Annotated in this window: 52 protein-coding genes (1 of these 52 only partly in view); 28 read left to right on the forward strand and 24 right to left on the reverse strand. The window is 60.6% G+C overall.

The features are described 5' to 3' along the window. The 3 genes in view from KIT79_11345 to KIT79_11355 are tightly spaced (each overlapping or abutting the next) and all read left to right on the forward strand, a layout consistent with a single transcriptional unit that may run on beyond the window. Nucleotides 1–265, forward strand: partial view of an ABC transporter ATP-binding protein gene (locus tag KIT79_11345; GenBank protein MCW5829895.1) — the 3' end only. The gene continues 398 nt to the left of window position 1, outside the view; the window shows 265 of its 663 coding nt (coding positions 399–663); its start codon lies beyond the left edge, outside the window; it ends in the stop codon at nucleotides 263–265. Further along, nucleotides 262–1,428, forward strand: a complete 1,167-nt coding sequence (locus KIT79_11350) for an ABC transporter permease (protein ID MCW5829896.1) — start codon at nucleotides 262–264, stop codon at nucleotides 1,426–1,428. Before KIT79_11345 ends, KIT79_11350 begins: the two co-directional genes overlap by 4 nt. Further along, the gene (locus tag KIT79_11355; protein ID MCW5829897.1) at nucleotides 1,428–2,597 is read left to right on the forward strand and encodes an ABC transporter permease; all 1,170 of its coding nucleotides are present in this window, start codon (nucleotides 1,428–1,430) and stop codon (nucleotides 2,595–2,597) included. The genes KIT79_11350 and KIT79_11355 overlap by 1 nt, the downstream gene beginning before the upstream one ends. Here KIT79_11355 and KIT79_11360 read toward each other — a convergent pair whose 3' ends face one another. The 4 genes from KIT79_11360 to KIT79_11375 all read right to left on the reverse strand — a co-directional run bounded on the left by KIT79_11360 (nucleotide 2,598) and on the right by KIT79_11375 (nucleotide 6,643). Then, the gene (locus tag KIT79_11360; protein MCW5829898.1) at nucleotides 2,598–3,623 is read right to left on the reverse strand and encodes a zinc-binding dehydrogenase; all 1,026 of its coding nucleotides are present in this window, start codon (nucleotides 3,621–3,623) and stop codon (nucleotides 2,598–2,600) included. Between the two features lie 21 nt (nucleotides 3,624–3,644). Beyond that, nucleotides 3,645–5,087 carry a hypothetical protein gene (locus KIT79_11365; GenBank protein MCW5829899.1) on the reverse strand — a complete coding sequence of 481 codons (1,443 nt, stop codon included), beginning with the start codon at nucleotides 5,085–5,087 and terminating at the stop codon, nucleotides 3,645–3,647. After that, entirely contained in the window at nucleotides 5,087–5,842 is a 756-nt protein-coding gene (locus KIT79_11370; protein ID MCW5829900.1) for an SDR family oxidoreductase, read from the reverse strand. Before KIT79_11370 ends, KIT79_11365 begins: the two co-directional genes overlap by 1 nt. Before the next feature lie 153 nt (nucleotides 5,843–5,995). Beyond that, nucleotides 5,996–6,643 carry a TetR/AcrR family transcriptional regulator gene (locus KIT79_11375; GenBank protein MCW5829901.1) on the reverse strand — a complete coding sequence of 216 codons (648 nt, stop codon included), beginning with the start codon at nucleotides 6,641–6,643 and terminating at the stop codon, nucleotides 5,996–5,998. Between the two features lie 101 nt (nucleotides 6,644–6,744). Here KIT79_11375 and KIT79_11380 point away from each other — a divergent pair, with 101 nt between their 5' ends. Then, nucleotides 6,745–7,977 (forward strand): LLM class flavin-dependent oxidoreductase, encoded by a 1,233-nt coding sequence (locus tag KIT79_11380; protein MCW5829902.1) that lies wholly within the window; start codon nucleotides 6,745–6,747, stop codon nucleotides 7,975–7,977. Here KIT79_11380 and KIT79_11385 read toward each other — a convergent pair. Genes KIT79_11385 through KIT79_11395 form a run of 3 tightly spaced genes read right to left on the reverse strand, consistent with a single transcriptional unit; the run spans nucleotide 7,974 to nucleotide 10,184 of the window. Next, nucleotides 7,974–9,029, reverse strand: coding sequence for a DUF2961 domain-containing protein (locus tag KIT79_11385; protein ID MCW5829903.1), 1,056 nt, complete (start codon nucleotides 9,027–9,029; stop codon nucleotides 7,974–7,976). The two genes, KIT79_11380 and KIT79_11385, sit on opposite strands and share 4 nt — an antisense overlap. A gap of 42 nt (nucleotides 9,030–9,071) precedes the next feature. Then, nucleotides 9,072–9,647 carry a hypothetical protein gene (locus tag KIT79_11390; GenBank protein MCW5829904.1) on the reverse strand — a complete coding sequence of 192 codons (576 nt, stop codon included), beginning with the start codon at nucleotides 9,645–9,647 and terminating at the stop codon, nucleotides 9,072–9,074. A 3-nt stretch (nucleotides 9,648–9,650) separates the two neighbouring features. Further along, a complete protein-coding gene (locus KIT79_11395; protein ID MCW5829905.1) occupies nucleotides 9,651–10,184 on the reverse strand; it encodes a hypothetical protein in 534 nt (177 codons plus the stop codon). Between the two features lie 111 nt (nucleotides 10,185–10,295). Here KIT79_11395 and KIT79_11400 point away from each other — a divergent pair, with 111 nt between their 5' ends. Genes KIT79_11400 through KIT79_11415 form a run of 4 tightly spaced genes read left to right on the forward strand, consistent with a single transcriptional unit; the run spans nucleotide 10,296 to nucleotide 14,723 of the window. Further along, the gene (locus KIT79_11400; GenBank protein ID MCW5829906.1) at nucleotides 10,296–11,201 is read left to right on the forward strand and encodes an alpha/beta hydrolase; all 906 of its coding nucleotides are present in this window, start codon (nucleotides 10,296–10,298) and stop codon (nucleotides 11,199–11,201) included. Nucleotides 11,202–11,206: 5 nt separating this feature from the next. Then, a complete protein-coding gene (locus KIT79_11405) occupies nucleotides 11,207–13,105 on the forward strand; it encodes a GMC family oxidoreductase (GenBank protein MCW5829907.1) in 1,899 nt (632 codons plus the stop codon). A 47-nt stretch (nucleotides 13,106–13,152) separates the two neighbouring features. Then, nucleotides 13,153–14,160, forward strand: a complete 1,008-nt coding sequence (gene hemB, locus KIT79_11410; protein MCW5829908.1) for a porphobilinogen synthase — start codon at nucleotides 13,153–13,155, stop codon at nucleotides 14,158–14,160. Beyond that, nucleotides 14,157–14,723, forward strand: coding sequence for a serine hydrolase family protein (locus tag KIT79_11415; GenBank protein MCW5829909.1), 567 nt, complete (start codon nucleotides 14,157–14,159; stop codon nucleotides 14,721–14,723). The genes hemB and KIT79_11415 overlap by 4 nt, the downstream gene beginning before the upstream one ends. A gap of 3 nt (nucleotides 14,724–14,726) precedes the next feature. Here KIT79_11415 and mnmE read toward each other — a convergent pair whose 3' ends face one another. Next, nucleotides 14,727–16,115: a tRNA uridine-5-carboxymethylaminomethyl(34) synthesis GTPase MnmE gene (gene mnmE / locus KIT79_11420; GenBank protein ID MCW5829910.1), complete on the reverse strand. Its 1,389-nt coding sequence runs from the start codon at nucleotides 16,113–16,115 to the stop codon at nucleotides 14,727–14,729. Between the two features lie 127 nt (nucleotides 16,116–16,242). On the opposite strand from mnmE, the gene KIT79_11425 reads away from it, so the two are divergent. Beyond that, a complete protein-coding gene (locus tag KIT79_11425) occupies nucleotides 16,243–17,442 on the forward strand; it encodes an HD domain-containing protein (protein ID MCW5829911.1) in 1,200 nt (399 codons plus the stop codon). Nucleotides 17,443–17,462: 20 nt separating this feature from the next. Then, nucleotides 17,463–19,610, forward strand: a complete 2,148-nt coding sequence (locus tag KIT79_11430; GenBank protein MCW5829912.1) for a serine/threonine protein kinase — start codon at nucleotides 17,463–17,465, stop codon at nucleotides 19,608–19,610. A 3-nt stretch (nucleotides 19,611–19,613) separates the two neighbouring features. Here the strand turns inward: KIT79_11430 and KIT79_11435 are convergent, their stop codons facing one another. Continuing rightward, nucleotides 19,614–20,606, reverse strand: coding sequence for an NAD-dependent epimerase/dehydratase family protein (locus KIT79_11435; protein MCW5829913.1), 993 nt, complete (start codon nucleotides 20,604–20,606; stop codon nucleotides 19,614–19,616). Between the two features lie 176 nt (nucleotides 20,607–20,782). Between KIT79_11435 and KIT79_11440 the strand changes: the two genes are divergently transcribed. The 8 genes from KIT79_11440 to KIT79_11475 all read left to right on the forward strand — a co-directional run bounded on the left by KIT79_11440 (nucleotide 20,783) and on the right by KIT79_11475 (nucleotide 28,712). Beyond that, nucleotides 20,783–21,661, forward strand: coding sequence for an acyltransferase family protein (locus KIT79_11440; GenBank protein ID MCW5829914.1), 879 nt, complete (start codon nucleotides 20,783–20,785; stop codon nucleotides 21,659–21,661). Between the two features lie 33 nt (nucleotides 21,662–21,694). Continuing rightward, nucleotides 21,695–22,696, forward strand: coding sequence for an NAD-dependent epimerase/dehydratase family protein (locus KIT79_11445; protein MCW5829915.1), 1,002 nt, complete (start codon nucleotides 21,695–21,697; stop codon nucleotides 22,694–22,696). Continuing rightward, nucleotides 22,693–23,613: a 4-(cytidine 5'-diphospho)-2-C-methyl-D-erythritol kinase gene (locus KIT79_11450; protein MCW5829916.1), complete on the forward strand. Its 921-nt coding sequence runs from the start codon at nucleotides 22,693–22,695 to the stop codon at nucleotides 23,611–23,613. The genes KIT79_11445 and KIT79_11450 overlap by 4 nt, the downstream gene beginning before the upstream one ends. A gap of 117 nt (nucleotides 23,614–23,730) precedes the next feature. Continuing rightward, on the forward strand, nucleotides 23,731–25,050 hold the full coding sequence (locus tag KIT79_11455; GenBank protein ID MCW5829917.1) for an NAD(P)/FAD-dependent oxidoreductase: 1,320 nt from the start codon (nucleotides 23,731–23,733) through the stop codon (nucleotides 25,048–25,050). A gap of 34 nt (nucleotides 25,051–25,084) precedes the next feature. Next, a complete protein-coding gene (locus KIT79_11460; GenBank protein MCW5829918.1) occupies nucleotides 25,085–26,017 on the forward strand; it encodes a sigma-70 family RNA polymerase sigma factor in 933 nt (310 codons plus the stop codon). A gap of 13 nt (nucleotides 26,018–26,030) precedes the next feature. Further along, nucleotides 26,031–26,741, forward strand: coding sequence for a dienelactone hydrolase family protein (locus KIT79_11465; GenBank protein ID MCW5829919.1), 711 nt, complete (start codon nucleotides 26,031–26,033; stop codon nucleotides 26,739–26,741). A 65-nt stretch (nucleotides 26,742–26,806) separates the two neighbouring features. Further along, nucleotides 26,807–27,688: a universal stress protein gene (locus tag KIT79_11470; GenBank protein ID MCW5829920.1), complete on the forward strand. Its 882-nt coding sequence runs from the start codon at nucleotides 26,807–26,809 to the stop codon at nucleotides 27,686–27,688. A 94-nt stretch (nucleotides 27,689–27,782) separates the two neighbouring features. Then, entirely contained in the window at nucleotides 27,783–28,712 is a 930-nt protein-coding gene (locus tag KIT79_11475) for a succinylglutamate desuccinylase/aspartoacylase family protein (GenBank protein ID MCW5829921.1), read from the forward strand. A gap of 19 nt (nucleotides 28,713–28,731) precedes the next feature. Here KIT79_11475 and KIT79_11480 read toward each other — a convergent pair whose 3' ends face one another. The 5 genes from KIT79_11480 to KIT79_11500 form a co-directional block, all read right to left on the reverse strand. Beyond that, nucleotides 28,732–30,615, reverse strand: coding sequence for a hypothetical protein (locus tag KIT79_11480; GenBank protein MCW5829922.1), 1,884 nt, complete (start codon nucleotides 30,613–30,615; stop codon nucleotides 28,732–28,734). A gap of 163 nt (nucleotides 30,616–30,778) precedes the next feature. Continuing rightward, nucleotides 30,779–31,453, reverse strand: coding sequence for an HAD family hydrolase (locus KIT79_11485; GenBank protein ID MCW5829923.1), 675 nt, complete (start codon nucleotides 31,451–31,453; stop codon nucleotides 30,779–30,781). Next, nucleotides 31,453–32,340, reverse strand: a complete 888-nt coding sequence (locus tag KIT79_11490; GenBank protein MCW5829924.1) for an Hsp33 family molecular chaperone HslO — start codon at nucleotides 32,338–32,340, stop codon at nucleotides 31,453–31,455. Before KIT79_11490 ends, KIT79_11485 begins: the two co-directional genes overlap by 1 nt. Nucleotides 32,341–32,476: 136 nt before the next feature. Then, the gene (gene moaA / locus KIT79_11495) at nucleotides 32,477–33,484 is read right to left on the reverse strand and encodes a GTP 3',8-cyclase MoaA (protein MCW5829925.1); all 1,008 of its coding nucleotides are present in this window, start codon (nucleotides 33,482–33,484) and stop codon (nucleotides 32,477–32,479) included. 66 nt (nucleotides 33,485–33,550) lie between these two features. Continuing rightward, complete coding sequence (locus KIT79_11500) at nucleotides 33,551–36,421, reverse strand: PBP1A family penicillin-binding protein (protein ID MCW5829926.1); 2,871 nt, start codon at nucleotides 36,419–36,421, stop codon at nucleotides 33,551–33,553. Between the two features lie 88 nt (nucleotides 36,422–36,509). On the opposite strand from KIT79_11500, the gene KIT79_11505 reads away from it, so the two are divergent. From KIT79_11505 to chrA, 5 genes are all read left to right on the forward strand, one after another. Further along, entirely contained in the window at nucleotides 36,510–37,121 is a 612-nt protein-coding gene (locus KIT79_11505; protein MCW5829927.1) for a CPBP family intramembrane metalloprotease, read from the forward strand. Nucleotides 37,122–37,265: 144 nt separating this feature from the next. Next, nucleotides 37,266–38,867, forward strand: coding sequence for an AarF/ABC1/UbiB kinase family protein (locus tag KIT79_11510; protein ID MCW5829928.1), 1,602 nt, complete (start codon nucleotides 37,266–37,268; stop codon nucleotides 38,865–38,867). A 279-nt stretch (nucleotides 38,868–39,146) separates the two neighbouring features. Beyond that, complete coding sequence (coxB, locus tag KIT79_11515; GenBank protein MCW5829929.1) at nucleotides 39,147–39,974, forward strand: cytochrome c oxidase subunit II; 828 nt, start codon at nucleotides 39,147–39,149, stop codon at nucleotides 39,972–39,974. A 27-nt stretch (nucleotides 39,975–40,001) separates the two neighbouring features. Continuing rightward, nucleotides 40,002–41,711 carry a cbb3-type cytochrome c oxidase subunit I gene (locus tag KIT79_11520; GenBank protein ID MCW5829930.1) on the forward strand — a complete coding sequence of 570 codons (1,710 nt, stop codon included), beginning with the start codon at nucleotides 40,002–40,004 and terminating at the stop codon, nucleotides 41,709–41,711. An 81-nt stretch (nucleotides 41,712–41,792) separates the two neighbouring features. After that, nucleotides 41,793–43,019, forward strand: a complete 1,227-nt coding sequence (gene chrA / locus KIT79_11525) for a chromate efflux transporter (protein MCW5829931.1) — start codon at nucleotides 41,793–41,795, stop codon at nucleotides 43,017–43,019. A 3-nt stretch (nucleotides 43,020–43,022) separates the two neighbouring features. Here the strand turns inward: chrA and KIT79_11530 are convergent, their stop codons facing one another. Next, nucleotides 43,023–44,201: a c-type cytochrome gene (locus tag KIT79_11530; GenBank protein ID MCW5829932.1), complete on the reverse strand. Its 1,179-nt coding sequence runs from the start codon at nucleotides 44,199–44,201 to the stop codon at nucleotides 43,023–43,025. Nucleotides 44,202–44,327: 126 nt separating this feature from the next. Between KIT79_11530 and KIT79_11535 the strand changes: the two genes are divergently transcribed. Both KIT79_11535 and KIT79_11540 read left to right on the forward strand, forming a co-directional pair. After that, nucleotides 44,328–44,678 (forward strand): hypothetical protein, encoded by a 351-nt coding sequence (locus tag KIT79_11535; protein MCW5829933.1) that lies wholly within the window; start codon nucleotides 44,328–44,330, stop codon nucleotides 44,676–44,678. Nucleotides 44,679–44,717: 39 nt separating this feature from the next. Further along, on the forward strand, nucleotides 44,718–45,785 hold the full coding sequence (locus tag KIT79_11540; protein ID MCW5829934.1) for an acyltransferase family protein: 1,068 nt from the start codon (nucleotides 44,718–44,720) through the stop codon (nucleotides 45,783–45,785). A 3-nt stretch (nucleotides 45,786–45,788) separates the two neighbouring features. Here the strand turns inward: KIT79_11540 and KIT79_11545 are convergent, their stop codons facing one another. Together KIT79_11545 and KIT79_11550 are read right to left on the reverse strand one after the other, a co-directional pair. After that, the gene (locus KIT79_11545; protein MCW5829935.1) at nucleotides 45,789–46,229 is read right to left on the reverse strand and encodes a response regulator; all 441 of its coding nucleotides are present in this window, start codon (nucleotides 46,227–46,229) and stop codon (nucleotides 45,789–45,791) included. Between the two features lie 191 nt (nucleotides 46,230–46,420). Next, entirely contained in the window at nucleotides 46,421–47,344 is a 924-nt protein-coding gene (locus KIT79_11550; GenBank protein ID MCW5829936.1) for a hypothetical protein, read from the reverse strand. A 127-nt stretch (nucleotides 47,345–47,471) separates the two neighbouring features. On the opposite strand from KIT79_11550, the gene rsmI reads away from it, so the two are divergent. From rsmI to KIT79_11565, 3 genes are read left to right on the forward strand one after another with little or no spacing between them, the layout of a single operon-like run. After that, entirely contained in the window at nucleotides 47,472–48,311 is an 840-nt protein-coding gene (rsmI, locus tag KIT79_11555) for a 16S rRNA (cytidine(1402)-2'-O)-methyltransferase (protein MCW5829937.1), read from the forward strand. Between the two features lie 28 nt (nucleotides 48,312–48,339). Further along, complete coding sequence (locus KIT79_11560; GenBank protein ID MCW5829938.1) at nucleotides 48,340–49,035, forward strand: site-2 protease family protein; 696 nt, start codon at nucleotides 48,340–48,342, stop codon at nucleotides 49,033–49,035. A gap of 16 nt (nucleotides 49,036–49,051) precedes the next feature. Then, on the forward strand, nucleotides 49,052–50,263 hold the full coding sequence (locus tag KIT79_11565; protein MCW5829939.1) for a tryptophan--tRNA ligase: 1,212 nt from the start codon (nucleotides 49,052–49,054) through the stop codon (nucleotides 50,261–50,263). A gap of 5 nt (nucleotides 50,264–50,268) precedes the next feature. Here KIT79_11565 and KIT79_11570 read toward each other — a convergent pair whose 3' ends face one another. The 7 genes from KIT79_11570 to KIT79_11600 all read right to left on the reverse strand — a co-directional run bounded on the left by KIT79_11570 (nucleotide 50,269) and on the right by KIT79_11600 (nucleotide 57,591). Further along, nucleotides 50,269–51,582 carry a nucleotide sugar dehydrogenase gene (locus KIT79_11570; protein ID MCW5829940.1) on the reverse strand — a complete coding sequence of 438 codons (1,314 nt, stop codon included), beginning with the start codon at nucleotides 51,580–51,582 and terminating at the stop codon, nucleotides 50,269–50,271. A gap of 118 nt (nucleotides 51,583–51,700) precedes the next feature. Then, nucleotides 51,701–52,273 (reverse strand): peptidylprolyl isomerase, encoded by a 573-nt coding sequence (locus KIT79_11575; protein ID MCW5829941.1) that lies wholly within the window; start codon nucleotides 52,271–52,273, stop codon nucleotides 51,701–51,703. A gap of 201 nt (nucleotides 52,274–52,474) precedes the next feature. After that, nucleotides 52,475–53,281, reverse strand: a complete 807-nt coding sequence (locus KIT79_11580; protein ID MCW5829942.1) for a FecR domain-containing protein — start codon at nucleotides 53,279–53,281, stop codon at nucleotides 52,475–52,477. Nucleotides 53,282–53,378: 97 nt separating this feature from the next. After that, entirely contained in the window at nucleotides 53,379–55,205 is a 1,827-nt protein-coding gene (locus KIT79_11585) for a tetratricopeptide repeat protein (protein ID MCW5829943.1), read from the reverse strand. 191 nt (nucleotides 55,206–55,396) lie between these two features. Continuing rightward, nucleotides 55,397–56,098: a DNA/RNA nuclease SfsA gene (gene sfsA, locus KIT79_11590; protein ID MCW5829944.1), complete on the reverse strand. Its 702-nt coding sequence runs from the start codon at nucleotides 56,096–56,098 to the stop codon at nucleotides 55,397–55,399. 39 nt (nucleotides 56,099–56,137) lie between these two features. Further along, complete coding sequence (gene queG, locus KIT79_11595; protein ID MCW5829945.1) at nucleotides 56,138–57,241, reverse strand: tRNA epoxyqueuosine(34) reductase QueG; 1,104 nt, start codon at nucleotides 57,239–57,241, stop codon at nucleotides 56,138–56,140. Nucleotides 57,242–57,354: 113 nt separating this feature from the next. After that, on the reverse strand, nucleotides 57,355–57,591 hold the full coding sequence (locus tag KIT79_11600; GenBank protein MCW5829946.1) for a ferredoxin: 237 nt from the start codon (nucleotides 57,589–57,591) through the stop codon (nucleotides 57,355–57,357). Nucleotides 57,592–57,671: the final 80 nt, after the last annotated feature.

Consider the following 57,671-nt stretch of genomic DNA (forward strand, 5'->3'; position numbering starts at 1 on the left):
CCGGCTTCACCACTATCCGCGCCAGCTTTCGGGCGGACAGGAACAGCGCGTCGCTATCGCCCGTGCACTTGTCAACGATCCGGAACTGATCGTGGCGGACGAACCGACCGGCGACCTCGATCGGGATAGCGCCAACGATGTCCTTGCCCTGCTGGAGAAGCTGAACAGCGAGTTTGGCAAGACCATCCTGATGGTGACCCACGATCCGGCAGCGGCCGAGCGCGCCCATGCAATCCGCCGTCTCGACAAGGGCAACCTCGTATGAGCCTGGCCCTGCTGGCACGGCGGAATATCCGCCGGAACACGGTTCGCACCGCTCTCACGATGGTGGCACTTGCCATCGCCGTCGTGGCATTTGTAGCAATTCGCACCGTGCTGACGGCGTGGAGCGTTGCCGCTGATTTTGCCGCCAAAGACCGGCTGGCCACCCGGCACAAGATGTCGTTCGTCATCAGCATGCCCAAGCATTATGCCGATACGGTGCGCGAGGTTCCGGGTATTCAGGCGGCAACCTGGATGAACTGGTTTGGTGCGCGTGATCCGCGCCGCCCGGACAGTTTTTTCGCCACCATCGCAGTCGATACCCGGACATTTCTTGATGTTTATGATGAAGTGATGCTCCCCGAGGACCAGAAGACCGCCTGGCTGGAAACCCGTAATGGCGCGATCGTTGGTGAAGTGCTGGCCAAGGAACTCGGCGTCCAGCCCGGCGACCGGGTGACACTGCAGGGAACGATCTTTCCCGGCTCGTGGGAGTTTGCAGTGTCGGGGATATACGTGCCGACCCGGCAGACGATCGACCGGATGTCACTGTTCTTCCACTGGGACTATCTCAATGATTCGATCGAGGAAGCCCGCCGCGACCAGATCGGCTGGATCGTAAGCCGGGTGGACGATCCCACCGCCGGGACGCGGATTTCCCAGGAGGTGGACCGGATATTCGACGAACGGGAGGTGCCCACGCTTACCCAAAGCGAGCGTGACCTGAATCTCTCGTTCATGGGCATGGTTTCGGGGATACTGAAGGCACTCGATATTGTCTCAATCGTCATCATGCTGATCATGCTGATGATTCTCGGCAACACGATCGCCATGGGCGTCAGGGAACGTACCCGCGAAAACGGCGTTCTCCGGGCGCTCGGGTTTTCGCCCGGACAGATCGTCGTGCCGATCATGGGCGAGGCTGCTGCCGTGGGCATCCTGAGCGGTCTCATCGGGCTCGTCCTCGCCTATCCCATCGTGGAACTGGGAATGGGCCGGTGGCTGGAGGAAAACATGGGGGCTTACTTCCCCTATTTCCGGATCGATCCGGTTACAGCCGTCACTGCGGTCCTCCTGTGCGGGCTGCTGGGTGTGCTGGCATCCATACCACCGGCATGGGGCGCGGCAAGAATGAAGGTCACCGACGCGTTGAGGCAGGTGGGCTGATGATACCGGTTGCTTACAATATCCGGAGCCTGAAGGTCCGGAAGCGGAATACCATCGCGGCAGCGGCAGGGCTGGCAATGGTGGTCTTTGTCTTTTCCGCAGTGCTGATGCTGGCCGAAGGAATTGAGCGCACACTTGGACGCTCCGGTGAAGATGGTGTGGCGATTCTCCTCCGCAAAGGCGCGGATGCGGAACTTTCCAGTGGAATCGATGCTGCACACCTCGGAATCGTGGCTGGTGCCGGCGAAATAGCTACTGGCTCCGGTGGCATACCGCAGGCACTGGGGGAAGTGGTGGTTGTGCTGGCACAACCAATCGCCAGGATGCCCGACCAGTTCGCCAATGTGACTGTCCGGGGCGTCCCGGACAACGTGCTTCCCTTCCGGTCATCCGTGAAGATCATCGAAGGCAGGGCTGCGACTCCCGGCACCGACGAGGCAATCATTGGCAAGGCCATCCGCGGAAGGTTTGCAGGGATGGATCTGGGGCAGTCGTTCGAACTTCGCAAGAACCGGCCCGTCAAGGTCGTCGGTATCTTCGACGCCCAGGGCTCGGCCTACGATTCCGAAGTCTGGGCCGATATCGACGCCGTGCGGAGTGCATTCGGCCGGCTTGGCGGGCTCTCGTCAATCCGGGTGCGCCTGCAGTCGCCCGGCCGGTTCGACGCATTCCGGGCCCGCATAGAAACCGACCGGCAGCTCAGCATGGAAGTCATGCGTGAGCGCAGCTACTACAACAAGCAGTCCGAAGGACTTGCCCTGTTCATCACTGCCATGGGGATGATGATCGCCGTTCTGTTTTCTACTGGCGCCATGATCGGCGCCATGATCACCATGTATGCATCCATCGCTCACCGGAAACGCGAGATCGGAACCCTGCTTGCACTCGGGTTCTCGCGTATCAGCGTCCTTGTGTCGTTCCTGCTGGAATCGGTGCTGCTGGCACTTGTGGGAGGGGGCATCGGTGCGGTTCTGGCCCTTTCGATGCGGTGGGTCAGCTTTTCAACCCTGAACATGCGCACCTGGTCGGAGATTACTGTCTCTTTTGAACCGACGGCTGGAATCGTGATCGGATCGCTCGTATTCGCCGGTGTGATGGGAATCATTGGCGGGCTGCTGCCCGCCATCCGGGCATCCCGCATGTCTCCCGTCACCGCGATGCGGGACTGACTACTGCCAAGGGTCCAGCATTACCTTGCACTGGCGGTCAGGCACCTTGAGTGCTTCGAATGCGTCAGGGAAACCCTGCAGGCCGGTCACCCCGGTTACCATCTGAAGCGGGTCGATACGTCCTGCCGCCATCATGTCGAGCGTGAACTGGAAATCCTGCCGCCGGTAGCCCACGACGAAATCCATACGTACTTCCTTGATGACTGCCAGAAGCGGAAAGATGGTATCGTTCTGCGAGCATACCCCGACGACGACAATACGCCCGCGCGGCTTCACGGTCTGGATACACTGCTGGATAAGCCCCGGCACGCCGACGCATTCAAACACCACGTCCGGTGGCCCGCCGGCAAGCTTCGCAAACTCCGCTGCCGGGCTCTGGCGTGAAGCATCAATGACGCCAGTCGCACCGAATTTCGCGGCCATCTCCAGACGCCCCGGCGATTTTTCACTCACGATCACGTGACGGGCGCCGAAGAACCGGGCCCACATGGCGGTCACCAGCCCCACCGGACCGGCACCGACTACCAGTACACTGTCGCCGCGCCTGATCTCCGACCGGTTCACCGCATTCAGGCCCACGGCGACCGGCTCCACCAGCGCGCCCTGCTGGAAGCTCACGCTTTCAGGCAGTTTCAGAAGCTCGCTGGATCCGGCAATTACATACTCGGCGTATGCACCCGGTATCTGGCCAAGTCCCGTCGCCCGGATTTTCATACACCGGATTCCATCCCCCGACAGGCAGGCCTCGCATTTCCCGCAGGCGACAAAGGGTAGCGCACAGACACGGTCGCCTTCCTTCCATTTGTTCCCTGCATCGGCCCCAACGGCCACGATTTCACCTGAAAACTCGTGCCCCATCACCGTCTTCGGCGGCAGGCCCGGCGGGAGTGATGCGGCATGCAGATCGGAACCACAGATGCCACAACTGCACACCTTCAGCACCACTTCGCCAGCTTTCGGCGAAGGATCCGGCACCGTTTCCACGGCGAGCGGCGCACCGATCCTGTGGAAAACTATTGCCCGCATTTCAACCGGCTCCCGTCCATTTCACCCAGCCCGAAGCAGCCCCGCAGCAACTCCCGCCTCAATGATCGTACGGAGCTGGTACGGACAGGTCCATAATCCGCCATGAAACGCCCGGTCCCGCAAGATGGTTTCCGGGTGCGCCCTATTCGCCAGGGGACGATGCAGATCTTGCACAAGAAGCGCCGCCATCACGGTGTTGGTCGTGTCCGCATCGAAAGTCTCAATCCCGAGCGGTTTCGTTCCCCGGTAGCCGGCTGCATAAATACGGTTCGACAGCACCGATCTGGTCCGTGTCATAGGCGCGACATTGCAGGATACCCGGCGGCCCTCGGCCTGGGCCAGAAAAACCCGCCACCGCTGGAGCCGTTTGGCCAGCAGGTAGTTGGGCCCCTGCCGGGCCTCCACGCAATCGACCACGGCGTGCGGCGAGTCATCCAGCGCCGCTTCTGACCGGATATTCGCTTCGAACAGCCGACCCCGCGAGAGTGAACGCAATGGCCGGGAGAGCAGTCCCCGGCCATCAAATGAGTTACGAGAGATCACTGCCGTCTTTTCCGGCACCGCAAATACTTCCGTCGGAGTCATCAGGTAGGCAACCATTGTTTCCGGATGAATGGCCGCCAGTGCCGAAATGATCCGGTCCATCGCTATCGTTACCCGCACATGTTTTTCGCCATCCAGGTAGGCATAGGCACCGATAACGTCGATCTTCCCCTGTTTGTCCAGCCAGTCGATGATTTCCGGCAGCTCCGCAAGAAGGTCCGCACCCGGTGCCCGGCCCGGCTTCCGTGGCAGCAGTACACGGCCAGACGTCGCCTTCGCCGTTGCAGCTATACGTTCAGACACTTCAGGCCTGTCCAGGTCGAGTGCCAGAACCGTCGCACCCCACTCGAGAAGAGGACGTAACGGGCCGACTTCCGCCCCGGCGCCAAGCAGCACGAATGTCCGTCCGGAGAGATCCAGTGGTGCAGGATCGCGGGCCAGCGCGAGTAGCGCTTCCACACAGGCTGGCTCCGCGAGATGCCGGTCCCGCCAGCGAATGATTTCCTGTTCCAGTTCAGCGCCTTCCAGGATACGGCCGCCGAACGGCACCCTCAGGCTGGAGAACCGCTTTCCCTCTCCGCAAATGGTTTCGGTCTCAAAGGCACCACTCAGGGCAGCCACTTCAGAAACCGGCATGGCGCGGCCGTCGCGAACAAACTGGACCTTATTGTGAGCTGCCTGAACACCCTTACGGGCAATAGTGAGTGCTGCCTCCCGGCTCCTTAATCCTGCCAGCATCATGGGAACGCCGTACCGGGTATAGGTGGCACGCCAGTCGGACTCGCTCCGGATTGCCCCGGCAAGCGCAGGGTCAACTGCTTCCACGGCTGATGCGAACACATCACGGGCTGCAGTAATGGTACTGGGCCTACCCGGACCATCCGGGCGGAACTGCACGCCCTCACCAATTGTCTGCGCCATCACTGCTTCCCGGCCCGCGCCGATGGGGCATCGCGGTCATACATGATCCAGTCGGCCATGAACATAAGCAACCATCGCGGAACCAATCGCGTTGTAAAAGCAGTCAGCCAGTTACGCCAGCCAGGCAGGATATTGGACTGGCGCCGGAGCATGCCATTGATGCCTATTTCAGCCACCCGGCGGCTGGTCATGCTCACAAGCCTCACCATAAACCCCGGTTTCTGCCCCGCCACATCCATGAATTCGGTCAGTGTCCCACCGGGAGAAAGCACCGAGACACTGACGCCACTCCCCTTAAGCTCCCAGTTCACCGCCTCGCCAAAATTGAGCACATAGCTTTTCGCTGCCGCGTAGGTGGCGTAGGTGGGCGTCGGCTGGTAGGCACCGATACTCGACACTTGAAGGATATAACCCGATCCGCGCTGGAGCATCTCTGGCAGCAGGAGGCGCGTCAGGTGCGTGAGGTTGACGAGATTCAGGTTCAGCATCTGTTCCTGTCGCTCCCAGGGAACCGCCACAAAATCACCCTTGATGCCAAACCCGGCATTGTTGATAAAAACTTCCGGCTGGATACCCTCTTCCTTGAGGCGGCTGCAAAGAGCCACCGGGGCTTCCAGACGGCCGAGGTCCAGCGGGATTACCCGCGCATAAACTTTGTGACCTGTTTCAATCTCGTGTGCCAGTTCGCGGAGCCGGTCCTCACGGCGGGCGACTAGCGCGACATTCATGCCCCGCCCGGCAAGCACAAGAGCCATGTCACGGCCAATACCGCTCGATGCGCCCGTTACGACCGCCCATTTACCTCTAAGTTCCGCCACTGATGATCCCCCTGACCGTTAACTTGTCTCCCCCTGAACCCCGGCCCGGAGTTTGCGTCAAAGCCCGATGGGCCGCAAGCAGTTTTTGCACTACACACTCCGGGTGTATTCGTAATAGCCGGTGACGATATCGGCCAGTTCATCGATCAGTTCGTCTTCCGTCAGGTGATCCGGTTTTTCCAGGACAATACGCAGGACAGCAGCCCGAATCATCCCGGAGACAAGAAACAGGGCAGCCTCCAGGTTCCGGTGGCTTGCGAAATGACGGTCCGTGTCCCGGGCCAGCGTCCGGCTGAATTCAATCATCTTCCGTTCGACATCACGGACCGGGGCCACTTCGTCCCATCGCGGAACCTGCTCGACGATGATTCTCACCAGTTCCCGCCGTTCCCGCATCATTCCAACCGCCATCCTGAGCCAGCGACGGGTGGCAACCGGCAGCGATTCCGGAAGGAGCAAAGCCATTTCCTTCTGGAGCCGTTCCAGCGTTTCCCTTACCAAGGCATCCAGAAGCGCCATCACTATCGCATCCTTGTCCGGGAAATACTCGTAAACCGTACCGATACTGACTCCGGCCCGCCGGGCTATCTTGTTGGTTGATGCCTTGGCGTATCCGTGTTCCACCAGAACCTGAGCAGTTGCCTCCAGAATGGCGTTGACCGTCGCCTGCGACCGCTTCTGAATCGGACTTCTCCGGCGTATGGCAGCCGTTTTTCGCGCCTGAGCCCGCATTTTCATCGTAGTCACCAAATCCGAGTAGTATCTGAGCACTAGCTCGGATTAGTGTGATGGACCTGAAACCCCTCTGGCAAGGGATAAAAGCCGGAAACGGAGACATCATGAAGTTCGGCCTGATCTACGAGATGAACACCCCGCTCCCCCACTCCGCTGCACAGGATTACCGGGTTTACTGGGAGGCACTGGAGCAGATCTGTCTCGCCGAAGACGTAGGCTTCGACTACGCATGGGAAGTCGAGCATCACTTCCTTACCGAGTATTCCCACTCCTCTGCGCCTGAGGTGTTCTTGGGTGCGGTGACCCAGCGGACGAAACGGATCCGCATCGGTTCCGGTATCGTCCAGCTTCCGCACCGGTTCAATCACCCTGCAAAGGTCGCCGAACGTGCTGCCGTGCTCGATATTCTCAGCAATGGCCGGTACGATCTTGGCACCGGCCGGTCGATTACCGAGGCAGAACTGGGCGGATTTGAAATCAATCCAGCCGACTCCAAGGCCCAGTGGGAGGAATTCGTTTCCCTCATCCCGAAAATGTGGAAATCCACCGCGGACAAGCCTTTCTCCTTCAAGGGGAAATACCTCGACATGCCGCCGAGACATGTCCTCCCCAAGCCGATCCAGTCTCCGCATCCGCCGCTGTGGGTCGCGGCGACGCAGCCGATGACTTTCAGACAGGCCGGAGAACGCGGCCTTGGAGTTCTGTGTTTCGGTTTCAATGCGGCGGTAGCCCTTGGCGAGCAGAGCAGCGTTTACTGGGAGGCGCTCAAGAACCCCACACTTCAGGTCGGCGACTTTATCAACCCGAACCTCGCCGCTTCAGTACCCCTCTACTGCCATTCTGACCGACGGCAGGCCCGAATGGCGGGGATCCCCGCGTCGGCCTATTTCGCCGTCAAGGCGCTCCAGCTCTTTTCGCCCTGGTATGGCAAGGAGATCCCCGGCTACGAGTACTATACCCAGATGGCGAACCGTGGACAGGCCGACTTCGGCGTGGGCCGCGACGGGAAACCGATGGATATGGACCGGCTCGTCTCGGAAGGAACGCTCCTCGTCGGCACGCCGGACGAAATCGGTGATGCGATCGAGAAATACGAGAAAGCCGGAGTCACACAGATGGTGTTTCTCGTCCAGATGGGTTCACTCCCCCACCGGGATATCCTGCGTTCGCTGGAGCTGTTTGGGAAGGAAGTCATTCCGCACTTCCGGGCCCGGGGCCACCAGATTCCCTACGGGTTCAGGGAGTTCCAGACAAGCGTTCCGGTTCCGACAAAGGAGTTTGGCGCGCAAGGACTGGATGACGTGCGCCCGGCCTCCGGCACGTCCAGTGCAGCCTAACGGTACCCAGGACGGCGCGAAGTCAGCGACGGCAGCACATGCCGTTCACTTGCTGGCGGCATCCGGTAGTTGGTGCCCGGTGGCCCTTCCTGATACCAATAGGCACATGAGCTGTAGTCGGCCGGGATGTTGTCGTAGACTCCGTGGTGAATGACGGCGCGAATGTTCTCCCTGAACGGAATCGGATCAAGCCAGTGGTAGCGGTATGAAGCGGTCCGCCCGGTAAGGTAGCTCCGTCCAAGGCAGCCCCAGTCTGGCGAGGTGAACCGGCCATCCGCGAAATACCAGCCGGTATTGAAATACTCCTCATGCCCCGTGCCGGTATGACTGCTTTGATCAGAACCGTCGGTGAAAATCTCCTCCCATCCTTCCAGATGTCCGAGGCCGAAACCTCTCGGCAGCACGGCACCCAGAATGGGCGGCCTCAGCCACCAGTCACGATTCTGGGTGGAAAGATGCATCCCAGTATAAAATCCCCGGCCCCGGGCTTCGAGGAAGGGAAACGGCTCACCCTCGCGGCAGATCGGATCCCGCCGCCACTGGCAGGAAAACCGGAGCGGCGAAACCGCTTCCGGAGACAGTTCGTAATAACCAAGCCCATAAAAGAAGAGTGGAACCGGGAGTGAACCCTCCTGCGTGAGGGTCATGCGAAAACTTTTCCCGAACGGCATCGGAGCGCTACAGACGATCCCCCCCGACACGATACTAAAGAGACGGGAACTGTACTGCCGGTAACGGCAGTGATGGATACCGAAAAAATCTCCGATCGGGGCTTCGACAGAAGGCTGTTCCGCTCCATCCCAGTATATTCTGAGGGCGATCTCACGGTAGAGCGCGGGCCGCCACCATGCCGGGAACCCTACAAATATCCGCGTCACGATCCCCGCGCCTTCCACGGCAGCCGCTTCGTGGATTCTGCCCGGTTTCAGAATCACACACTTGCGCGACCAGTCGGCAAGGATGCCCGGAAGCTGTGGCAGCGGTCCCTTGTCGTAACTTGTGAGCTGAACGAACCGGCCACGAACGTCCATCGACGGATAAAGGTAATCCATTTTCTCATTAGACCGCAGGCAGGATTGCGGGGCAAGCAGGGACTATTTCCGTTTCAGATAAGCCCGGCCCCTCGGGGAAAGGCCATAGCCGGTGCCAAGACTTTTGGTGAGTCCCAACTCCTTGAGCTTCCGCACATCAAGCTTGAACTTGTCCGCTTCCCCTCCGATCCGCGCCGCCAGTTCGACAGCCCGCACTCCCCGGTTTCTCCGGATGAGATCAAGGACACGGCGAGTCCAGGGGCCGTGGCGGCTGGCTGCGTCCAGACGGGCCAGTTTCCCGTCAATGACCTTCCGTTCGGCGGCCGTCATTGACGTACGCTTTCGAAGGGCGATACGCGGATCAGGGCCGGCCAGATGGAACCGGATGCGATAGATTTTTCCTTCGCGTCCTGCAGCCAGTTCCTGCCGCAGTTCATCCAGTGTTTTATATCCCGCCTGCTTCGCTTCGCGGTCCGTGATGGCCGCCAGCGCCATCAGATCCACAGCGAGAAACTCCAGCACACCAGCCGGAGTACGCTGCGTCCTGCCCGGGGTCACCGCTGGTTTTTCCCAGCGCCGGAAGGCGAGCGTCACCTGGCCTGTGGCGATGCCATCCAGGAACCTCTGCCGGAACAGCACGGACTACTCTGGCTTCCACTCCGTCACACTGAGACGTTCGAGGATAAAGAAGTTCGAGGGGATACAGATCGGGCCAACGCGGATATAGGCCTTGCCGATGAAGAGATCGGGGTTGGCCGGATCGGGCTGAATCATGTAGTCACGCAGCACCCACGGGTCGAACAGGCCGTTCCGCTTGTTGCTGCCATAGTTGAGCAGCGTCGAGTTCGGGTAATTGCGGTCGCGCTCACTTTCCCGCACGGGATAAACATCATAGAAGCCGAACCGCTTGGGCTCCGTCGTCTTGTATTCCCACGGACCCTCAAGGCCGTTCTGCCTTACCGGGATGTTGTACCCCTCGACCTGCCCCTCCCGGTTCCGAAACATCCCCTTGATGAACTTCTGGATGCCTAGAAGGCGTGCAAAAAGGGGCGTGTTGAATCCCCGGAATTCATAGCCGGCAAACTGTTCAGGCTGTGGCTGAACGCCTTTCAGGAAAATTGCCTCCAGTTCACTGTTCGATGATTGCGCCAGTCCGTTATAGGTAAGTCCCGCCATTGCACTGTTTCCTTCCAGCCTAAGCCGCTGCTCGTTTCTAACGGATAGTGGTGGAAAGGGACAAGCCGCCCCTTTCCGCGTTCCCGCCGGAATGGTAATAGGAACCCCGGCATGGAAGGCACCGGCGATATCCGCAAGATTACACTGAAGGCCAGCGGCATGGATTTCCCGGCGCTGGAGACAGGTTCGGGACCGCTCGTGCTGCTGCTCCACGGATTTCCCGATCATAACCGCACCTGGCGGCTCCAGATGCCTGCACTGGCGGCAGCGGGTTTCCGCGCCATTGCCCCTGTCATGCGGGGTTACTCCCCTTCCTGCCAGCCCAGAGACAACGATTACCACGTGATCCGCATGGCCGAGGATGTGCTCGGCTGGATGGACTGCCTTGGCGAGACCAAATGCCATCTCGTCGGACATGACTGGGGTGCCATCGTCACCTATGCGAGCGGCACCATCGCTCCTGACCGGTTCCATTCGCTCACGACACTCGCCGTACCGCATCTCCGCCGCATGCCTACCGGATTACGGGAACTGCCCGGCCAGATACGGAACTCCTGGTACATGATCTTCTTCCAGCTCCGCATTCTTGCAGACGTGATCGTCGAGCGGAACGACTGGGCCTTTATCGAAAGGCTGTGGCGCGACTGGTCCCCGGGATGGCAATGGCCGCCGGAAGAGATGGCGGAACTCAAGAAGACGTTCGGCCAGCCGGGCGTCAGGAAGGCCGCCCTCAATTATTACCGCGCCTTCTTTGATCCGCTCTCGCAGGCTTCACGCGATACCCGAGCCGCCACCACAGCCCGGATCAATGTACCAACGCTTGCCCTCACCGGAGAGGCCGACGGCTGCATGGATACACGCCTTTATGACATCGTTATGCGTGCGGAAGACTTTCCCGGCGGACTTCAGGTGGAGCGCGTGAAAGGCACCGGGCACTTCCTTCATCAGGAAAATCCCGTCGAAGTGAACCGACTTGTCCTCAACTGGATCCGCGCCCACCAGCCGGAGACGAGATAAGCATCATGCCGGCTGGCCTGACTCCTGCCGAACGCCAGATCGCCCTGGCCGTCGGCCAGGCAGTGCTCCCCGACGGACGGGTCTTCAAGGGCGCAGGTGAACGGACCGTCGAGAGAATCGAGAAGTTCGTCACACACGTCGGCGCCACGGCTGTTTTCGGGCGCTCCCTGCGCATGCTGGAACTGGCCACTCTACCCGGTCACGGCGCACGATTCTCGCACCTGCCCCGGAACGAACGTGAGGCGTTCCTGGCCGGATGGCTGGGCGGGCCCTTACCGTTACGGCTCGCCGCGATGGGCCTCACCACCCCGTTCAAGACCACCCACTTCGACGACCCGGAAGTCTATACCGCGATGGGCTGTGTCTATGAGTTCCACGGCAAACCCGAGCCACCTGAACGGTGGAGGCAGCAGGTGATCCGGGGGGCCGATGCTGCCGGCAGCGGCGAGATCGAATGCGATGTGGTGGTGGTGGGCACGGGTGCTGGCGGCGCGGTTTTCGGCAAGGAACTGGCCGAGCGGGGTCTTGCTGTCGTTTTTATAGAAGAAGGCGAGTGGCGCGACCGGGACCAGTTCACCGGCCGTTCTATCGAAATGCACCGCCGCCACCACCGGAACGGCGGAGCCACCGGCACCATTGGTAACACCTTCATCGCCGTCCCAATGGGGCGGCTGGTCGGTGGATCGACCGCCATCAATACCGGAACCTGCTTCCGGACTCCCGACTGGATACTGGAGCGGTGGGTGAACGAGTTCGGCCTCACCGGTTTCGAGCCAGACACCATGCGGCCCTATTTCGAGCAGGTCGAGCGCGAACTCCAGGTGGAGCCGGGCGATCCGAAATACCTGGGCGGCATAGCCCGCGTTGTAGCCCGTGGCTGCGAAAAGCTCGGCTGGTCCCACAAGGTCATCCGCCGCAATGCGCCCGGCTGCGACGGGTCGGGCGTCTGTGACTTCGGCTGTCCGACCGAGGCGCGGCGATCGACCAACATCTCCTACCTGCCGCCCGCACTGAAGCGCGGTTCCATGCTCTATACCGGGCTTAAGGCCGAAAAGGTGCGGATTGAAAACGGCCGTGCCGTAGGTATTGAAGCAACGTGCCTCGAAACCGGCAAGATGCTGAAAGTCCGTGCGCGGGCGACGGCACTTGCCTGCGGAACCATGCTGACGCCTGTGCTGCTCGACCGGCAGGGCATCTGCAACAGCTCCGGCTGGTTGGGCCGGAACCTTTCCGTGCACCCCTCAACCAACTGCTCAGGGCTGTTCGATGAGGAGATCAGGGGCTACGCCGCGATTCCATCCGGCTACACCTGTGACCACTGGATGCGCGACGGCATCCTGATGAACGGCGCTGGGGCACCGCTCGATATCGGCCCCATGACATTCCCTTTCATCGGGCGGAAACTGATGGAAGTGATGGAAGCCTACGACCGGGTGGCTGGTTTTGGCTACCTGGTTACCGACCGGGGCAACGGCCGGATGGTGAAACTCCCCGGCGGACGGCATATCTGGTACTACAACCTCGGTGACTATGAGCTGAAGATGCTGAAGACCGGCATGATCCGGACCATTGAGGTGCTTCGCGCTGCCGGGGCGAAAGAGGTGTATCCCTCGCTTCCAAACCATGGCGTTATCCGCTCGGACGCCGACGTGGAACGGCTCCGGAAGGCGGATATCAGGCCCCGTGACTATACCCTCGTTGGATTTCACCCGCTCGGGACGACACGGCTGGGCTCCCGCCGGAAGGATTCGGTTCTCGACCCCGACCACCAAAGCTGGGATGTTCCGGGGCTCTATATCGTTGACGGTGGCGCCGTCCCCACGGCTATCAGCGTCAACTCCCAGATCACCATCATGACGCTCGCCACCCGCGCCGCCGAGCGGCTGGCCGGGAAGCTGGGGTGAGCTCTCCTTTGGCCTTCCCCCTGTTTTGCATATAAAGTCCTTCCGTAATGGTGGATGTCCTAAATAAGCACCCCGGCCTCACCTTGCGCCCCCGGCGGCTCCGCCGGACGGCACGGCTACGGAACCTCGTGGCTGAGACGGAACTGAACGCAGGCGATCTCATCCAGGGCGTGTTCGTGGAACCGGGCAAAGGTGTCCGCAAGGAAATCCCTTCCATGCCCGGCGTGTTCCGCATGAGCACGGATGTGCTCACAGAACATGCAAAGGAACTGGAAAAGGCCGGCGTCGCCGGGGTGATGATCTTCGGAATCCCTGAAACGAAGGATGAGCACGGATCGGGCGCACATATCCACGACGGGATCGTCCAGCAGGCGCTCGAAACGCTCAGGAAAGCAGGGACAAACCTCGTTCTCGTCGCCGACGCCTGCTTCTGCGAATATACCACCAGCGGACACTGCGGCGTGCTCTCCAAAGACACCGACACGGTGGTGGATAACGACCGGACCCTGGAAGAACTGGTCAAGGTCGCTGTCTCGCAGGCAAAAGCCGGAGCTGACGTCATCGCCCCCAGCGGCATGATGGACGGTACGGTGGCCCGCTTACGGACTGGGCTCGACGCGGCGGGGTTCAGCCACATCCCGGTCATGATGTATTCCGTTAAATACGCATCGGCCTACTACGGACCGTTCCGCGAGGCGGCCGAAGGAGCGCCCAGGTTCGGCGACCGGCGAAGCTACCAGATGGACCCGCGCAATGGCCGCGAGGCACTGCTGGAGGCATCGCTCGACCTCGCCGAGGGAGCCGATATCGTCATGGTGAAGCCCGCGCTTGCCTACCTCGATGTAATCCGGCGCGTGCGGGAGATTTCAGACCGGCCGGTGGCCGCCTACAACGTCTCCGGCGAGTATTCGATGGTGAAGGCGGCGGCCAAGGCTGGCTGGGTCGATGAAAAGGCGGTGGTGCTTGAGAACCTGACCGCCATGAAACGCGCCGGTGCGGACATCATCGTCACCTACCATGCTCCGGATGTGGCCCGCTGGCTAGCCGCCAAATGAGCCGTCACCTGACCATCATCATCTATGGATGGCAGGCGTCGCTCCCCGGCCACTGGCAGTGGTGGGTCCATGACGAACTGGCAAGGCGCGGCGCACTGGTCAAGTTCCCGCAGCTTTCCGATCCCGATCACCCCAAACTGGACGTCTGGATGCGCGAACTGCTGGAGATCATCGAACCGCACCAGGGGCCAGTTCATCTGGTCACCCACTCGCTTGGCACCTGGGTGGCCGATCACCTCATAACCCGGACGGACCGGGAGTTTCTTTCCGCCCTTCAGGTGGCACCCCCCTCCCCTGACCTGATGTTCGAGGATGTGGAGACATTCTTCCCGCCCCCAATGGATACCGCCCGGTGGCAATCGAAGGTGAAACATCGTCTGCTCGTCTGCGGCGATGACGATATCTACATCGATCCTCCCGAGCAGGAGAAGATCGCCCGCATCTTCGATTGCCCCATGAAAGTCTTTCCGAACGGTGGCCACATCAACATCGACAGCGGTTTCGGACCGTTCCCGTTCGCCCTGGAATGGCTGAAATCCTGTGGACTGCCGGAACTGTCCTGAGTCCTATTTCCCGATACAGAACTCGCTGAAGATCGCACCCAGCACGTCGTCCGGCGTCGTCTCGCCCGTTAGCTCACCAATCCGGTCTAGCGCCGCCTGGAACTCGACCGATACGACTTCCGGCAGATCACCCGCTTCCATGAGACGTGCCGCCTCGCCCAGAGCCTCCGCCACGGCGGCGAGCGCATCCCGCTGGCGGCGCCGGGCGATGACAATACCCTCCGGACCTTCGTTGCCACTGCCGTACCGGACCTCGACCGCACGGACTAGGTTTTCGAGCCCCTCGCCAGTCGCGCAACTGACGGGAATCCACGGGCCGGTATCCGGCAGTGGCTGCGTTCCCGGCAGGTCGGTCTTGTTCCAGATACCGATACGGCGGGCGGGGTCCACCGCGGCAATAATCGCCTGGTCCTCTCCTGACAGCCCTTTTACCGAATCGACCACATGAAGAACGATATCGGCAGACTCCAGCGCCTGCCGGGAACGGCTGATCCCTTCGGCCTCCACCCCGCCAGTACCTTCACGGATACCTGCCGTATCGGTAAGTCTCGCCGGGATACGGCCGACCAGGCACCACTCCTCGATCCGGTCGCGCGTCGTGCCAGGCTCTTCATGGACAATCGCCCGGTTCTCCCCCAGAAGCCGGTTGAACAGGCTGGACTTGCCCGCGTTGGGATTGCCCGCGAGCACAACGCGGATTCCCTCCGTGACTGCCCGGCCCCGCTCCCATGTCGCCACAAGAGCCGCAACCTCTGCGGCCAGTTCCTTCACCTGAACGGCCATGACCGGCTGCGCCTCGCCTTCACGCACGTCGTCAGTAAAGTCGATCGCCACCTCGGTCAGCGCCTTCCAGCGCAGTATCCGGCTTTTCCATTCTTCATACCGCCGGGTGAGCCGGCCCGCCAGTGCCTCAACAGCCGAGCGGCGGCCTTCCTCGGAACGTGCGTGAATCAGGTCTGCCACCGCCTCGGCACGGGCAAGATCGATCTTGCGGTTGAGATAGGCTCGCAGGGTGAACTCTCCCGGCCCCGCCCTCCTCGCTCCCAGCGCGATGAAAGTATCCAGAATATCCATGAGCAGTGTCCAGTTCCCATGGGCGTGGATTTCGGCCATGTCCTCGCCGCTGAAACTGTCGGGGGCACGGAAAACAGCCACCATTGCCTCGTCCAGATGCCGACGGGTTGCCGGATCGGCCAGAAGGCGGCGAACCAGCAGGTTTGGACCGGCCAGCGGCTGTCCGGTCAGTTTTTCCACAAGGGCATGGGACCGGGGACCGCTCAGGCGCACAATGCCAATGGCCCCAACTCCAGGGGCGGTGGAAATGGCGGCAATCGTATCGTTCAGGGGCGGCAGCACCATCATCTGCCGGCGAGCATAGCTGATACCGGGCAAATTCGGGCCTTTTACCGTTGAACCTATGGCGCACGAGCGGTAAAGTGCCTTTCTGACTGTTGAGGGCTTTTTCCCGGGGATTGCCAGCACGCCCGATCAGGGGCGCCGGTGCTCCGTCAGGTGCTTTGTGACCGATCGAATCACACGCAAGTTCGTTTCCGACATCCGCGAAGGCGATGCCATATCGGAGATTTACCTGTGCTCGGAACTTTCCACCGGACAGACCAACAAGGGCAAAGGGAGCACCTACCTGCGCGTGAAACTCCAGGACCGGACCGGGACGATTGAATGCCGTGTCTGGGACCGTGCCGACGATCTCGCCAGGCGCTTTCAGGCGGGTGACTATGTGAAAGTCTCGGCACGGGCGAGCGTCTACCAGGGCAATGTCCAGCTCACCATCTCGGATATGGACGCCGTACCGGTCTCCGAGGTTGATCCGGCACTGTTTCTTCCCGCCACCAGATGCGACGTGGACTGGATGTGGGGGCGGCTGCGCGGGATTATCAGCGAGATGCAGGACGCGCATCTCAGGGAACTGGTCAACCGCCTGCTCGACGACGAAGAGTTCGCCCGCCGGTTCCGGCAGGCACCCGCAGCGATGGGGAATCACCACGCCTGGATCGGCGGGCTTCTGGAGCACACACTCTCGCTCATTTACCTCATCAAGCGGATAACTCCGCATTACCCCCAGGCCAGCCAGGATCTCTGCATCGTGGGGGCCGTATTCCATGACATGGGCAAGGTGTGGGAATATTCCTGGGACTCCAAAATCGACATGACCGACGCGGGCCGCCTTGTAGGTCATCTCGCCATGGCGATCGTGAAGATAGAGGAGATCACCAGAGAGATTCCGGGATTTCCCGAACCACTCAAGCTGGAGTGCCAGCATCTGGTCGCTGCCCATCACGGCCAGCTTGAGTTCGGTTCGCCCAAGCTGCCTCAAACACTGGAGGCCATGATCGTCCACATGGTTGATAATCTGGATTCCAAGGTGAACCAGATGACGACAGCTCTCACGGGCAATCCGGAAGTCCACGGACGCTGGACCCAGTACCAAAAGAGTTTCCAGACGCCGCTCTATCGGGGCGGCCGGGCCCGTGAACTCCCCGCCGGCTTCGTACCGCTTCCGGAAGAGCAGGAGGGCCGAGAAGGGCTATCGGGTCAGGTAGCGGTCCCTGCCGCCGGAGATCCACCCACAAGCCGCCCAGTGCCTCTCGCTCCCGCCGGACCCAGGCCAGCCAAGACAAAGAAACCAGACAAGAACGGGGAAGATGCCCAAAGTAAAGGACCGGAACTGCCGGCTGTAAGGGATCTGTTTTCCCGATAATTCCTCACGAACCTGACTTCATGACTGACGAACCGCTCGAACCACTGCCGTCCGAATCGGCAGCCCCGTCATACCGGATACTGAAGAAACTCGCTTCCGGCGGAATGGGAGAGATCTATCTCGCCCGGCTGAAGCGGGAAGGCGGATTCGAGAAGGAACTGGTCATCAAGAAGCTTCTGCCCATCTATGCGCAGAACCAGAGCTTTGTACGGATGTTTCTTAACGAGGCCCGCCTCGCGTCGAAACTGAGCCATTCGAACATCATTCATATCTTCGATCTGGGGAAACTGGACGATTCGTATTTCATCGCGATGGAATATCTCCAGGGCGAGAACCTGAGCGACCTGCTCGATGAGGTCCGTACCCGTGGCGGGTCCATTCCTCCCAGCGCCGTGCTGGAAATACTCTGCCAGCTTCTCCGCGGGCTCGACTATGCGCATCGCAAGACCGACACCAACGGCCAGCCGCTGAAGATCGTGCACCGGGACATCTCACCAAAGAACCTGCTGGTATCGTTTGAAGGCGAACTGAAGATCATTGATTTCGGCCTCGCCAAGGCGTCCCTCTATGACAACAAGACCGATGCCGGAACACTAAAGGGCTCCTATTCTTACATGTCGCCGGAGCAGATATCCGGCAAGGCACTCGATTTCCGGACAGACCTGTTCAGCGCCGCCTGCGTCGGATTTGAACTGTTCACTCTGGAAAAACTGTTCCCGTCCCGGCTGGGCCTGAAGCCCATGTTCGAAAAGATCGCCGCCGGCGACATCAGTTGCACGGTAAACGGCGAAGATTGCTGGCAGCGGATTCCGGAACCTGTACGCGCGCCGCTACGCAAGGCGCTCAGTTTTGACCCGGCTGGACGGTATCCAGCCACTGCAACAATGCTGGAAGTCTTCGAAGATCTGCGCATTTCCAAGGCAGCGGGCGAAGGCCCCCCGCTCAAGGCATGGATGAAGGAATTTTTCCAGGAAAAAATCGCCATCCAGGAACACAACCGGATGGCGGAAAAGACAGCCGTTGCCGCCGGGGAACTTTCCGGCGCGGAAAATCCCATACCTCTTGGCGCCATTGACCGGCTGTACCAACCGATCGTGATGACGCTGCTATTCCTGCTCATCACGGGCGCTGCCTGGGCCGGGAAACAGTTGTACAAGCGGCATCAGGGCCCGCCGCTCGCCATCGCGACCATCATCACCGACCCTCCCGGTGCCCGGATGAGCGTCAGCGGACAGTGGGCCGAGGGCCGCACTCCGCTGGAACTCCACGATCTCCAGCCAGGCCGTGACTACCCGCTCCGGTTCGAGGCATCGAACCACAAGCCGCTTGAAACGGTACTCCAGCTTCAGGGCGGGGGCCGTCAGACAACCAAGTTCACTCTGGAGAGGGAAAAGGGACGGATACTGGCCGCCACGGTTCCTCCGGGGGCGGAAATCTTCCTGAACGGACGGCCGACCGGCCTCACGACCCCATCCGAGTTGACGGATATTGAGCTCTTCACGCCGAACAAGCTGGAACTGAGGCTCGCCGGCTACCGGACCGAAGATGTGGATTTTGAACTGGAAGCCGCACAACTCCGGCGCATAACCGTCGAGATGGTACCTTCGAGCAGCCGGATTACCATCCAGAGCACGCCGATTGGGGCCGATGTACAGGCCGACGATGTTGTCATCGGAAAAACGCCACTCACCTGGAATGATGCAGAGCCGGGACGCCCCTACCGGATTGAAATAGCCAAGGCGGGTTACAAGACGCACGAGCGCCGGGTAACCGCCTCGGCTGATGGCGCGTCGATTGACCTGTCGGTAACGCTGGAACCGATCCGGGGACGAGTCGCCTGGACCGGCGCCAAGCTCCGGGGACTGACGGTCAACGGGAAGCTCGCACCCGCCAACGGAGCTGACCTCACTGAAGGAAGCTACGTTTACCGGGGCAAGTTCCCCGGCGGCCAGGAACTGACGGTCAGGCTTGAGGTCAGCCGTCAGGCGACGGGCGGACTTGCCGGAACGGCCAGCGTGAACGTGGTTCCCTATGCACAGGTGGATATCAATGGCCGGTCGGTCCGGACGACCCCGGTCTCGGACCTGAGACTCGGCAAGGGCACCAACCGTATCAGTATTGCCCCGCCGGGCGGAGCCAAGGCGACGCTGGAAGTAGGCTTGCCCTGAGGGCTACCGCTTTCCGCGTTGCTTCATCTGTTCGTTAAATGCCTTCAGGATTGCGTCCTTGCGTTCGAGTATGATCTCGAAGCACTGGCGTGACGAAAACTTCGGGGTGAAATCCAGTTCACGCCTGGCCTTCTCACCTGACGCGATCCACGGGTAGCGGTAGAAGTCGAGAATGCCCGGCGGCATGGAGAACGGCAGCGCCTTGGTCTTCCAGGTTGCCCAGACCATCGCGTAGGCGATGAAATAGGGCATCTTCACCGCCCGCTTTTTCTGGATACGCGCCAGTTCGTATGAATCGACCGTTCCCTCTCCAACGGCATTGAAGATGCCAGCCGCCTGTTTTTCGACACACAGGTGAATCAGCCGCACCAGGTCGTCCTCATGGACAAACTGGGAGGGGATACTCTTCCCGTCCAGCAACGTCATTACCGGATTGTTGAGAAGCTGTGTGGCGATGTAGTTCGAGACATTCGGCCCGAGCACGATGCAGGGCCGAATGGTGCAAACCTTCACTTCCGGATGATCCTTCTGGAAGGCGCGGAGCATCTCATCCATGAGCCGCTTGTCGTAAGCGTAGTTGAATGCTCGCACGGCGCGGGTCGGGTCTTCTTCCCGCAGGGGTACAGGATTGTCGGCCAGCGCACCGTAGGCAGTAGTGGATGAAGTTGCCAGCAGATGCTTGATGCCGGTTTTCAGAACAATATCGAGCACATTTCGTGTGCCGCCCAGATCGATATCGGTCATTTCCTTTTCGTCATAAAGGGGATCCAGCACAAACGCGAAATGCAGGAGGCTCGCAACGTCCCGGCCCTTGAGCACGTCGCCGATCTTGGGATCCCGGATGTCCAGATTGTGGAATTCGAGCCGGTCGCTCTGTATCCGCGGCGGGCGAACATCGAAACCGATCACCCGGTGGTTGCCGGGCGCATCGAGCAGCAACCTGGTCATCCGTGTGCCGACATATCCTGAACTGCCTGTGATTGCGTAAGTCGCCATCGTTCCATGCTCCCCGTAAAACCGTGTTTCAGGCGTTCCCCTGCCTGCGGGCGGCGACGCTACCGGCAAAATGACACGTGCGTCAAGATTAACCAGCCCTCTTGCCGCCGTTCGGAAAAGGCCTAGACTCCTCAAATCGAGGGGGCCGGCCGCCGTCACCTGCCGGCCGGAAGACCATGAACCCATTTCAGCGAGCAGCGATCGAGCGGCTGGCCCGGCAACTCGTCGGAGATGACCGGGTGGAAAAACTCCGCCAGATGCCATTCAACGACCTGGGTTTCGGCTATGACCAGTTCGGCTTCGAGCGGGAATCGGCCCTTCTCGCCTATCTGATTTCACGGCTTTTCTACCTCCACTATTTCCGGGTGGAGAGCCGGGGCCACGGAAATATCCCTGCCGAAGGCCGCACGATCGTTGCGGCGAACCATTCGGGACTTTTGCCCATCGACGGGGTGATGATCGGCTGCGACCTGATCGAGAAGCTGGACCGCCCCCGCCCCATGCGGGCGATGGTGGACAACTTCGTGCCCAGCCTGCCGTTCATCTGGCAGGGGATGGCACGCGCCGGCCAAGTGGTGGGAAGCCGCCGCAATTTCGAGGAACTCCTGAAATCCGAAGAGCTGGTCACGGTATTCCCGGAAGGAACAAAAGGGATAGGCAAACTCTTTCGTGAACGGTACCGCCTGAAATCCTTCAACGTCGGCTTCGTTGAACTCGCCCTGCAGAACCAGACGCCAATTGTACCGGCCGCCGTCGTTGGCGCCGAGGAGCAGGCGCCAATACTGGGGGCCATCCGTGCGTCATGGGTTCAGCGGCTCGGCATGCCGTTTATTCCGCTTACGCCCACTTTCCCGTTACTGGGGCCCCTCGGGCTCTTGCCGCTGCCGGTGAAATACCATATCCGGTATGGCGAGCGGCTGGAGTTCCATCGTGAATACGGCCCGGATGCCGCCAGCCGGCCGGAAATCGTGAAGCGGCTGGCAGAAGAAGTTCAGCAGGCCGTGCAGGATCTGGTGAACGAAGGGCTCAAGGAACGCAAGGGGATATTCCGCTGATGCATACTCAGTGGATCCTGGAGGGACCGCCACATGGCGACCGCTGAAGAAACCAGTGAACAGGGCAGGAAGCGCCCTGCCTCAGACAGGCGCCGGGTGCTGATTACGGGCGTCACGTCAACAATCGGCCGCCAGCTCGCCGAACGGCTCATGCACGACAAGAAAATCGACACCATCATCGGCGTCTCGCGTGACCCAAGACCCTACTACTTCGACGATTTCAACCCGCAGAAGTTCCACTACAAGCAGGTGAATATCCTGAAGCCCCGTGAGCTCACCAACCTCTTCCTGGATGAAACCTTCAAGGCGGCCAAGATAGATACCGTGGCCCACCTTGCCTTCATGCACCGTCCAGAAGACACCACCCGTGAGGCCCACGAGCTGAACGTCGAGGGGACCAAGAACCTGCTGGACAAGTCGCTGGAAACTCCGTCGATCCGGAAGTTCATCTTCAAGAGTTCAGCCAACGTATACAAGATCCGGCCCTTCAACTCGGTCCGGCTCAAGGAGACCGACGACCTCAACTTTGACCCGGACGTCGATCCGCTTCTCAAGGATCAGGTAGATGCCGACATGCTCTGCCGGACCAAGATGGACAACAAGCGGATGAAAATCGTCATCCTCCGCCCGTCGGCCACCATCGGCCGCAACGTGCATACCTTCATGAATACCTATCTTGAATCGTCGGTCTGCATGCGGGTTACGGGTTTCAATCCGATGATCAACCTGATTCACGTAAAGGATGTCATCCGGGCCATCCAGCTCGCCATCCACAAGAACGTGCAGGGCATTTTCAACATCGCCGGCAAGGAAACGGCGCCGCTATCGGACTTCGCACATCTCGTCGGCGCGATCACGGTACCAATCCCGCAGACGCTGGTTGTGCCGCTCGGCCTGCTGGCCAAGCAACTCGGCCTCTCGAAATTCGATCCAAGGACCAACATTGACCGGATCAAGTATTCCTGCCTGCTGGACACCACCAAGGCGAAGGAAATCCTCGGCTTCGAGCCACAGCACCACATCAAGTTTGCGTGAAAGATCGCCTCGACCCACCAATGCCCGGCGGCTCAACCACCCTGTTCGCCCCCTGCAAGGTCAATTTTTACCTGGAGGTGGCCGGCAAGCGCGCCGAGGACGGCTACCATGAACTGGTGATGGTGATGGTCCCGGTCGAAACCGGCGACGACATCAGTGTTTCCCTTGAAGGTCCACCCGGAGTCCGTATCACCTGCGATCACCCCGATGTCCCCACCGACGAGCGAAATCTCGTCCACAAGGCGGTCCGCGAGTTCGAGAAGGCACGCGGAAATCCCACGGTCACCCTTGGCGTCAGCATCAGCATACGCAAGCGGGCACCTGTCGCCGGCGGCGTCGGCGGCGGCAGCAGCGACGCGGCAAGCGTGCTGGCTGCCATCAATGAACTGGCCGGCCGGCCCTTGCAGGATATCCAGCTTCACGAAGCCGCACTCAGCGTCGGAGCGGATGTTCCTTTTTTTCTGGACCCCGGCCCCGCCCTTGTGGAAGGGATCGGGGACGAACTCACGCCGATCGAGGGGATGCCGGCGATCCCGCTGCTGCTGGTAAATCCGGCAAAACCCCTCGGCACTGCTGATGTCTACCGGTCGCTGGGGCTTCAGCCGGAACCCCGCCCGGCGATCCTCGCCCGCAAGGACCGTAAACGCATTGGCAATATGGTACGCGGCATGTCCACCGATCCGGCGGCCTGGCTCCGCAATGATCTCGAACGGGCAAGCATCCCCCTGCTCCCCGAGATCGGCGAAATAAAAACGGCCCTGACTGCTGCTGGTGCCCGTGCCGCCCTCATGAGCGGCAGCGGACCCACCGTGTTCGGCCTGTTCGATACGGACGCCGCCGTTCGCGCTGCCAGCGGGAAACTCCGCAAGGAGCATCCCGGCTGGCTGCTCTATCCGACCCGGACGCAGCCGAGCTGACCCTTGTTTCCCGGCTCGCCAGAATAAGTCCCGTATTCTGTAACCTTTTGTCCGCCTCACCCGTGTCATGGAGGAGAAGCAGGCGGCTGCATCCCAGCCGCACGGGAGGCAGCACCAGTGAAACCTGAAGAAAATCGGATAGTTGTAATCGGAGCGGGACTTGCCGGACTCGCAGCCGCGGCCACACTTGCCCGGGCCGGGCAGCCCGTGGAGCTTGTTGAGAAAGGCACCCATCCGGGGGGCCGGGCGGCCACCCATGAAAAAGGCGGCTTCTACTTCAATGTGGGTCCGCACGCACTTTATGGAGCGGGAGAAGCTGCGCGGGTCTTGAAGGAACTTGGCGTCAGCTATAAGGGGGCCGCACCCAGCGCAACCGGCCTTACCATCCGGGAAGGGAAAACATGGAAGCTCCCTGCAACTCCATGGTCTTTGCTTACGACCGGCATCATTCCCTTTGCCGAGCGGCTCCGGTTCGGCAATCTGCTCCGTGCCCTTCTCTCCGAAAACCCCGAAAAAGTCGCCGGGGAAACCACAGCCGAATGGGTCAAGAGGCACACGGTGAATCCGGTTACAGCAGAACTGGTACACATGCTGTTCCGGCTCGTGACCTACGCCAATGCACCCGGCCATCTCAGTGCCGGTGCGGCTGTTTCACAATTCCAGCTCGGCGAGAAGGGGAACGTACAGTATCTGGACGGTGGATGGCAGCCCCTTGCCGACAGCCTGAGGGAAACTGTCGAAAAGGCCGGAGGCCGTTTCCGGGTATCGGCTGAAGCAGCCTCCGTCGAACTGGACAACATGGACCGCCGCCGTACCACCGGTGTCCGGCTCCGCGACGACACACTGATTCCGGCCGAGGCGGTTATTCTGGCTGTGCCGCCGTCCGCGGCATCCGCGCTGGTGGATGGAGGCAAACACCCGGAACTTTCACGCTGGGCCAGCAATCTCATTCCCGTGCGGGCAGCCTGTCTTGATCTCGCGCTCCGGAAACTGCCCAATCCCGATATCCGGTTTGCTCTCGGCGTGGACAGGCCCCTCTACTATTCAGTTCACTCCGCCACAGCGAAGCTTGCCCCGGAAGGCATGGCTACTGTCAGCGTCGCCAAATATCTCGACCCGCACGGCGAATCCCGCGCCTCAGAAGACGAAGTGGAACTGTACGGCCTCATGGACCTGATCCAGCCCGGCTGGCGGGAAGAACTGATTCACCGCCAGTTCTTGCCTCGCCCCGTTGTCACTTGGGCCCTTCCTGAGGCGGCAACGGCTGGAATCTCCGGACGCCCGGGACTAGCGGTGCCGGGCGTTCAGGGCCTCTACGTGGTGGGGGACTGGGCCGGGAAAAAGGGCCAGCTGGCCGATGCGGCCCTCGCCAGCGGCCAGCAGGCAGCCCGGGAGCTGATCCAAGCCAGACGCCAAATGGAACAGCAAGCCGCCTGACGGGCCGTTTTGGCGGATATGATAAAGTGCCAATGTGACCACACCGGATGCCGGAACTGGAGCCACCCTTGAGGAGCACCGGAAACTCCTCTGGGGGCTCTCTTACCGGCTCACCGGTTCGGCGGCCGATGCCGACGACATCGTGCAGGAGACTTTTCTAAGGGCGCTCGAAAAACCACCGCACGACACCACCCGGCCGTGGAAACCATGGCTGGTAAAGGTTGCCACCCACATCGGCATTGACCGGCTCCGCCGCCGGAAAGAAGTGCCCTATACCGGCCCCTGGCTCCCCTCGCTCATCGAGACACCGCCCGGCGAACTGGAGCCGGTGGCCGATGGCCCCCTGCCGGAGGACCGGTTCCTCATGTCCGAAAGCATCACCATCGCATTCCTGCTGGCGCTGGAAGTTCTCTCGCCCAAGCAGCGGGCAGTCCTCCTGCTACGTGATGTATTCGACTATTCCGTCGCTGAAACCGCCCTCGCGCTTGAAATCTCCGAAGCCGATGTAAAAACAACCCACCACCGCGCCCGTGCCCTGATGGAGCCCTACTCCCAGAGGCGCGTCGTGCCGGACCGGCAGCTCGCCCAACAGGTCCAGTCGGCGCTGGGCAACTTCATGAGCTGCCTGATGAACCGTGACACGGCGGGGATGGAAAAGCTCCTCGCCGCCGATATCCGGGTGCTGAGCGACGGTGGCGGGGAGTTCAACGCGGCGCGGGTTCCGGTCACGGGCGTGAGCCGCGTGGTGAAGTTTTACCTGAACCTGATGAAAACCTACACCGGCCAGATGGGGGTGTCGCTGAAATGGCTGAACGGGCTACCAGCTGTCATAACCAACTTCAGCAATGGCCGGCCGGGTGACCCGCCCCGGTCAGTCCTCCAGTGCGACATGGACGCCAACGGGCGAATCCGGGAGATCCATGCCATCCTTGCCAGCCGGAAACTGGCAGCCCTCGGTCTCCCGTGATATGCCTTCCCGCATGAAGGCCGCCGTCAAAGCCGAAGACCACCGGATCGCCGTGTACGGGCGGTTTATCGACGCCACGCTGTTCAGGCCGGATATCGCCAGCGGCAAGCACCCGGTTCCCGGTATCCTGTTACTGCATGAGGCGTTCGGCGTCACCAGCCAGATAAAGGAAGATGCAAAGGAACTGGCGGGCCTCGGTTATGGCGTTCTCGTGCCGGACCTGTATTCCGAAACGGGAGCCGCCCGCTACTGCATCCGCCAGTTCATCACCGAGGCCGGCATGAAGAATCGCTCTGGCAACCCCGCGCTCCAGGAGCTGTTTCATGTGCTGGACTACCTGGAAACGCTCCCCTGCATTGACCGGGAGCGGATCGGTGCCGTGGGCATGTGCCTCACCGGCGGTTTCATCCTGCATCTGGCCCGCCGTCCGGAACTGAAGGCCCCGGTAATCTTTCACCACAGCCTCGGGCTCGCGGGAGCCGGCGTCAGCCCAAGGGCCGCCGCCCAGGTCCAGCACACGATCCAGGGCCACTATGTCACAAACGACCTGTTCTGCCCCAAGGCCCGGCAAGAGGCATTGCGCGACCTCCTTGGCGACAAGCTCGACTATCACCTCTACCCCGGCGCGAAGCACGGCCTCCGCAGTGTGGACCGCAATACCCGCGCCGGACAGGAAGCCTGGGAAAAGACCAAGGCATTTTTCGCCGAACATCTGGCCGGGTAGACTGCCGTCCAAGCTCCTGACCTTCATCATTCCCGGCGGAGCGCCGCCATGAAAGGCTTCCTGTCATGAAACGAGTGCTGATCCCCTACGACTTCTCCCATTTCTCGCGCCGGGCGCTCTCGCTTGCCATGCAGGGGTATCCTTTCGGCGGCGACGCCGAGGTGGAAATGCTCCACGTGATCGACGAAGCCCTGTACGAAAATGTGCTTTCGCGCTCGCATGTGCCGACTGAAGCCGCCATTCACAGCTATCTCCAGGCGGATATCGACCGGGTCCGGGCGGACATGTTCGACCCCGATTCGTGCAAGATCCATCCGATCATCAAGGTACTCCGCGGCAGACCGGCCGATCTGATTCTGGAAGCATCGACTACATTCAGTGCCGCCGCCGTCATGATCGGCGGCCAGGGGCACGGCGGGATCAAGGAGGCGTTTATCGGCCGCACAGCGCAACGTGTCGCCCGCGAAAGCACCTGCCACGTCTATGTCGTCAAGACCACGGGCACGGGCAGACCGCCCCGCCGGGTGCTCTGCGCGGTTGACCGAAGCCCGCCGTCGCGAAAAGCGCTTGAGGAAGCCCACCGGCTGGCGGTACTGAACGGCGCCAAGCTCTCCATCATCAGCGCGATCGAGAACCCCTATCTGCCATACATCCAGAAGCTCGCCATGGAGATTCACGATGACGAGGCGGTAAAAGAGCTGGTCCAGGCCGAACGCGAGCGGCTCCTCAAGTTCGAAATCGAGGTGCTCGGCGCGAACAAGGCCGACACCCACCATGCCGTGTTCGGGCCGGTGATCGAAACCCTGAACAGCCACGCCGAAATCCTGCACGCAGGGACCATCATCATGGGGCCACGGGGGCTGGGCCCCGTAGGGCGCGCATTCCTGGGGTCAGTGACCGAGCAGATGCTGCTGCGGTCCCGCGTGGACGTGCTGGTCGTGAAGTAGGCTGTCCAGTAACCGGACAACTTGTAACATTTTCGCCTGTTTTTGCTTTTCTGTTGCAACCCCGTCACTCCGCCGTCATTAATGGGTAACGGCGATGGGAAACGTCATACCCCGGCATTTTGGGCCCTACCGCGAAGGTGGCGCGCTGGAAGAAGCCTGGCGGGCGCTCGCCTGCCGTGTTGGCGCAACCGAATCAGTCGCGGGCCATTCCGTCGAGGGACGGCCCCTCTGGCGGTTTGATCTCGGCACGGATGACCAGCCCTCAGTCCTCCTCACGGCCCTTATCCACGGCAACGAACTGATCGGCTCGGAAGCCCTCTTTCACCTGGTGGAAACACTGGCGCTTCCGGATAGTGCCCGGCCCGTCTTGGATCAGGTCCGGCTTGTCATCCTGCCGGTGATGAACCCCGACGCACTGGCCGCCAATACCGGGAAGCTGATGGCCGGCGAGCGTGCCTGGCAGCGGTGGAACCGCCGCGGTGTGGACCTGAATCGTAATTTTCCGGTAATCGGGCAGTGCCACCTCCTGCATCCCTTTTCTGGGTCGGCTGTTCGCTGGTCGCCATATTACGCAGGCCCTCATCCGGGGTCAGAGCCGGAAACGCATACCCTGGTGAAGGTAGCAAAGGAGGTCCACCCGGCCCTTTCTCTTGGCTTTCACAGTTTCGGCAATATGCTGCTTTATCCGTGGGGCCATACGCGGCGGCCCAGCCCCCGGCGCGGGTACTACCGCCGTATCACACAGTCATTCGTGGAGAGTGTCCGTCACACACCCTACAAGATTCTCCAGGCCAGCCATCTGTATCCCGTAACGGGCGATCTCGACGACTGGCTGGAAGCACGGTTTGGGACAACCGCCTTCACTGTCGAGGTGAGCCAGCTCGACTGCCGGCTCCTCGATCCCCGGCGCCTGCTCAATCCCTTCTCCTGGATGAATCCGGTCAACCTGCGCGGAACCGTACGGAACCTCACCCCCGGCCTCATTGCCCTCATGGATGGCTGGGTCCGTACGGCAGACGTCTGACCGCATGGCCGGTTCCTTTTTATCGAAGAATCGTGATCAGCCCGGAACCTGAATGAATGAGCTGGATGATGTCGATTGCATTGGGCGGATCATTGTCGAGCGCATGCTGCACGGCGGCCCGATAGAGCAGGATGGACGGCAAGACCACAAAGCCCCTCGCCTTGGCCAGATCAGCCAGGCCGGTGTCGATCGGCGACCGTTCCAGTGCGCTCTTGTCCCGTTCCTGATTGACGACGATGACTCCCTTGGTCTGCACATCGGCGTCAGCCAGGGCATGCAACAGCAGCCGACCGGCGTCTGACTTGACGGTACCGGTCTTGGTGACGGCCAGAACCAGAAACTTTCCAATACCGGCATCAGCAAGAATGAGCCCCTGTCCGGTAATCTCGGTCGAACTGCTCAGGATGGTGGTAAAGAAGTTCCGGACAGCCCGGTGAAAACTCTCGGGAGAACCCGCCACAAGCGGTGTCCATGAGTCGGCCTTGGAGCGCCGGCCCTGAAGAGTGGAGTATTCCTCCTCCAGTCTGGAGATTTCGTCACGGATACCGGCTTGCCGTTCCAGTATCTCCCCTAGCCCAGGCAACGTCCCGTGAAGCGCGTCCAGCCAAGGGGGATGTCCGCCCTCGTCAGATGCGGCTTCCATCAACGGCTCCGGATCCGCATCGGCGGGCGGCTGCGAAACCGGTTTCGGTGTGTCCCGTGATGCAAAGACCGTGGCATCGGCAGCCGGGTCCGGAACGACCGCTGTATCCGCTTCAATACCGGAACTGTCGGCATCAGGAGCGGCACCGTCCAATACGTCACTGCCAAATGGATCGCTCTCGGACAGGTTGAAGGTCTTGTCGAACTCGCCAGACTCATCGAGACCGTCCAGCGGCGAGGCTGGTGCGGGGGGACCGGGTGTTTTTTCCGCCTGCGAAGCGGTAGCAGGCGGCATGGCAGCAGCCGGGCTCTCGGCAGCAAGGCGCCGGGCGAACGGATCATCATCCGGGATATTACCTGGCCTGTCGCCGTCTGCCTCTTCGCTTGCCAGCGCAGATGCCGCGTCGAGCACCGGATCTTCCGGAGATACGTCGAACTCGGCCGATGGAGAGCCCAGAGACGGTCCAGCTTCAGCAGTTCCCAGATCCATCACGTCGAGATCACCGGCATCTGCACCATCGGCCACAGCTTCTGTGGCTGTTTCTCCGGACGGTGCTTCCACATTTCCGGTTTCCAGCGCGCCCAGATCCAGCGCATCACTGGCATCAGCCACTGTTTCGGTTTCCAGTTCTGTGCCGGAAGGCGGTTCGGCCGCACCTGCAGAAGTAATACCGGCAGATGGATGTGCGAGAGCCCAGTCCACGACCGCAACCAGAAGGTTCTTTTTGTCTTCCGACTGGGGAAGCAGAGTGACGAAGCCGTTTCCAACCGGGCAGTGAATCCCTACCGGTGTCTGGTCCTCGGACACAAGGAATGGCGTACAGCCATCAAGCGTCTTTGCATCAAATGCACAGGTAGAAAAAAGGGTTGTCAGCACGGGGTCAGCTAAAACTGGCCCACCGCCATCAGAACCGGCAACAACCTTCGTCACCAGGTCGTCCTGGACGCCGAGCCGCTCCCCAAGAGCCGGAATCCACTGATAGACATTCTTGTTGCCACCTGACGTACGGATACTGGGCCGCGTAGTCAGACAAACGAGTCCAGCGCCCTTGCGGACAGCCGCGTCGATATCATTCCGCAGGTCGATCAGTGTCTTGTAGGAATCCTCCCGGAGGAGATTCATGTCGCAGAGAAAAAGACCGCCGTCAGCGAATTCGCGGAGCAGGGAGTCCTTGTCAGCCGCAGCAAGGCTGCACCGGACCAGATCAACACCCGGCCGGTCAATCGCCAGATCCGTCTGAAGCAGCACTATTCGGGTCACAGCGCGGAAATTCCCTTACCCACAATCCCCGGTACTTTTAACGTGTTACCAACCCATGTTAGACCGCCAGGCACGGGAGAGGTCAAGTAAAAACAGATAGTTATGTTGCAATTGGAACCTGCCGCGAATGCTGGCGGTACCGAAGTGAAACAGAAACGTGCCGTTACAGCCCGAAATGGTCAATCAGATCGGCAACCGAATCTACGATGGCATCAGGCCCCACGCGTTCGAGTTCGTGAGCTGGAGAGCCTCCACTCCGCACGGCAACGGCCCAGCCGCATCCGGCCGTACGGGCACTGGTGATATCGACCGAGAGATCCCCCACCATTGCCATCCGGTTCGGACCGACCGCGAATGATTCTGCTGCGTGCAGGATCATCGAAGATTTGCACCAGGATCCGCCCACCTGCCGGAAATTGAAACTCCCCTGCGAGAGCACCAGGTCGAAGTGGCCCCGGATACCGAGGCGGTCCAGTTCTTCCGCCACATGATCACTCGGAGCTGAGCGGTTGGTGATGATCGCCGTGCGGATTCCGGCTGCACGTATCCTGTCCAGTGCGTCGAAAACACCAGGATACGGCTCGCCGAGGGTTTCACCGGGGTCGAAGCAGAACCGGTCCAGGAACGTCCGCCAGAACGGCTCGATCCGTTCCGGGCGAACATCACTGGAAAGTCCGCCTGAACGGTAACGGACATGAAAATCGGCTACTTCCATCGGTGAAAGACCTTCGATGGCACGGGCGGCGTTGAGCGCCCGGCGAAACCGGCTCTCGACGTTGAGGATCGTTCCGTCGAGATCGAAGTTGATGACATCAGGCATCGGTGATTCGGGTGGCATCAGTCCGGACGGCCCCCTTCCGCCCCGCCGCCGATAATCAGCGCCATCTCGTCCGGCGGGAAGGCATATTCGGCATTGCACCAGTGACAGGTTGCTACTGCCGAACCATCCGGCTCGGTGAGGCCCGAGATGTCCGCAGGACTCATCTGCCGGAAAATGTTGAGCACGCGCTCCCGGGAGCAGTTGCAGCGGTAATGTACCGCCTGGTTGCCCAGCAGGTGCGGACCAAATGGTCCCAGCACCGACTCGATGAACTCCTCCGGCCGGTCCATGCAGGCCCTGCCTTCCCGTTCGGCGGCATCGAGAGCGGCGCGAATGGGCACAAAGAGATCGAGGTCGGTCCCCGGCAGCGCCTGGATGGAAAGTCCGGCCGCCGCATACCGGCCCGGCGCTCCGGTAACGGCAGTGCGGATTTCGGTTTCCACCTGATCGGAAGTCGAAAGATGCAGCGCGACGTCAGCCCCGATGGCCCCGAGCCGAAACTCTGTTATTCCCTGATAAACCACACGGTCCGGCAGCGATCGGGTCACCTGAATGATTCCCGGCGGAGCCATCAGGTTCGCCGCCGTGACGGCAGTGGGCCATTCGTTTTCGGGTGCCGTCCGGAGATAGCCGCGCAGGTGGCCGCGGTGGTCGCAGTCGGCATTGAGCGAACGGATGAGGCCACGGCCATAGATGGAAAGCGTGTACTTTTCTTCCGCTTTTGAAGGAGTGGCGAGCAGTGCCGTGCTCACGAGTGCCTCGCCCAAGACTTCGGCCCGTACGCCATCCAGCTGATGCAGGAGGCAGGCACGGGTAACCGAATCGTTCAGACGGGCCACGGCAAAACGGAACGCCCCGTCCTGAAGCACCCCGGACCGGATCCGGTCGGGTCCAGGCCGAGCCATACCCTCATTTTCTCTAGTTATTTCAGCGTGTTGGGTCATTCAGGCGATGCCGTCAGCTCTAGTATAACCACTCCCACAGAAAAGTTGAGGAGGCGTGGTGAGCCGTGGCGAAGCGTGGCGGGCCGCGAGAATCCTTTTACCCCCCAATCGCCGACATGAAACGGCTGGAGGGGGCTGTGGCGTACTGGCCAATGAGGTGTGCTTCCGGCTTTTCACGGATAATGCGGCGGAAAACGTTGACTATATCTTCATCCGCTTTTCCCGGATCCCGGACAATGGCCCGGAGGTCGCACTCGGCGTTGTCAAAAAGGCACCAGCGGAGCTGTCCCTCGGCGGTCAGGCGCAAGCGGTCGCAATGTTCGCAGAAACTGTGGCTCACCGCGGAGATGAACTCCACCCGACCCGGCGCACCCTTCACAGCATAAAGCCCGTTGTTTCCCTTGGAACCCGCCTCGTCAGTAACGAGATCGAACGGATACTCAAGACGGATCCGGCGGACGAGTTCGGATGACGGGATCGTATCTCCAAGGGTTTCCACGCCGTCATACTGTCCTGAGAGAGGCATGTTCTCGATAAAACGCACGATCACGGGTTCGCGGGTCGTCCACTCCACGAAGTCCAGCACCTCGTCATCATTCACGCCGGGCAGCACGACACAGTTTATTTTGAGCGGATTGAATCCTGCCTCCCGGGCAGCACGAATGCCTTCCATTACGCGGTGGTGGTCGTCCCGCTTGCTGATCCTGATGAAAGTTTCCGGGCGGAAGGTATCCAGGCTCACGTTGATGCGCCGGACACCGGCCTCGCGGATTCCATCGGCAAGGCCGGCCAGCAGGATGCCATTGGTAGTGAGCGTCACATCCTTCAGGCCATCAATGGCCGTAAGCATCCCCAGAAACCCAACAATACCGCTACGAACCAGCGGCTCACCGCCTGTCACCCGTATTTTTTCGATACCAAGCGGCACCATGGCACGGACAATCCGTATCCATTCCTCATAGGAAAGCAGTTCATGCCGCGGTTTCCAGTCGAGGCCTTCCTCCGGCATGCAGTAGGTGCAGCGCAAGTTACAGCGGTCCGTTACCGATATCCTCAGATACCGGATCCGGCGCTGGAACGAATCGGTAAGCGCTAGGGCCGCCACGCCTGCTGTTATACCCCGGTCCCGGGATACGGGAAAGCGCCAACAAGGGATGTCCCCCGGTCTTCTTCAGTCCCTGGGCAAATCAGGGTCTCCGGTAACATGGGTCGGGGGTGCCTCCGGCATGTGCGGCGACTGACCGTCATCTTCGGGCTCCAGGTCGCCATAAAGCGAGGGGCCCACACCTCCCTGGAACCGGTCTCCACTTTCGGCCGGGGGTGACGGCTCTGTGCCCCGGACAAACGGCATCACCACGCCCGGAAGAACCGGGAGAGGCGGAGCGCCTCTGGGAGGTTTCGGAACCGGTGGAGGCAATCCAGTGCCGCCAGAAGTGTAATACTCATCGAGATAGGGATCCGCGATCCGGTCTCCCGTGGAGGGGTCAATACGAACGAGCACGATATCGGACGGAATGGGAAACTGCTCGTCAGCCGGATCCTCTGGAGCGAGCGGAAGCATAAACTCCAGCCAGGTTGGAGCAGACAGCAGGCCGCCCGATGCATAGCGTCCCAGCGAACGGTTGTCGTCGTAACCCATCCAGACACCGGCCACGAGTTTCGAGTCAAACCCGACAAACCAGGCGTCACGGTTGTCACTGGAAGTACCCGTCTTGCCTCCGGCCGGGCGGCCAATACGGGCAGCCCGGCCACCCGTGCCCTCGGTAATGACCGCCGAAAGCATGGAAGTCATGATGTAGGCCGTCGTGGGGCTGATAATCCGGTTGGGAGCGGTTTCACCGGCCTTTTCGTTCACTGCCTTTTCCACTTCCACCCGGAACAGGGGCAAGCCATCGGGGCCGTTGGCACCCGTCAGGAGACGGCTACCGATACGCTGCCCGCCATTCGGGAAAATGGCCAGTCCACGCACCATCTCCAGCAGTGTCACTGGTGCTGATCCCAGCGCCAGTGTGTAGTCAGCCGGCATTTCCGACTGCATGCCGGCACGTTTCACGAACTCGGCCGACCGGGCGACACTCACTCGCTCGTCCAGCACCAGTTTCACGGCAATCGTATTAACCGACAGGGCAAGTGCCTTGCGAAGCGTGATCTCACCCATGAAAGCGTCGTCGTGGTTCTTGGGCATCCACAACTCGTCGTGCCGTGCGCCGGGAAGCACCACGGCCGTATCAAACATCTTCGTGACCTGGGTATATCCGCTCTCGATTGCCTGCGCGTATATGAATGGCTTGAAGGCGCTGCCCGGCTGACGGAGCGCCTGTGTGGTGCGGTTGAACGGGCTTTTTTCGAAGCTGTAGCCTCCCACCATCGCCAGGATGTCCCCATTGAAAGGGTCAAGCGCGATCAGCGCACCCTGAATTTCCGGCTCCTGTTCAAGCGAAAGCGGAAATACCGGCTCCGGCATCTCCTCCGGTCTGCCCGGCATCACGAACTCCGCCGCTTCGGCATCGATGATTTTTACGTTAATGACGTCCCCGGCCGAGACCGCTTGCGCCGGATCCTTGATCGTGGACTTGGCGGGCGAGACGTTAGGATTGGGCTGACGTGCCCATTCCATATCAGCGAGCGCGATTATGCCTGCATGGTGTGGCGACAGTGCCACGAGAGCACCCTTGCCGGCATCCGTGGAGGTGCGGCCGGTTTTACGCCTGAAATCTCCGGTCTTCAGCACGAGCCCCTGATAACGTTCCCCGATGCGCGGACGCGTTTCGGCAGCATCGAGACGGTTTTGCCTTGCCAGTTCCGCGACTGCAGGCATGAACTCCTCTTTCGGCGCCTTGCGTAGCGGCCCGCGCCAGCCAGAAAGCTTGTCGGCGTTCTCGATGCCCCGCCGGAGCACTTCCCACGCGTGCTTCTGCATCTGTCCGTCAATCGTCGACCGGACCTTGATACCCGACTGGAACAGTTCCTCCTCGCCCATCCGGCGTATCAGTTCGAGGCGAAGTTCTTCCATTGGATAGGAAAGATGCGGCGATTCGGAATGGAATTTCGGCTGCGGATAGACAACCACCTGTTCATCCAGTGCCTGCTGGTACTCGTCCTGTGTGATCATACGGTTAACGAGCATCTGCTGGAGTACATACCGCTGCCGTTCGGTGGCTCCCGCGAAGTTTATCACCGGATTGAGCGTCGAAGGCGCCTTGGGAAGTCCCGCCAGCATTGCTGCCTCGGCTACCGTTACTTCCGGCAGGGTTTTCCGGAAGTAGGTTTCAGCCGCCACCTTCACGCCATAGGAACCATTCCCGAGAAATATCTGGTTCAGATAAAGGTAGAGGATTTCCTCCTTGGTGAAATTCTTCTCGATCCGGTAGGCGAGGATCGCCTCCTTGATCTTGCGTTCATACCGGCGCTCGCTCGTGAGGAGGAATGTCTTGGCCACCTGCTGTGTGATGGTGGATGCACCTTGCTTCACTTCGCCAGCCATGAAGTTCTTGATGGCGGCACGGGCGATGGCCACCATGTCGATACCGCCATGTTCGAAAAACGACGAATCCTCGGCCGCACGGAACGCATCCACCACAACGCGGGGAATCTCCTCGTAGGGGACGAGCTTGCGCCGCTCCTTCCAGAACTCCCAGACCACCTGCCCGTTCCGGTCCTCGACTTCGACCGACAGGTCAGGCCGGTAAGATGACAGCTTGTCCAGTTTCGGCAGATCGCGGGCCATCTCGGCATAGACAAACCCCGCAATCCCGCCCCCCGTGAGCACAAGCAGGATCAGCGCAGCCAGCAGGTAATAAAGGAGTTCCCGGCGCCGGAGTTTATTCGGGTCAGGTAGATCCCCGACCAGGTCCGGCTCCTGGGCAGGGGGGAGGTCTTCGTCCTCCGGCGGATGCTCCTCTTCCGGACGGTCGGACGTAGGCGCCGGGTCAGCCAGCCAGCCGGAACTGTCGTCGGAAAGAGTCAGGTCAAGACGCTTTTGAGGTGCCTCGTCCGGCAACTCACTATCTGGGGGCTTGTTGTTCTCGTCAACGTCAGACATCGGCCGTCCTGTTACCCCCAAAGCCCCCAAAACGTCCAGTCTACACCTTTGCTGCCCGGCGGGTTAAATACCGGGCGGATCCATCCGAATGAACCGCTTTCCCCGCGATGCCGCCCTGACCGTCCTTCTTCTCTGCGGGACGTACGCAATGGGAAATGTCCTGCCGCTTGGTCCTGTCGCCTCGATAGCGGGCTATGCACTGCTGCTCTATGCGCCCCTCTGGCATGAGCGGCAGGGCAGGATCACTTTTGCAAGAATGGCCGGAGACAGGGCCCTCGCCTGGAAAGGCGCCGGCACGGGGCTCATCGCCGCGATGCTGATCTGCACTGGCTTTTACCTCTTGTGGAGCGTGGTCCCAGGTGGAATTCCCTGGGTTGGCCAGCCCGGAACGCCGGACTTTACGCGGATCGTCACCACCCATGCTCTCGCCCTAATCGTTCTTTACCCGCTCGCCGAAGAGCTGTTTTTCAGGGGCTACCTTCAGGCCCGTCTCGAAGACAGTTCCTGGAGCCCGTGGGGTGCCATTACCGTCCAGGCAGCCCTGTTCGGCCTCGTGCATGCCCTGTCCTTCGCCAATCCCGCCGGTCTAATGACCTTTTTCCCTGCTCTTGTGATGGGAGTTCTGCGTCGAAGGACCGGAACTCTGGCCGCTCCACTGGTCTTCCATATGGTAGCAAATGGGCTGATCGTAATAGTGTGAAAGGGGGTCTTTCCCCTCCCCTAAGGATGGCCAGCCCGCAACCGGGCCCGGCTCTCTCCGGATTTCCTGGCTTGACAGGAAACATCGCGTCATTTATTGTATTACAAAATCATACGCCGCATGCCGCGGCGGAAGGATGTTCCCATGCACGCAGAAACCGCCAGGACAGAAACCAGCGATCAAGGCAACATGGATCGCCAGGCAGCCTCCCCCAAAAACCATGGCCGAAGCCGTCGCGGCGGTACTAACGGCACCCGGGCCCGGCAGGTGTTCACGCGCCAGCGTGGCATGGCCCGATGGGTGGCCGCGGCCGAAATGCTACTCACCGCGATCGAGGAGACAGCTTGGGAACTGCGCGCCATCTACGAAGAAATGATGAGCGAGTTTTCCCTCAGCTACACAGAAGCCCGGTCGAACCTGCGCGAACTGAACAGCCGGCGCGAGAACCTCGAAGCGGAGCTTGGCCGGCTGCTTGAAATCTCCCGTGTCGTGTCAGGGGTGATTCTTTCCTACCGGCTCGCGTCCATTACCGGTGCCTTCATGCGTAGGGAAGCCTACGAGGCGAAGCTCGAAAAACTGCACATCCAGACCGCCCGGAAGCTGGTGAAGATGGCCGAAAAGCTTCAGGGTGGAATGATCAAGGTGGGCCAGATGCTCTCGGCCCGCATGGATATCCTCCCCAAGGCGATCACCGATGAACTGTCGAAGCTCCAGGACCGTGTGGTACCGCTGGACGAAGCCACTGTCCGCGAGGTGCTGGAGCGGAACTGGGGTGCCGAGCGGCTCGCTACCGTCGTTCTGGATCCGGTTCCCTGCGGGGCGGCATCGATCGCGCAGGTCCACCGGGCGGTGCTGGCCGACGGGCGCGAAGTAGCTGTCAAGGTCCGCCGTCCCGGGATCGAGCAGGTGCTCCGGCACGATATGGCCAATCTGCGCCGCGTGATTGGTTCGCTGGCCGCCTATCTTCCCGACGTGGAACTGGACCCGGTCATCGACGAGATAGAAACCCAGGTGATGAAGGAAGTGGATTTCCCCGCAGAGATGGAATCGATCGGCCGCGCCGTGGAGCTCACACGCGGGATGACAGGCGTCGTCGTACCTCCAGTCGTCGCCGAATGGTGCGGTGAGGACGTGCTCGTGACGGAGTTCCACCGTGGCGACCGGATTGATCTCGCCGTGGATGCAATGGCAGCCCGCAGCGACCGGACAGCGATCAACAGCCTGCTGTCAAAGATGGTCGATGTCTACGCCCGGCAGATACTCCTGTGGGGGTTCTTCCAACCCGACACGCATCCGGGGAATTTCCTCGTCAAGGAAGATGGCACCCTTGTCCTTCTCGATTTTGGCTGTGCCCGCGAAATCCCCGGCGAGTTCCGTCAGAATCTCGCCCGTGTGATGCAGGCATTCGCCGGCGGCAAGGATGACGAGGCGGCCCGCATCATCGGCGAACTGGGATTCCGCACCCGGTCGGGCGATCTCGGGCATCTGGTGAAACCCGTGCGCGATCTCCTGTCGGGACTCATGGCGGGAAAATCATCCATGTGGGACACGGAAAAGATGATAGGGCAGGCCGAGGAGATGGCCGGAGTGCTTCTGGACGACCCCGTGACGCGCATCCCCGCCGAGGCGGTGATGGTGGGCCGGGCACTGATGACCTTGGGCGGCCTGTTCTACAAACACCGGCCTGACATTGACCCTTTCAAGACGCTCTTTCCTGTCATCGCCGAGGCGCTGCGGGGCGCGTAAGGGCATCTCTCTCCCAGATGTATACAGTCGGCAGGTTTTCAACCCAGACATCCTCTCCTCTTTAAGTCCGAATCCCATGTAAATCAGCAGGGTTGTTCCTCCACCCGCCCCGGTGGGGCATGACCGGCGGGGGACTTGCCGGATCGGCTTGACAGGGCAACCTGCCGGGGATTACGAGTGCGGGCGCTGCACGGGTGGCTGGGCGGATTCCGGGCTGACGCAGGTCATGTCCCCGGGGCTGCCGGGTGTCCCTGCGACACGAGGGAAAGAGGAAAGTTGATGAAACCGCGCGTTCTCACCGGACTGGCGCTGGCGGCCCTTGCCGCGACCCTGACCGGCTGCTCCTGGGAATACCTAATCCCTATTTCGATCACCGAGACCTCCGACAAGATCGATCTGCTGATGTGGGTGATTATCTGGATCACCATGATCGTCTTTATCGGTGTCGAAGTGGTGCTGGTCTGGTTCATCCTCAAGTACCGCGATATGGGCGATGGCCGCAAGCCGGTCTATACCCACGGATCCAACAAGCTGGAAGCTATATGGACCGGTATTCCGGTGCTGATCCTGATCGTGCTGGCGGTGTGGAGCGAGAACCTCCTGAATGCCGAAATCCGCGCCATTCCCGAAAAGCCGGATGTCCGGATCAAGGTGACGGCCCGCCAGTTCAACTGGAACTTCGAGATTACCGAGAGCAGCGGGGAACAAATTGATGAGGCGAGCCGCCCAATCGTTGATACCGGCATGCATTCTACCGAGACGGCAGAACCGGACCGCCATTTCCCCAAGGAGTTTATCTCGGGATACGACAACCTTACCCCGCTCAAGATCCCGGTAGATCGCACGACCGTCTTTGAGATCACCTCGCTCGACGTGATCCATTCCTTCTGGGTACCGGAGTTCCGGATCAAGCAGGATGCCATGCCAGGGCATGTGAACCGCATCTGGATCAGGCCGAACAAGACAGGCCTCTACCCGATCGTGTGCGCCGAACTGTGCGGCAACGGGCACTACCGGATGGCCGGACGGCTTGAGGTGGTAACCGGCGAGGAATACGACGCCTGGGTGGCCGAACAGGCATCGGGCGGCAGCGACGAACTGTTCTAGAACCTTACCCTTTCAGGAATACATCACATGAGCGATCACAAGCACGACAGCGGACACCACGGCGAAGGCCACCACGAGCAGACCTTCATCGAGAAATACATCTTCTCCTGCGACCACAAGGTCATTGGAATCCAGTACCTCTTTACCACCATGGTCATGGTGGTGCTGGGAGGCACATTCGCTCTGCTCATCCGGCTCCAGCTCGCCTGGCCCGACAGCAGCCTGGTTGCCAAGCTCGTCTCGACACCGGACAAGTACAACCAGTATCTCACCATGCACGCCTCGATCATGATTTTCGGCGTCATCATACCCTCGCTCGTGGGTGCTTTCGGAAACTTCGTCGTTCCGCTCATGATCGGTGCCAAGGACATGGCCTTCCCGCGGCTCAACATGCTCTCCTACTGGCTGGTTCCCCCGGCCGTGTTCGTCATGCTGCTGGGCCTTGTACTGCCGGGCGGTACTGCCGCCGCCGGCTGGACCAGCTATCCCCCGCTCGCAGGAGCCCAGTATTCAGGCGTCGGCCAGACGGGCTGGGTGCTCGCCGTGATCATCCTCGGTGGCTCCTCGACCATGGGCGCGATCAACTACCTCGCCACGATCCTGGGGATGCGCGCCCCCGGCATGACACTGCTCCGGATGCCGCTCTTTGTATGGGCCATCTTCATCACGTCGGTCCTGACGCTGTTCGCAACCCCGGTGCTTGCCTCGGCTCTTACCATGCAGCTTCTGGACCGGGCCTTCGGTGCGAGCTTCTTCGTCCATACCGCCGGCGGCCAGCCGCTGATGTTCCAGCACATCTTCTGGTTTTATTCGCACCCGGCCGTTTACATCATGATTCTTCCGGCGATGGGCATCGTGAGCGACGTGCTTGCCGTCTTTTCGCGCAAGCCGATCTTCGGCTACCGGGCGATGATCTATTCGATCTGCTCGATCGCCGGTTTCGGCTTCATCGTCTGGGGTCACCACATGTTCACCTCCGGCATGAGCCCAACACTCTCGACGACCTTCCTCATCACGACATTCTTTATTGCGGTTCCATCGGCAGTGAAAAGCTTCAACTGGCTCGGCACGATCTGGGGAGGTTCCCTCCGTCTCACGACGGCGATGCTCTGGGCCCTCGGCTTTGTCGGGATGTTCGCCATCGGCGGCCTTTCGGGCATCTACTCGGCCGCCGTGCCGGTAGACCTCTACATCCATGACACCTACTGGATCGTCGCGCACATCCACTACGTGCTGTTCGGCGGCTCGCTGATGGGCGTATTCGCCGGGGTTTATTTCTGGTTTCCGAAGATGTTCGGGCGCAAGATGGACGAGAAGCTTGGCAAGCTGCATTTCTGGCTGACGCTGATTCTCTACAACTTCGTGTTCATGCCGATGCACATCCTGGGACTGGGCGGCATGCAGCGCCGCATCTACAGCTGGAAGATCTACCCGCACCTCTACCAGCTCCAGGAGATCAACGTGTTCATGACGGTCAGTTTGATTGCGCTCGGTACGGTCCAGGCGATCTTCTTCTGGAATATCTACAAGTCGCTGAAGGGTGGCGAGAAGGTGGGTAATAACCCCTGGGAATCCACCACTCTCGAGTGGCAGACCTCATCGCCGCCCATCGCTCATGGAAACTTCGAAAAGATCCCTACTGTCTACCGGGGAGCCTATGAGTACAACTCGGAGCTGGGCCCCTATGCCCCGCAGACACTTCCGGATGACAAGGTACGCTCCATGGCGAAGGCCTGAAGTACGCGACATGAAGCAAGCGAAACGGCCAGCCTCACAAGGCTGGCCGCTTCGTTTCAGCCACATTTATAGTCGCCTGACATGAGTGCCCCGGAAAGCATACCCCCGGATAGCCCGCTGGATGCCGACAGCCGCTCCATACGGCTGAAAGAGCTTGCTGCACTGTTCTTCCGGCTCGGGGCGACCGCCTTTGGCGGTCCGGCCGTCCATATTGCCATGATGGAGGACGAGGTAGTCCGCCAGCGGGGCTGGATGACCCACAGACGGTTTCTGGACCTCATCGCCGCAACGAATCTCATCCCCGGTCCGAACTCCACGGAAATGGCAATCCACATTGGTTACGACCGGGCCGGATGGCCCGGTCTGGCCGTGGCAGGTCTTGCCTTCATTATCCCGGCTGTCCTGATCGTGCTGGGGCTATCGGCTGCCTACGTGACCTGGGGTGATCTGCCTGAAACCGGATGGATTCTATATGGTGTAAAACCGGTGCTGGCAGCTGTCATCTTGCAGGCAATCTGGGCAATGGGGCGGGCGGCCATCCGCTCCATGACACTGGCACTTGCCGGTGCCGTTTCGTTCCTGATGTGCCTCGCAGGCATCAACGAAATACTGCTGCTGGTCACGATCGGGACCGCTCTGCTCGCGCTGGAAGGGTTCCGATCCAAACAGCCGCCGGCAAGTTCACAAGACTCCCGGCTGAACAGTCCAGTTCCCTGCACCCTGCTGGCAATTCTCATGGCTGGCTCCGCCACGATCGCCGCCATTACACCTGAAAAGCTGTTCTGGTTCTTCGCCAAGACCGGAAGCGTACTCTATGGAAGCGGCTACGTACTGTTCGCCTTCATCCAGAATGAACTGGTGAACCGCCTTGGCTGGATGACCAGCGACGAACTGCTGGATGCCATGGCTATTGGGCAACTGACACCTGGTCCCCTGTTCACGACGGCCACCTTCATCGGTTATGTGCTCGGCGCGAAGGCCGGGACAGGGACACTCCTGACGGCGCTGTCAGCCACTGCGGGGATCTTTCTCCCTGCCTTCTTTTTCGTTGCTGTCACTGGCCCCTGGGTTCACAGGCTCCGGGGGTCACGCCTCATGGGCAGTTTCCTGGACGGCGTGGTAGTCGCCTCACTCGCCCTGATGCTGGCCGTCGCGGTATCCCTCGCCGGTACAGCGCTGGGCGATCCCTACACAGCGGCCATCGCAACCGTGTCGATCGTCCTACTGGTCCGGTTCCACATCAATTCCACCTGGCTCATCGCCGGCGGCGCCGCCTTGGGATGGGTGATGAAAGCCTGGGTCGGATGAGGCCTATTCCGGAAGTCTCGCGGGCTCCTCAACCGGCGTGATCTCACCCGTAAGTGCCTCCATGAATGCGACGATGTCGTCAATTTCCTGTCCGGTAAGGTTCAGCGGAATGATGAGCGGCGAAAGCCACTTGTTGGGGTTTCCGCCACGGTTATAGAGATCTACTACAGTTCGCAGGTTCACTTCAGATCCATCGTGCATGTAGGGCGGATTCTGCGCGATATTACGGAGCGTGGGCGTCTTGAACGCGCCTCTGTCGCTCTCCTCCTTGCTGATCTCATAACGGCCCCAGTCAGTGCAGGTGTCGTCTTTGCATCCGACGCCAAGATTGTGGAAGGCGTTGTCGCTGAAGGCCGCTCCAACATGGCAGGTGGTGCACCGGCCCTTTTCGCGGAACAGCTTCTCGCCCCGGATTGCCGACTCGTTCATCGCCGAGGCGTCTCCCGCCTTCCAGCGATCGAAGGGGGAGTTGCCGGTCACGATCGTGCGTTCGAAGGCGGCGATGGCATCGGCGATTCGCTCGATAGTCACCTTGGCATTCTTCCCATAGGCGGCATCGAAATACTGCTTGTAACCCTTGATGGCAGCGATCTTCTTCACGGCCGTGGCATGGTCAGGCATTCCCATCTCAATGGGGTTGGTGATCGGGCCCTTGGCCTGACCTTCCAGATCAGGTTCGCGGCCATCCCAGAACTGCGGTTGCACGAACAGCGTGTTCATCACGGTGGGAGCATTCCGGCCTCCCTTCTGGCCGCCGATGCCCACCGATGTCGGCCCCTCGTCACTCCATCCGAGCCTGGGATCATGGCAGGTGGCACAGGAGATCGTGTTATCCAGCGAAAGACGTTTGTCGAAATAGAGCAGGCGACCCAGCTCAACCTTTTCCTTCGTAATCGGCCGGGCCGGGTCAACGAAAGCTGCTCCCGCCTGGTCATGCAGGCCGAGCGGGAGCTCGAATGGCACCAGCGCCGCAAACTCATCCCGCGCAGCAATGGCGGCCAGTTCCTTCTTCGTGAACCAGCGAAGCGGCTTTCCCTGGGTCACCGGGGGCCTCACCTGTGGCGCTGGCGGTACCGCCGGTTTTGCCGCTTCCTGTGGGGCGTCTTTCCCCGCACAGTGCGCCAGCACCAGAACGGCAGTTCCCAGTGAAAGGGCAGTGAGGGTCCACGATTTTCCCGGCATGCTTCAAACTCCTTGGTGTGTAAAAAGACTGGATTTAGACTGTGTCTAAACTGGCTGAGTCCAAAAGACAAGCCAAACCCGCCGAGAAACCGGTTGAAACCGTCCCTCGCCCCGGTTTATAGACACATGAGTGACGGGGCCGTTCCCCCGGAGGAGATATTCATGGCGCTGAAGGACATGTTTGACGAAATCCGCGAGAAAAATGAAAAACAGCTCACCCAGCTTTTCGTCGATCTGATGCAGAGCAAGCGGTTTACCTCGTCAGTCGTCAAGGCATTCGAACTGTCCACCGAGGCACGAAACTCCATCGACGAAAATGCACAGGATCTTGTGCGGGCGCTCAATCTCCCCACCCGCGAAGACCACGAGCAGCTCACCGAGAAGGTAAAAAACCTGACCAAGAAGATCTCGGACCTCGATACCAAGCTCATCCAGCTCGGCAAGAAGATCGACCAGGCTGCAGGTCCCGCGGCTTAAGCCGCCCTGTTCCCGGCCGGCATTAAGGTAACGGAGCCGATGCCCGCACGCACGCAGGAAAAGCTCCGCGACCTGAAGGCCGAACTGCTGGACCTTCTGGATCTTACCGCCTCGGATCCCGCCCAGCGGGAAATCCGTTCGGAACTCGCTGCACGGATGGATGAAATCACTGAGGCGTCAGCGGGTCTTGCCGATCCTGCCCGGCCGCAAGTCCGCTATCGCGTCATCACCGGCGTGCTGGAGGCTGCAGAACCCCTGCTCGCCGCCCTGAGGCCCGACCGCCTGCGCGAGCGGGTGGAGGAATTCCAGCTCCGGAACCGTTCGCTCGACGTGGATGATTTCGGCATGGATCCTGCGTTCATCACGCAGATACAACCCATCATCGACTTCCTTTACGACCGGTGGTTCCGGGTCAATCCCATCGGCATCGACAACGTGCCCCATCAGGGAAAGGCCATTCTCGTCTCGAACCACTCGGGCGCATTGCCCTACGACGCGGTGATGATCTCGCATGCGATACTGCGTGCCAGCGAGGGACGGCGGCTCCCCCGATTCCTCATCGATAACGTCTTTTCCAATTCGCTCTTCATGGGCCCGCTCTTCGCCCGCGGCGGGATGGTGCGCGCCTCGCAGGAAAATGCCCGCCGGCTGCTGGACCAGAACGAGATCGTCGGCGTCTTCCCCGAAGGCATGAGGGGACTCGCCAAGCTCTACCGCCAGCGCTACCAGCTCCAGCGGTTTGGACGAGGCGGGTTCATCAAGCTGGCCGTGAGGTCAAAGGCACCCATTGTCCCCGTGGCCGTCACCGGTGCCGAGGAGATCATGCCGCTCATCAGCCGGGGCGGATGGCTCTCGAAGGCTCTCGGGTTTTCCTATTTCCCGGTCACGCCCATGTGGCCGCTTCTGGGGCCTCTGGGGCTTGTACCTCTTCCCACCGCCTGGAGCGTCCGGTTCGGAAAGCCCATCGACCTCTCGGGCTACAGCGAAAAAGACCTGGAAGACGAAATCCTCGTCACTGGCCTCAAGGAACAGGTCCGCGCCACCGTACAGGAGATGCTCTACGATCTTCTGAAAGAGCGGAAAAACGTGTTCGTACGCGGAGAGTAGGCCTTACTTCATCGCCACCCGGCGGGGCCCTGTCACCTCGCCGGTGGTATCGCCCGGAGCGGTAGGCTCGGGCGGAATTGTGCCACCAAACTTCTGCATCAGGTCGCCCACGGTCCGGTTATTGAACGGCTTGGGCAGCCAGGCGTCGGCACCCGCAGCCATCGCCCCGGCGATACGTTCCGGATCGCTGGTGGCTGAAAGGGCGACGATGCGCGTCCGGATGCCCAGTTTGGCCCGGACACGACGGATCGCTTCGAGCCCATCTACCCTAGGCAGCGACAAATCCATGAAAATGAGATCCGGTTTCCACGCGCAGGCGATACTAACGCCTTCCTCGCCGTCCGAGGCGACACGAATTTCGTGCGCCGGACCCAGGATTTCCGTCAAGAGTGCCTGATGGAAGCGGATGTCTTCAACGATGAGAACCTTGTGTATGTGGGCCACTATGGCCTCCCTGGCCTGGAAAATGGCCAGCCCCCGCCGGGCCGCATGATTGGAGATACCCCGACCGGAAACAAGGACTTTTGACCCAGTGAGTCAGATTTTACGAAACCGTGAAACGGCGTTTTGGCTAGTAATGCAGCAACAGGAAAGGCCGCCCCGATGGGGCGGCCTACGCCGAATAAAACCGGCCCCTAGCGGGCAAAACCAAAGCAGTTTTCCGTATCACCTCCGAAGGAGATCGCGAGGTTTTTCGTTGCGTGATCGGCGTACCCTTCAAGGCCCATCCAGTCCTCATCCGGTTCGATCACCACATAGACGCCCTCTTCACCATTATCGGGATCGCCCGTTAGCACCAAGCTCTGGATTTCATAGCACTCCGGGTCGTCACACTCGTCAATCTGGTTGACACCCTCACCCCTGAAGGTGATTGGGCCAATGCTTTCCTGCGGAAGCGCAGTGGAGGAGATACCCTCATCTACAAACTCCTCCAGATCGACTGTTGCCTCCGCCACGCTGCTGAAGATGCCGCCAGTCACACCAAACAGTTGATCTCCATCCAGCAGGAATGCCGCAAGCCCGACATCACTGAATTCATCACGGCCGTATTCGTAGCCGCCGCAGGCGATATAAACCTCGCCCGGATCCTCGACAAGCTTGGCACCGGCAAAGCCGATGCCTTCGCCTCCGTCCAGTTCAATACTGAGGGAAAGCGTCAGTAACCCGTCATCGGTGACAGTCCCCACTCCCACGACCGTGCCCTCGTCCACCTCGATCGTGAGCGTGACATCCGATCCGGAAATCTGGTCGGACACTTCGGCATCGTCCTCATCGAGATCGTCAATAATTCCGGAGGGACCATCAGCAAATGTATAGAGCGCACCGGTAATAGCGCCGTTGCCGGCGATCTCCAGCCGGATAACCCCAGCGATCCTGGCTTCAAAGCCAGCCGATGCCGGACCAGCACTGTCAGGGAAATAGGATTCCCCTGCCACGAAACCACCCAGGTAAGTCCCCGTCAGGAAGTTGCCGCTCCCGCTGCTCCCACATGCCCCGATAGACAGGGCAAGCGAGCCTGCAAAGACGAGTGAAACGATTACTTGTGCCATGTTTTTCATGGGGATTCCCTTCATGGGCTGGCCAACAGTGAAAACCAACCAAAGCAGCAGAATCCTATAGCCCTACTTCACATTGTGTCAATTAAAGAACCGGGCCTTGCGCTCCACCTCATGCTAGACATCCCATATGGCCACGCTTTTTGTCGTTGCAACGCCCATCGGGAACCTGGGAGATCTCACTCCGCGGGCGGCTGAAACACTGAAGAGCGTGGGGCTCATCGTCTGCGAGGATACCCGCATCTCGGGGCCGCTGATGCACCGGATCGGCACCAGGGCACCGCTGAAGGCCCATTTCAAGGGACGCGAGGCCGAGGGCGTGGAGGAGATACTGGCAGCGCTCGATGCCGGGACCGACGTCGCGCTGATTTCCGATGCCGGCACCCCGCTGGTGAGCGACCCCGGTCAGCGGCTGGTGGCCCGGGCCGCCGATGGCGGCCACCGGATTGTCCCCATTCCCGGCGGTTCGGCTCCGGTGGCGCTCATTTCGGTGGCGGCGTTCAAAACCGAAGCCTTCACCTGGATCGGCTTCCTGCCGTCTCCGCAGCAGGAGCGGCGGGGAACCCTCTCCCGGTACCGGGACCGGCCGGAAGCGCTCGTCTTCTTTGAAAGCCCAAGGCGGCTGGTCGAGACACTGACCGACTGCATGGCTGTGTTCGGTCCCAATCGCCCGGCCGTTATCGGCCGTGAACTCACCAAGCTGCACGAGGAAATCGTGCGTGGCACGTTGAAGGAACTTCACGGCAATTTTGCCGCTCGCGCCGACATACCCGGAGAAGTGACCGTTGCCGTCGAGGGGTTCACGGGGGAGACGGAAACCGTCACGCTGGAGAGCCTTACCCCGGAGATACTGGAGGGTATCGGCAAGGGTGAAGGTACCCGCCAGATCGCCCAGCGGCTCGCTGCCGTATACGGGCTTCCACGCAGGGACGTCTATGAACGTGTGCTGGAACTGGCGGGAAGGAAGTGATAGTTAAACCCGCCGGAAGGAGTCCTTTTTGCTGCTCCGTGACAACTTCAGCATGACAGCCGTTGTCCTGTGGATGACCGTCCTGATCTTTTCCCTGTCGGTGCACGAGTTCGCCCATGCCTGGACGGCATGGAAGAGCGGCGACGACACGGCAGCCCGGATGGGACGCCTCACCCTGAATCCGCTGGCCCATCTCGATTTCCTTGGGACCATCATGATTCTCTTCGCACCGATCGGCTGGGCCAAACCCGTACCGGTGAACCCGAGCCGGTTCAAGAAGCCCCGCCGGGACGAAATCCTTGTTTCGATGGCCGGGCCGGCATCGAACATCGTCATCGCCATGCTGGCGGGTCTTGGACTCCGGGGCCTCACAATGGCCCACGGGAACCTGCTTCAGGCGGCGTCCGGAGGCGTGGACCTGTTCGCCGCGCTGGCCGGGGCGCTTTCGCTGCTGGTCTTCCTCAACTTTGCGCTGGCTTTCTTCAACCTGATCCCGATCTTCCCGCTGGACGGCAGCCACGTCCTCGAAAACCTGCTACCGCTGGAAGCGCAGATGCGTTACCGGGAGATACGGCCCTACTTGCCGTTCGTGCTGCTGGCGCTCATTTTTTTCACACCCGTCCTGTCGTATCTCATCATCGTGCCGCTTTCCTACCTTGCGCCGCTATTGACGGGCTATTCGCTGAACGCGCTGTTCCACATGGTCGGCGCCGTGACGAGCTGAAAAGGAGAACCCCCGCTTGAGAGTCCTTTCCGGCATGCGCCCCACCGGACTGCTGCATATCGGCCACTGGGAAGGCGTGCTCAAGAACTGGGTCGAACTCCAGAAGTCCGGTGCGGAATGCTTCTTTTTCTCGGCCGACTGGCACATGCTCACGACCGAGTATGAAAATATCCATGAAGTCACTCCCATCGTACGCGAGAACGTTGCCGACTGGATCGCCTGTGGCGTCGATCCGTCAAAGTCGGTCATTTTCGTTCAATCGCGGATCAAGGAAACTGCCGAGCTGTTTCTCCTCCTTTCCATGATTACCGGCGTCTCCATGCTGGAGAACAATCCGACCTACAAGGAGCAGCTTGCCGAACTGAACAGGTCGCGGGTATCGCCACCGCTTCTCCAGAAGGCACTGAAAGAACTGAAAGGGCGTAAGGTGGATGGCACACAGTGCGAAGCACTGGAGACAGATCTCAAAAAGCTGTCCGAGGGCGAGTTTGTCCGCGAACTGGATGTGACCCACCGGATTCTGGACCGGGCGAAGCCGCTGCTTTCAGAAGAAACCTGGCAGCGAATTTACGAGGCGTCGGTGCCCAAGGACATCAAGACCGCCGGCTTCCTCCTCTACCCCGTGCTCCAGACAGCCGACATCATTCTCTACAAGGCCAACGAGGTCCCCGTCGGGCAGGACCAGCTTCCTCATGTAGAGATCAGCCGCGAGATCACCCGCAAGTTCAACGCGCTCTACCCTGGCAAGGGCGGCAAGCCGGTTTTCCCGGAGCCGGTGGCAAAACTGACTCCTGTTCCAAAGCTGCTCGGTCTCGACGGCCGGAAGATGTCCAAGAGCTATGGAAACGCCGTGATGCTGTCGGATTCAGCCGACGAGGTGACGGCCAAGCTCAAGCCCATGAAAACAGACGAAAAGCGCCAGCGGCTCACCGATCCCGGCGAACCTAACGACTGCAACGTCTACTCCTGGCACGAGCTCTATTCGTCAAGGGACGAGTGCGCCACCGTCGCCGCCAACTGCCGTGGAGCCAGGTGGGGCTGCATGGACTGCAAGATGCTGCTCGCGGGAAACCTGAACCGCACACTCGAACCTGTCCGCCAGAAGCGGAAGGCCCTTCTGGACAACCCCGCCGTCATCGAGAAGATCATCGCAGACGGCTCGGAGAAAGCCGCCGACGTCGCCCGCTCCACACTGAAGGAAGTCCGCGAGGTGATGAAGATCGGGTGAGAGGGTTACAATGCCTCCACGGTTTTCACCTTGGGGAGCAGTGCGCCGATGGCTCCTCGGCAGTCGAGGATCAGCTTCAGGTTGCGGACGAGCAGCGGGTAGTTGAACTTCCGGTGAGCCGTCACCAGTACGGCGGCATCGAACCCCTTGAGGCGGGCCGGGGTGAGCGGCACGGACTTCAGGGTACGATCGCCCTCCGAAAACTCCGGAATATGCGGGTCGCTGTAACTGACATGCGCCCCTTCCAGTTCCAGCAGTTTCAGGATTTCGAGGCCGGGCGATTCACGGAGGTCATCCACGTCCGGCTTGTAGGCGAGGCCAAGTACAAGGATTTTCGCGCCATTTAGAGCCTTCCGTGACCGCCGTGACAGCATCCGTGCCGTCCGGTTCACCACGAAGCGCGGCATGTTGCCATTGATGTCGGTCGCTAGCTCGATGAAGCGGTTGTAGTGGCTGAACATCTTCGCCTTCCAGGCAAGATACACGGGATCGAGCGGAATGCAGTGGCCGCCGATGCCGGGCCCCGGATAAAACGGCATGAAGCCGAAGGGCTTGGTTTTGGCCGCGTTCACCACGTTCCAGATATTGATATCCATCCGGTCGCACATGAGCATCAGCTCGTTCACAAGGCCGATGTTCACCGCCCGGAAGGTATTTTCGAGCATCTTGACCATCTCGGCCTCGTCTGAGGACCCCACTGTCACCACCTGGTCCACGGCGCGCCGGTAAAGTGCCGCGGCGGCCAGCGTGCAGGCCGGCGTTGCGCCGCCCACAACCTTGGGCGTGTTGCGGATCTTCCAGACCTTGTTCCCCGGATCGACCCGCTCTGGAGAAAAGGCGACAAAAATGTCGCGCCCCACCTTGAAGCCAGCTGCCTCTACCGCCGGGACGATGATCTCCCGCGTGGTACCGGGATAGGTGGTGCTTTCCAGCACGATCACCTGGCCCTTTGTCAGCAGCGGCACCAGCTTTTCAACAGCCCCCTGGATGTATGAAATATCGGGATCGCGGGATTTCCGGAGCGGCGTCGGCACCGCGATGGAAATGCCATCACACCGGGCGAGATCCCGGTAGTCCGCCGACACCTCGAACCGCCCTGACTGGCGTGCCTCCCGGACTTCGCGGTCGGCGACATCCACTACCGTCGAACGTCCGGCGTTGATCCGCCTGACCTTGGCTGTATCCGTGTCAATACCGGTAACACGGCAGCCCCCGCGGACAAACTCCAGCGCAAGCGGCAAACCGACGTAGCCCAGGCCGATGACGCCCACCCGCGGGACGCCTTTCTCAAGCCGCCGGACCAGTTTCTTCCCCTGCATGGCTCCAGTGTAGCTGGACCGCGAAAGAAAGCGGAACGGCGGGAAAGGCAGGGCTTACCCGGCGGCCTGCCCTTCCCCTTCCAGTCACGTCAGGGACTTATCCGCTACGGGAGATCCCCTACTTTTTCTCTTTTTTTGGCTCGATCACGCGGATCTTGTTGATAATGACGGGCTCAAGGGGCCGGTCGCCGGGGGCCGTTGGCTCGACCGAAATCTTGTCGGTTGTAGCCTGGCTTGCCGGATCGGTACAATCACCGAAGATCGTATGGCGGTTGTTCAGCCACGGCGTCGCCTTCACCGTGATAAAGAACTGCGAGCCGTTGGTGCCGGGGCCGGAGTTCGCCATGGCAAGCAAACCCGGGCGGTCGAACGTAAGGTCCGGGCTGAACTCGTCCTCAAACCTGTAACCAGGCCCGCCAGTCCCGGTGCCGAGCGGATCGCCGCCCTGGATCATGAAGTCGCGGATCACGCGGTGGAAAAGCGTGCCCTCGTATAGGGATTTGCCTTTCACCGGCTTCTGGGTGCGTGGATCGGTCCATTCCTTCTTGCCGGTAGCGAGACCGATGAAGTTCTCGACCGTCTTGGGCGCCTGCTTGGGGAACAGATGACAGGTGATCTTGCCCAGCCGGGTTTCAATCTCGACAGTGGGGCCGCCCGTGGGAAGCTTTTTCGATGTCTGGGCGAATGCCAGTTGGGGAACGATCACGGCAGCCGACAAAGCAGCAGCAAGCAGTGTGTTTTTCACCTTGAGTTACCTCTTTTCCTGAAAACGGGTTGTGCAGATTTTATAGGGCGAACCCTCGGGAGGAGGCAACGGCCCGTCACCTTAAAAAGTATTCAGGCCCGGCAATAACCGCCGGGCCTGAAGCCTTGATCCACTGTCCAGCGGCAATCAGGGACGGAACGGCACGTCGATACGCACACGGGCCCGCCCGCGGCCACCGCCGGCAGGTTCCAGATCAATGCGCGGCTGGTCGCGGCTAAATACAACCATCAGGTTGAGGGCCCCGAACTCGCCGCCTTCGGCATCGCCACCGCCATCCGTGTCATCGGCACCCGGCAGATCGTCGCCGTCATCGCCACCGTTATTGGCCATCGTGGTGCTGTTGATGAGCGCCGCCAGTTCTTCGAGCGACGGCTCACGCGGCTCTGTCGGGGCGCCACCCTGCATGAACGAAATCTGTCCGCTCTGGAGTGTCACCTCACTGCCCGGAGGGCCGTAGGTACAAGGGCCTTCAACACAGGCCATGAACTCCGGGGTTCCAGTACCGACCACCTGGATCGAGCCACGCACACCTGCGACGGCCGTAGGGGTCTTGATCTTGAACGTGCTCTGGTAGTTGGCGGTGTACCGGGCCACGGCAGCGCGCACACGGCCCTGCATCAGCTCCATAAAGCTCTCGCGGCGGGCCGGAGCACGGGTAAATGTCTGCGTCCGGACGACCAGCTTGGAGTTGGGGGAGAGCGTAATCACGCTGTCATCGCTCAGCATGACCTTCACCCGGCCATCTGCGCCGGTCTGCAGGGTGTCTCCCTCCATCACCGGCTCATAGACACGCAGAGAGACCGGTTCGCCGCTTGCACGGGTAATCGTCACCTGGCCCGTGATTTGCGTCACCTTGCCAGCCTGATTTGCACTAGCGGAGGAAACCCACCCGGCCAGAATTACCATCGCAAGTCCACTGATCCATTTCTTCATCGCTGTTACTCCCTGAAACATCCGGCCTCTAAAACCTCACCCAAAACAAACCGGAATACCCCTGATTTCAACTAGTTACCGCAAATCCACCTTGGGGTTACTCCCAGCGGACCCGGGCTCCGGCCCCAATCATCTGACGGTCATACTCAAACGACGCCAGCGACGAGGTACGCAATTCTAGCGCATAGTTCATATAGAATTCCGTAATTTCGCTCACTTTAAATGCGATTTCCGGAGTCCAGGTAAACGAGAAATCCTTACGCTCGGAATCGACCGGACAAGGGCTGGTATTCGGCGGTCCACCTGCCAGTCCGCAGTAGGCCGCGTCCGAAGCACCGTGGACCGAATAGCTGAGGCGGGTGCCGTTGCGAAGCGCAATTTTCTTGGTGGGCAGGTACTGCGCGTTCGTGTTCCAGCGAAGTCCCAGATACGAATACTGCGACGACTTGGCATTCCGGTTGGCAAGCCCAAGGTCGGTCCCGGCCATCCAGGTCTTGGTTGCATAGGTGCCACCTGCACTCAGTCCCAGATTCATCGATTCGCGGTTATTGGGCGCAGCGCCATTATTGAGGAACGGAGCGATCTGCTCCGACGGGTAACGCTCCCATCCCATGGTGCCGCGCAGGTCGAATGTCCACTCCTGCATCCGCTTGTAGCCTGCCAGAACGAAATTGTGGCTGTGGCTGAAGGTACCGTACCGGATACCCCATTTGCGGGGTGTCGGGTCGTCGCCTGCGCTACCGATGACACCATCGCCATCGGTATCAGCCAGAGCGGTCTTGATGCCCATGTAACGGCCAAGACGGAACCACGTGTAGTCGTAGGCCAGTGTAACGCCCACTTCCTCATCCTTCGCGCCGGTCTCGAACGTTCCGTAAATAAGCGCGTTCGTAACACCCTGGTTATAGTCGGTGTTGTTCAAGTACGAGTTTTCGGCGTTGCTGAGCGACCCTGACAGCCGGAACTGGTCGCTGATCTTCGTTGTGATGTCCAGCCCCAGCGACAGTTCCAGCCGGTTATCGCCCTTCTTCTTCAGGAAGGTCGGGAGGAGTTCTCCATCCGGCGTAAGGCCGACGTTGGAATCGAACGACCATCCGACCGCCAGCGACGGGACCAGTTTGAAATCCTCATCGCCTTCGGCCTCGCCGCCGTCTATCCGGGCGATATATTTCTTCGCTTCCTTTCCGTGCGTGGAATCAGGAGCGCGGTCAACAAGGGCCTGGAAGCCGGTCCGCGCCTGGTCTTTTTCTTCCATCCGGTAGAACGAAAGGGCGCGGAAGTATTCAGAAGCGTTGCGATTGGTCCCGAGAGCTGCCGACTGCTCGAACCACTGGGTCGCATCCTTGTATTCGCCCTTCTGGAACTGGCAGATACCGATACCATACCGGGCCACGCCATCCGTCGGATCAGCATCAGCCCCCTTGCGGAATGCCGGCACCGCAAGGTCGCACTGTTCCTGCTTCAGGTAGGCGCTGCCCAGCGGCGTATAGTGGGCCTTGTAGTCCGGGTGTGATTCGGTAATTCCCGAGAGAACCTTTGCCGCATCGCGCGGCTTGTTCAGCGCATTCAGCGCCACGCCCTTCAGGCGGAGAAGTCCGGGCTCATCGGGTTTCAGCGCCAGTGCTTCCTCGACCAGCCGGAGAGCTTCCTTTGGATTGCCCTGGTCCAGTTCGATGATTGCCTTCTCGATAACAATCTCAGACTTGGTACCTTCAGCACCGCTGTAACTTGGGGCTTCTTCCGCTGGAGTGGCGTCAGCGGCATGTGCCTCCGCCTGTGCAGCTTCAGTGCTTTCAGCAGGTGCCTCTTCGGCGGCGGCCGGGGCATCCTGGGCCCCAGCCTGCCGAACCAAACCGGAAACGGGCAGAAGCCCTAACGCAATCGCAATCGCTCCCCGGCGAAAGTACAAGGAAAACTGGTTCATGCTATCCGCTCCCCGCGGCCCCTCCATGGACAGGCTGCCGGCCACCCGGCGGTTCGCCCATCCTCAAGAATCTAGATGTCCCTTGACACCCGTTCGTGGGGTCTAGGTTATTCATTCCTTCTTTCCTAGGTCAATGCCGCACTACAAGGAAGTGATCCATAGCACCGAACGTCGAAAACTGCGAAAACGGCTCATATTTCGACCTTTATTTGCGTGCCGGGCCTGATCCCCGCGAGCGACACCTCCGCCCGGATGGCATAGACCTCCACCCCACGGCTGACAGCCTTCTTGAGACCTCTCGCATAAGCGGTGTCGATTTCATGTGCAGCCCTGACAAAGTCCGCATCCCCGCGATTCACCCAGTAGAGCATCGCCGCCCTTGTCCCCCTTGAGATAACTGCTGCCAGTTCCTCCAGATGCTTGAGCCCCCGCTCGGTAACAGCATCCGGAAACGCCGCCGATCCGTCACCGCCCGGCATGGTGACGTTTTTCACCTCAACATAAACGGTCCCCTTTTTGGGGTCTTCCAGCAGCAGATCCACTCGCGAGTTCTTTCCATACTTGACCTCCCGGCGAATCGTTGTGAAACCAGCGAGTTCCCTGATAACCCCGCCCGTGATCGCCTCCTCGGCAAGCCGGTTGGGACGCATCGTATTGGCACCGATCCAGAATTTTCCCGACTTCACCAGTTCGAGGGTGTATTTGAGCTTTCGTTCCGGATCCGCGTTGAACGTCAGGGCCACCGGCCAGCCCGGTTCGGCACACCCCTTCATCGAGCCGGAGTTCGGCACATGAGCCACTACTTTCTCGCCTGTTTCCAGCTCCACATCAGCCAGAAACCGTTTGTACCGCTTGATCAGTGTCCCCTTGATGAGGGGAGGATCGAACTTCACAGATCTTACCTTTCTATGCGGCAGGATTTGGGAATGACTTTAGCGCCTGCTCAGCAACGCCTCCGCCTCATCCCGTACGCCGGCATCGGGGTCGCTGCGGAGCTTCTCGACTGTACTCATATCGCCCATCTGGCCGAGTGCCCAGACGGCCTGCCCCCGAATGAGCGGATCGGCATCGCCTGCCAGCATGCGGATCAGCGGCGCGAGGCCCTCCACTTTCTGGTTGCCCGCGACGACAAGTGCGTTCCGGCGCAATCCAGCCGGACCGGGGCGCGCAAGCGGTGTCGCATGGAAACGGGCCCGGAGTTCATCGTCACTGGCTGATAGAACCGATTCCAGGCTGATCACCGCATTCCGGTCATCCGGCGAAAAGGCGGGATCGGCCGAGCACGCTGTATTGCGGTTATGCGGACAGACTTCCTGGCAAACGTCACAACCGAATATCCACGACCCGATGCCGGCCCTGAGGTCACGGGGCAAAGCTACACGGCTTTCGATCGTCAGATAGGAAATACACCGGCGGGCATCGACCTCGCGCCGCTTGAAACTGATCGCCTGGGTGGGGCAGGCATCTATGCACAAGCGGCAGGAGCCGCAGGCATCTGTGCCCGGGATATCCGGTTCCAGCTCGCGGTCAACGATCATCCCTCCGAGCAGCAGCCAGCTTCCCATGTCCGGGTTGATGAGCAGCGTATGCCGGCCAGCCCATCCAAGCCCCGCCTCGGCAGCGTATTGCCGCTCCAGAAGCGGCCCGGAGTCGACGCACCGGTAGGTTTCCATACCCAGTTCATTGAGGGCGAACCGCTGGAGTTTCTTCAGCCGCTTGCCGACGATATTGTGGTAGTCGCGTCCCCAGGCGTAGCGTGCCACCTGGCCCATGCCCAACTGTGGAGATAGTGGCTCGCCGCGGGCATAGTTCACGGCAGCCATGAACACACTTCTGGCACCAGAAAGAAGACGTGCCGGGTCCAGACGGTCGGCTGCCCGTTGGGCCAGATAGTCCATCGAACCGTGCAGGCCACGCTCAATCCAGGATGTGAAGGCTTCGGCACCCGGCACCGGTAAGACCGATGCACTACCCGTAATGGCGAAACCCAGGTCTGCCGCCCGCTCTTTCAGCAGCCTGCCCGGGTCTGGCTTCACGGAATGTTCCGTCCGCCACGTCCAGACAGACGAAAAGCCCGCCCCCGGCGGGGAGCGGGCTCAACTGGCCAAGTGGCAGTAGCGAAATGCACAAAGCCCTGCCGGGCTGACAACTACTTGTCGCCGTCGCAGCCGATTGCCTCGACCGGACAGCCTTCGAGGGCTTCCATACAGATGGCAATCTCGTCCTCGTTCGTCGGCTGCTTCATCACAAAGCTGTAACCGCCGCCTTCAGGCGACGAGAAAAAATCAGGGGCCGTCTGGTTGCAGGCGTTGCAGTCAATGCATTCCTTATCCACATAAAACTGGCCGGAGACGTTATCTTCGTACTTGTTACCTTTGTCTGCCATCTGGTGATTGCTCCTGTGCTCCCGGCCCACTTGCGGTTGGCCGTCCTGATTTCGGGACGGGCCGCCGGATGCGGGCGCAA

The organism is Deltaproteobacteria bacterium, assembly GCA_026129095.1.
In the GTDB taxonomy this organism is placed as follows: domain Bacteria; phylum JAGRBM01; class JAGRBM01; order JAGRBM01; family JAHCIT01; genus JAHCIT01.

What these genes read in the sequence shown, in the direction of transcription:
- KIT79_11385 (MCW5829903.1), bottom strand. Translation starts at nt 9,029, where the DNA reads ATGGATTACCTTTATCCGTCGATGGACGTTCGTGGCCGGTTCGTTCAG.
- coxB (MCW5829929.1), top strand. Translation starts at nt 39,147, where the DNA reads ATGAAACCGCGCGTTCTCACCGGACTGGCGCTGGCGGCCCTTGCCGCG.
- KIT79_11540 (MCW5829934.1), top strand. Translation starts at nt 44,718, where the DNA reads ATGCCCGCACGCACGCAGGAAAAGCTCCGCGACCTGAAGGCCGAACTG.
- KIT79_11400 (MCW5829906.1), top strand. Translation starts at nt 10,296, where the DNA reads ATGGAAGGCACCGGCGATATCCGCAAGATTACACTGAAGGCCAGCGGC.
- KIT79_11550 (MCW5829936.1), bottom strand. Translation starts at nt 47,344, where the DNA reads ATGAAAAACATGGCACAAGTAATCGTTTCACTCGTCTTTGCAGGCTCG.
- KIT79_11500 (MCW5829926.1), bottom strand. Translation starts at nt 36,421, where the DNA reads ATGTCTGACGTTGACGAGAACAACAAGCCCCCAGATAGTGAGTTGCCG.
- rsmI (MCW5829937.1), top strand. Translation starts at nt 47,472, where the DNA reads ATGGCCACGCTTTTTGTCGTTGCAACGCCCATCGGGAACCTGGGAGAT.
- KIT79_11370 (MCW5829900.1), bottom strand. Translation starts at nt 5,842, where the DNA reads ATGGCTCTTGTGCTTGCCGGGCGGGGCATGAATGTCGCGCTAGTCGCC.
- KIT79_11380 (MCW5829902.1), top strand. Translation starts at nt 6,745, where the DNA reads ATGAAGTTCGGCCTGATCTACGAGATGAACACCCCGCTCCCCCACTCC.
- KIT79_11580 (MCW5829942.1), bottom strand. Translation starts at nt 53,281, where the DNA reads ATGAAGAAATGGATCAGTGGACTTGCGATGGTAATTCTGGCCGGGTGG.
- KIT79_11520 (MCW5829930.1), top strand. Translation starts at nt 40,002, where the DNA reads ATGAGCGATCACAAGCACGACAGCGGACACCACGGCGAAGGCCACCAC.
- KIT79_11600 (MCW5829946.1), bottom strand. Translation starts at nt 57,591, where the DNA reads ATGGCAGACAAAGGTAACAAGTACGAAGATAACGTCTCCGGCCAGTTT.
- KIT79_11365 (MCW5829899.1), bottom strand. Translation starts at nt 5,087, where the DNA reads ATGGCGCAGACAATTGGTGAGGGCGTGCAGTTCCGCCCGGATGGTCCG.
- KIT79_11445 (MCW5829915.1), top strand. Translation starts at nt 21,695, where the DNA reads ATGGCGACCGCTGAAGAAACCAGTGAACAGGGCAGGAAGCGCCCTGCC.
- KIT79_11475 (MCW5829921.1), top strand. Translation starts at nt 27,783, where the DNA reads ATGGGAAACGTCATACCCCGGCATTTTGGGCCCTACCGCGAAGGTGGC.
- KIT79_11465 (MCW5829919.1), top strand. Translation starts at nt 26,031, where the DNA reads ATGAAGGCCGCCGTCAAAGCCGAAGACCACCGGATCGCCGTGTACGGG.
- KIT79_11395 (MCW5829905.1), bottom strand. Translation starts at nt 10,184, where the DNA reads ATGGCGGGACTTACCTATAACGGACTGGCGCAATCATCGAACAGTGAA.
- hemB (MCW5829908.1), top strand. Translation starts at nt 13,153, where the DNA reads ATGGTGGATGTCCTAAATAAGCACCCCGGCCTCACCTTGCGCCCCCGG.
- KIT79_11490 (MCW5829924.1), bottom strand. Translation starts at nt 32,340, where the DNA reads ATGGCTCGGCCTGGACCCGACCGGATCCGGTCCGGGGTGCTTCAGGAC.
- KIT79_11350 (MCW5829896.1), top strand. Translation starts at nt 262, where the DNA reads ATGAGCCTGGCCCTGCTGGCACGGCGGAATATCCGCCGGAACACGGTT.
- KIT79_11470 (MCW5829920.1), top strand. Translation starts at nt 26,807, where the DNA reads ATGAAACGAGTGCTGATCCCCTACGACTTCTCCCATTTCTCGCGCCGG.
- KIT79_11570 (MCW5829940.1), bottom strand. Translation starts at nt 51,582, where the DNA reads ATGCAGGGGAAGAAACTGGTCCGGCGGCTTGAGAAAGGCGTCCCGCGG.
- KIT79_11375 (MCW5829901.1), bottom strand. Translation starts at nt 6,643, where the DNA reads ATGAAAATGCGGGCTCAGGCGCGAAAAACGGCTGCCATACGCCGGAGA.
- KIT79_11430 (MCW5829912.1), top strand. Translation starts at nt 17,463, where the DNA reads ATGACTGACGAACCGCTCGAACCACTGCCGTCCGAATCGGCAGCCCCG.
- KIT79_11535 (MCW5829933.1), top strand. Translation starts at nt 44,328, where the DNA reads ATGAGTGACGGGGCCGTTCCCCCGGAGGAGATATTCATGGCGCTGAAG.
- KIT79_11435 (MCW5829913.1), bottom strand. Translation starts at nt 20,606, where the DNA reads ATGGCGACTTACGCAATCACAGGCAGTTCAGGATATGTCGGCACACGG.
- KIT79_11505 (MCW5829927.1), top strand. Translation starts at nt 36,510, where the DNA reads ATGAACCGCTTTCCCCGCGATGCCGCCCTGACCGTCCTTCTTCTCTGC.
- KIT79_11585 (MCW5829943.1), bottom strand. Translation starts at nt 55,205, where the DNA reads ATGAACCAGTTTTCCTTGTACTTTCGCCGGGGAGCGATTGCGATTGCG.
- chrA (MCW5829931.1), top strand. Translation starts at nt 41,793, where the DNA reads ATGAGTGCCCCGGAAAGCATACCCCCGGATAGCCCGCTGGATGCCGAC.
- KIT79_11440 (MCW5829914.1), top strand. Translation starts at nt 20,783, where the DNA reads ATGAACCCATTTCAGCGAGCAGCGATCGAGCGGCTGGCCCGGCAACTC.
- KIT79_11485 (MCW5829923.1), bottom strand. Translation starts at nt 31,453, where the DNA reads ATGCCACCCGAATCACCGATGCCTGATGTCATCAACTTCGATCTCGAC.
- KIT79_11360 (MCW5829898.1), bottom strand. Translation starts at nt 3,623, where the DNA reads ATGCGGGCAATAGTTTTCCACAGGATCGGTGCGCCGCTCGCCGTGGAA.
- KIT79_11510 (MCW5829928.1), top strand. Translation starts at nt 37,266, where the DNA reads ATGCACGCAGAAACCGCCAGGACAGAAACCAGCGATCAAGGCAACATG.
- KIT79_11415 (MCW5829909.1), top strand. Translation starts at nt 14,157, where the DNA reads ATGAGCCGTCACCTGACCATCATCATCTATGGATGGCAGGCGTCGCTC.
- KIT79_11355 (MCW5829897.1), top strand. Translation starts at nt 1,428, where the DNA reads ATGATACCGGTTGCTTACAATATCCGGAGCCTGAAGGTCCGGAAGCGG.
- KIT79_11530 (MCW5829932.1), bottom strand. Translation starts at nt 44,201, where the DNA reads ATGCCGGGAAAATCGTGGACCCTCACTGCCCTTTCACTGGGAACTGCC.
- KIT79_11405 (MCW5829907.1), top strand. Translation starts at nt 11,207, where the DNA reads ATGCCGGCTGGCCTGACTCCTGCCGAACGCCAGATCGCCCTGGCCGTC.